Source organism: Pedobacter nyackensis (genome assembly GCF_900176505.1).
GTDB lineage: Bacteria > Bacteroidota > Bacteroidia > Sphingobacteriales > Sphingobacteriaceae > Pedobacter > Pedobacter nyackensis.
In genome coordinates, this window is the sequence record NZ_FWYB01000007.1 from 230685 (window position 1) to 288355 (window position 57671).

44 protein-coding genes (2 of these 44 cut by a window edge) are annotated in these 57671 nt (G+C 40.0%); 11 read left to right on the top strand and 33 right to left on the bottom strand.

Annotation, left to right across the window (positions count from 1 at the left end; translation table 11 throughout):
- From B9A18_RS14590 to B9A18_RS14605, 4 genes are all read right to left on the bottom strand, one after another.
- On the bottom strand, window positions 1-682 hold the 5' portion of the coding sequence (locus B9A18_RS14590; protein ID WP_084290059.1) for a RagB/SusD family nutrient uptake outer membrane protein. It extends 761 nt beyond the left edge of the window; only the first 682 of its 1443 coding nucleotides appear in the window; its start codon is at window positions 680-682; its stop codon lies beyond the left edge, outside the window.
- 12 nt (window positions 683-694) lie between these two features.
- Window positions 695-4417 carry a SusC/RagA family TonB-linked outer membrane protein gene (locus tag B9A18_RS14595; RefSeq protein ID WP_084290060.1) on the bottom strand — a complete coding sequence of 1241 codons (3723 nt, stop codon included), beginning with the start codon at window positions 4415-4417 and terminating at the stop codon, window positions 695-697.
- A 190-nt stretch (window positions 4418-4607) separates the two neighbouring features.
- Complete coding sequence (locus B9A18_RS14600; protein WP_084290114.1) at window positions 4608-5702, bottom strand: FecR family protein; 1095 nt, start codon at window positions 5700-5702, stop codon at window positions 4608-4610.
- Between the two features lie 86 nt (window positions 5703-5788).
- Window positions 5789-6352 carry an RNA polymerase sigma factor gene (locus B9A18_RS14605; protein WP_084290061.1) on the bottom strand — a complete coding sequence of 188 codons (564 nt, stop codon included), beginning with the start codon at window positions 6350-6352 and terminating at the stop codon, window positions 5789-5791.
- A 188-nt stretch (window positions 6353-6540) separates the two neighbouring features.
- Here B9A18_RS14605 and B9A18_RS14610 point away from each other — a divergent pair, with 188 nt between their 5' ends.
- Entirely contained in the window at window positions 6541-7344 is an 804-nt protein-coding gene (locus B9A18_RS14610) for a hypothetical protein (RefSeq protein WP_144009505.1), read from the top strand.
- Window positions 7345-7419: 75 nt separating this feature from the next.
- The gene (dcp, locus tag B9A18_RS14615) at window positions 7420-9564 is read left to right on the top strand and encodes a peptidyl-dipeptidase Dcp (RefSeq protein ID WP_084290063.1); all 2145 of its coding nucleotides are present in this window, start codon (window positions 7420-7422) and stop codon (window positions 9562-9564) included.
- Between the two features lie 40 nt (window positions 9565-9604).
- Here dcp and B9A18_RS14620 read toward each other — a convergent pair whose 3' ends face one another.
- The 7 genes from B9A18_RS14620 to B9A18_RS14650 all read right to left on the bottom strand — a co-directional run bounded on the left by B9A18_RS14620 (window position 9605) and on the right by B9A18_RS14650 (window position 14760).
- Entirely contained in the window at window positions 9605-10060 is a 456-nt protein-coding gene (locus B9A18_RS14620) for a QcrA and Rieske domain-containing protein (RefSeq protein ID WP_084290064.1), read from the bottom strand.
- A gap of 18 nt (window positions 10061-10078) precedes the next feature.
- On the bottom strand, window positions 10079-11017 hold the full coding sequence (locus B9A18_RS14625; RefSeq protein WP_084290065.1) for a DUF5777 family beta-barrel protein: 939 nt from the start codon (window positions 11015-11017) through the stop codon (window positions 10079-10081).
- 7 nt (window positions 11018-11024) lie between these two features.
- A complete protein-coding gene (locus B9A18_RS14630) occupies window positions 11025-11585 on the bottom strand; it encodes a YceI family protein (protein WP_084290066.1) in 561 nt (186 codons plus the stop codon).
- Window positions 11560-12792 (bottom strand): outer membrane beta-barrel protein, encoded by a 1233-nt coding sequence (locus B9A18_RS14635; RefSeq protein WP_084290067.1) that lies wholly within the window; start codon window positions 12790-12792, stop codon window positions 11560-11562. The genes B9A18_RS14630 and B9A18_RS14635 overlap by 26 nt, the downstream gene beginning before the upstream one ends.
- Window positions 12793-12798: 6 nt before the next feature.
- On the bottom strand, window positions 12799-13350 hold the full coding sequence (locus tag B9A18_RS14640) for an RNA polymerase sigma factor (protein ID WP_084290068.1): 552 nt from the start codon (window positions 13348-13350) through the stop codon (window positions 12799-12801).
- Between the two features lie 91 nt (window positions 13351-13441).
- On the bottom strand, window positions 13442-14191 hold the full coding sequence (locus B9A18_RS14645) for a tetratricopeptide repeat protein (protein ID WP_084290069.1): 750 nt from the start codon (window positions 14189-14191) through the stop codon (window positions 13442-13444).
- A complete protein-coding gene (locus B9A18_RS14650) occupies window positions 14191-14760 on the bottom strand; it encodes an RNA polymerase sigma factor (RefSeq protein ID WP_084290070.1) in 570 nt (189 codons plus the stop codon). Before B9A18_RS14650 ends, B9A18_RS14645 begins: the two co-directional genes overlap by 1 nt.
- A 156-nt stretch (window positions 14761-14916) precedes the next feature.
- On the opposite strand from B9A18_RS14650, the gene B9A18_RS14655 reads away from it, so the two are divergent.
- From B9A18_RS14655 to B9A18_RS14665, 3 genes are all read left to right on the top strand, one after another.
- A complete protein-coding gene (locus B9A18_RS14655; protein WP_084290071.1) occupies window positions 14917-15909 on the top strand; it encodes a hypothetical protein in 993 nt (330 codons plus the stop codon).
- A gap of 123 nt (window positions 15910-16032) precedes the next feature.
- Window positions 16033-18117, top strand: a complete 2085-nt coding sequence (locus tag B9A18_RS14660) for a DUF7849 domain-containing protein (protein WP_084290072.1) — start codon at window positions 16033-16035, stop codon at window positions 18115-18117.
- A complete protein-coding gene (locus B9A18_RS14665; protein ID WP_084290073.1) occupies window positions 18105-20828 on the top strand; it encodes a CHAT domain-containing protein in 2724 nt (907 codons plus the stop codon). The genes B9A18_RS14660 and B9A18_RS14665 overlap by 13 nt, the downstream gene beginning before the upstream one ends.
- Here B9A18_RS14665 and glgB read toward each other — a convergent pair.
- The 3 genes from glgB to B9A18_RS14680 all read right to left on the bottom strand — a co-directional run bounded on the left by glgB (window position 20803) and on the right by B9A18_RS14680 (window position 28260).
- Window positions 20803-22713, bottom strand: coding sequence for a 1,4-alpha-glucan branching protein GlgB (gene glgB / locus B9A18_RS14670; RefSeq protein WP_084290074.1), 1911 nt, complete (start codon window positions 22711-22713; stop codon window positions 20803-20805). The genes B9A18_RS14665 and glgB overlap by 26 nt on opposite strands.
- Window positions 22713-25181: a glycoside hydrolase family 31 protein gene (locus B9A18_RS14675; RefSeq protein ID WP_084290075.1), complete on the bottom strand. Its 2469-nt coding sequence runs from the start codon at window positions 25179-25181 to the stop codon at window positions 22713-22715. The genes glgB and B9A18_RS14675 overlap by 1 nt, the downstream gene beginning before the upstream one ends.
- A gap of 166 nt (window positions 25182-25347) precedes the next feature.
- Complete coding sequence (locus B9A18_RS14680; protein ID WP_200816366.1) at window positions 25348-28260, bottom strand: TonB-dependent receptor; 2913 nt, start codon at window positions 28258-28260, stop codon at window positions 25348-25350.
- Window positions 28261-28413: 153 nt separating this feature from the next.
- Here B9A18_RS14680 and B9A18_RS14685 point away from each other — a divergent pair, with 153 nt between their 5' ends.
- Genes B9A18_RS14685 through B9A18_RS14695 form a run of 3 tightly spaced genes read left to right on the top strand, consistent with a single transcriptional unit; the run spans window position 28414 to window position 32212 of the window.
- Window positions 28414-30846 carry a penicillin acylase family protein gene (locus B9A18_RS14685; RefSeq protein ID WP_084290076.1) on the top strand — a complete coding sequence of 811 codons (2433 nt, stop codon included), beginning with the start codon at window positions 28414-28416 and terminating at the stop codon, window positions 30844-30846.
- Between the two features lie 4 nt (window positions 30847-30850).
- Window positions 30851-31201: a hypothetical protein gene (locus tag B9A18_RS14690; protein WP_084290077.1), complete on the top strand. Its 351-nt coding sequence runs from the start codon at window positions 30851-30853 to the stop codon at window positions 31199-31201.
- A 27-nt stretch (window positions 31202-31228) separates the two neighbouring features.
- Entirely contained in the window at window positions 31229-32212 is a 984-nt protein-coding gene (locus tag B9A18_RS14695) for a LuxE/PaaK family acyltransferase (RefSeq protein ID WP_084290078.1), read from the top strand.
- Window positions 32213-32305: 93 nt separating this feature from the next.
- Here the strand turns inward: B9A18_RS14695 and tyrS are convergent, their stop codons facing one another.
- Window positions 32306-33592, bottom strand: coding sequence for a tyrosine--tRNA ligase (tyrS, locus tag B9A18_RS14700; protein WP_084290079.1), 1287 nt, complete (start codon window positions 33590-33592; stop codon window positions 32306-32308).
- A gap of 103 nt (window positions 33593-33695) precedes the next feature.
- Between tyrS and B9A18_RS14705 the strand changes: the two genes are divergently transcribed.
- The 3 genes from B9A18_RS14705 to dapA are packed head-to-tail and all read left to right on the top strand — an operon-like array spanning window position 33696 to window position 37296.
- Entirely contained in the window at window positions 33696-34370 is a 675-nt protein-coding gene (locus tag B9A18_RS14705) for an ACP phosphodiesterase (RefSeq protein WP_084290080.1), read from the top strand.
- Between the two features lie 21 nt (window positions 34371-34391).
- Window positions 34392-36404: an NAD-dependent DNA ligase LigA gene (gene ligA / locus B9A18_RS14710; RefSeq protein WP_084290081.1), complete on the top strand. Its 2013-nt coding sequence runs from the start codon at window positions 34392-34394 to the stop codon at window positions 36402-36404.
- 10 nt (window positions 36405-36414) lie between these two features.
- The gene (gene dapA / locus B9A18_RS14715; protein ID WP_084290082.1) at window positions 36415-37296 is read left to right on the top strand and encodes a 4-hydroxy-tetrahydrodipicolinate synthase; all 882 of its coding nucleotides are present in this window, start codon (window positions 36415-36417) and stop codon (window positions 37294-37296) included.
- A gap of 73 nt (window positions 37297-37369) precedes the next feature.
- Here dapA and B9A18_RS14720 read toward each other — a convergent pair whose 3' ends face one another.
- The 18 genes from B9A18_RS14720 to gap form a co-directional block, all read right to left on the bottom strand.
- Window positions 37370-37546, bottom strand: coding sequence for a histone H1 (locus tag B9A18_RS14720; protein WP_084290083.1), 177 nt, complete (start codon window positions 37544-37546; stop codon window positions 37370-37372).
- A 261-nt stretch (window positions 37547-37807) separates the two neighbouring features.
- Window positions 37808-39049: an aminotransferase class I/II-fold pyridoxal phosphate-dependent enzyme gene (locus B9A18_RS14725; RefSeq protein WP_084290084.1), complete on the bottom strand. Its 1242-nt coding sequence runs from the start codon at window positions 39047-39049 to the stop codon at window positions 37808-37810.
- A 169-nt stretch (window positions 39050-39218) separates the two neighbouring features.
- Window positions 39219-40853, bottom strand: coding sequence for a cell division protein FtsZ (gene ftsZ, locus B9A18_RS14730; RefSeq protein WP_084290085.1), 1635 nt, complete (start codon window positions 40851-40853; stop codon window positions 39219-39221).
- A gap of 129 nt (window positions 40854-40982) precedes the next feature.
- Window positions 40983-42344 (bottom strand): cell division protein FtsA, encoded by a 1362-nt coding sequence (gene ftsA / locus B9A18_RS14735; protein ID WP_084290086.1) that lies wholly within the window; start codon window positions 42342-42344, stop codon window positions 40983-40985.
- Window positions 42345-42422: 78 nt separating this feature from the next.
- Window positions 42423-43307, bottom strand: a complete 885-nt coding sequence (locus tag B9A18_RS14740; protein ID WP_084290087.1) for a cell division protein FtsQ/DivIB — start codon at window positions 43305-43307, stop codon at window positions 42423-42425.
- Window positions 43300-44655, bottom strand: coding sequence for a UDP-N-acetylmuramate--L-alanine ligase (gene murC / locus B9A18_RS14745; protein ID WP_084290088.1), 1356 nt, complete (start codon window positions 44653-44655; stop codon window positions 43300-43302). Before murC ends, B9A18_RS14740 begins: the two co-directional genes overlap by 8 nt.
- The gene (gene murG / locus B9A18_RS14750; RefSeq protein WP_084290089.1) at window positions 44655-45770 is read right to left on the bottom strand and encodes an undecaprenyldiphospho-muramoylpentapeptide beta-N-acetylglucosaminyltransferase; all 1116 of its coding nucleotides are present in this window, start codon (window positions 45768-45770) and stop codon (window positions 44655-44657) included. The genes murC and murG overlap by 1 nt, the downstream gene beginning before the upstream one ends.
- A 59-nt stretch (window positions 45771-45829) precedes the next feature.
- Window positions 45830-46996 carry an FtsW/RodA/SpoVE family cell cycle protein gene (locus B9A18_RS14755; protein WP_084290090.1) on the bottom strand — a complete coding sequence of 389 codons (1167 nt, stop codon included), beginning with the start codon at window positions 46994-46996 and terminating at the stop codon, window positions 45830-45832.
- 2 nt (window positions 46997-46998) lie between these two features.
- Window positions 46999-48342: a UDP-N-acetylmuramoyl-L-alanine--D-glutamate ligase gene (gene murD, locus B9A18_RS14760; protein ID WP_084290091.1), complete on the bottom strand. Its 1344-nt coding sequence runs from the start codon at window positions 48340-48342 to the stop codon at window positions 46999-47001.
- On the bottom strand, window positions 48342-49592 hold the full coding sequence (gene mraY / locus B9A18_RS14765) for a phospho-N-acetylmuramoyl-pentapeptide-transferase (protein WP_084290092.1): 1251 nt from the start codon (window positions 49590-49592) through the stop codon (window positions 48342-48344). The genes murD and mraY overlap by 1 nt, the downstream gene beginning before the upstream one ends.
- Window positions 49592-51046: a UDP-N-acetylmuramoyl-L-alanyl-D-glutamate--2,6-diaminopimelate ligase gene (locus B9A18_RS14770; protein WP_200816367.1), complete on the bottom strand. Its 1455-nt coding sequence runs from the start codon at window positions 51044-51046 to the stop codon at window positions 49592-49594. The genes mraY and B9A18_RS14770 overlap by 1 nt, the downstream gene beginning before the upstream one ends.
- Entirely contained in the window at window positions 51046-53148 is a 2103-nt protein-coding gene (locus B9A18_RS14775; RefSeq protein WP_084290094.1) for a penicillin-binding protein, read from the bottom strand. The genes B9A18_RS14770 and B9A18_RS14775 overlap by 1 nt, the downstream gene beginning before the upstream one ends.
- Window positions 53138-53545 (bottom strand): FtsL-like putative cell division protein, encoded by a 408-nt coding sequence (locus B9A18_RS14780; RefSeq protein ID WP_084290095.1) that lies wholly within the window; start codon window positions 53543-53545, stop codon window positions 53138-53140. The genes B9A18_RS14775 and B9A18_RS14780 overlap by 11 nt, the downstream gene beginning before the upstream one ends.
- Window positions 53542-54447 (bottom strand): 16S rRNA (cytosine(1402)-N(4))-methyltransferase RsmH, encoded by a 906-nt coding sequence (gene rsmH, locus B9A18_RS14785; protein WP_084290096.1) that lies wholly within the window; start codon window positions 54445-54447, stop codon window positions 53542-53544. The genes B9A18_RS14780 and rsmH overlap by 4 nt, the downstream gene beginning before the upstream one ends.
- Entirely contained in the window at window positions 54437-54910 is a 474-nt protein-coding gene (gene mraZ / locus B9A18_RS14790) for a division/cell wall cluster transcriptional repressor MraZ (RefSeq protein WP_084290097.1), read from the bottom strand. The genes rsmH and mraZ overlap by 11 nt, the downstream gene beginning before the upstream one ends.
- A 200-nt stretch (window positions 54911-55110) precedes the next feature.
- On the bottom strand, window positions 55111-56304 hold the full coding sequence (locus B9A18_RS14795; protein WP_084290098.1) for a phosphoglycerate kinase: 1194 nt from the start codon (window positions 56302-56304) through the stop codon (window positions 55111-55113).
- A gap of 44 nt (window positions 56305-56348) precedes the next feature.
- The gene (locus B9A18_RS14800; protein ID WP_084290099.1) at window positions 56349-56780 is read right to left on the bottom strand and encodes a GNAT family N-acetyltransferase; all 432 of its coding nucleotides are present in this window, start codon (window positions 56778-56780) and stop codon (window positions 56349-56351) included.
- A protein-coding gene (gene gap / locus B9A18_RS14805; protein WP_084290100.1) for a type I glyceraldehyde-3-phosphate dehydrogenase crosses the window boundary here: on the bottom strand, window positions 56773-57671 show its 3' portion. The gene runs 97 nt beyond the window's last position; only the last 899 of its 996 coding nucleotides appear in the window; its start codon lies off the right edge, out of view; the stop codon is at window positions 56773-56775. Before gap ends, B9A18_RS14800 begins: the two co-directional genes overlap by 8 nt.

Genomic DNA, 57671 nt, shown 5'->3' on the forward strand with positions numbered 1-57671 from the left:
CATACACTTTCCCTAACAATCCTTCTCCTGCCGCTTTTGACATTCTTAAGCGATGGGTTGTCTTTAATGGTAAATTCGGAATAGCGGCAACCAGGTCGCTCACAATAAAATCATACATTTCCTTAACTGTGGCCCTTGTGAATTTTGTTTCTGTAACATCGGCATTCTTAACAATTGGAAAGCCTAAATCCGTGGCAGAGGTAGCTTCATTATATGGTTTACCAAAGTAATTGATCAACAAAAAGTATGTCCATGCTCTTCCAGCCATGGCCTCGGCTTTGATAGAAAGCTTTTCCTGCTCGGTTCCATCAGTAGCATTGGGCACCTCATTAATGATCTTATTGAACATATAAATGTTTTGCAATGGGACAGTCAATTCTGCCGCATTCTCATTGGGTTCATAGGTAATATCGTCCCAACGGAAAAGACGCTGCGTTTTTAGCTCAGCTCCACTAAAATAAGGTTCCGCTGCTACAACTTCATCCCCCATAGGTACCTGAGCGTTAGCGCCTATATTAACCAGATCAAGGTTACTGAGTAGCAAATTATAATCCGATACTTTCTGGGCAATCAGTTTTCCTTTAGGTGAGACCTCAAGAAATGATTTTCTGCAGGATCCCATAATGGTTACCAACAGCGCTAGGGCTAGTGTCCCCTTTATATTTTTATATATCTGTTTCATTTCCGTGCTTTATTAGAATTTTACATTCAGACCAAACGACAGTGATCCCTGGTTTACCAGCATACTTCGATAAGCATAAGTAGCCTCCTGAAATTCTGGATCAATGCCATCTTTATTCGCTTTCCACAACATCAGGTTAGAAATCTGTGCGCGTAAAGTAACCTGATCAGCTTTTAGTTTTTTGATCAACAATGACGACAAGCTATAAGACAAAGTAATGTCGCGCAGTTTCACATAAGAGGCGCTTACCACATTTATGTCACCACGAGTAAAATATGTAACATCTCTTCGCGTAATGCTTAAAGATGAGTTAGCTATATATCCAGGTATATTGGTTATCAATTCATCACCGGGCTGCTTCCATCGATTAGCAAAATCAGTATGCAGGTTTCCTCCTTTAAAACCACCACCTGTGCTCTGATTCTGATGCGTAAACCTACCTGAATAGGTACCATTTACATCCTTCCGCATCACATGGCCCAGATTAAAAATAACATTTGCAGTTAAGCCAAAACCACCATAGCTAAACACGTTTGTTAAACCTCCGTTCCAAACCGGTTGGTAGGTTCCCATAAACTGTATATCGCTGGGTTTAGCCACATTAGGCGTTTTGGTTACGATTCCGTCTGCCAATTTAATTTGTGGGTCCCCCATTGCGTCCAATCCGGCATAGCGATAAGCAAAGACCGCAAATGCAGGGTAATTGGCTACATAACGATCACGAATCCTTTCATTAGCCAGGGTAACCGGTGTTCCCAGATTAAGTTTGGTAATAGTGTTTTTATTATAAGCAATGTTAAATATGGTATTCCACCTAAAACCACCACTGCGGATATTCAGCGTATTTAAGCTCAGTTCTATACCCTTATTTTCCAGATCGCCAAGGTTGCCAATAATATTGGCATATCCGGTAAAGCTGTTTGTAGGTAAATTACCCAATAAATTACTCGTTTTCTTCTCGTATACATCTATAGCACCGCTTAACCGACTGTCGAATAATGCAAAGTCGACACCTAAATTAATTGTTTTGGTACTTTCCCAGGTAAGTTTGGTATTGGATGGCGTAGCAATTCTTAATCCAGACCCTCCTGGCAAGAAGTTACTGCGCTGTGCCTGTAAAATATCGTATGAAGCTGCTGTACCCGGAGCAGGTGAATTACCCATCAAACCGTAAGTACCCCTTAAAGCTAAACTGTTTAACCACTCCGCGTTCTTCATAAATTCTTCTGAACTTAACAACCACTTTCCGCCCACACTCCATACCGGTTTATTCTGTGCAGATTGATCCAGTCCAAACAAATTACTCTTGTCTATACGAAAACTTCCATTGACTGAATACTTTTTGTTGTAGGTATAAGCCAGGTTAGAATAATATGAAGAAAACCTGGTTTGGCGCTCAGTCTGAATAAAACTATCATTTGTTAAAACACTTCTTCCGATATTATTAGCCATTACAGGTGATGAAACCCCAGTTACACCAAGAGTTGCATAATCCACAGAACCAAAAGTCTGCAACATTTCATTGTAACCTCTTACTGTGCTTCCATTCCTCATTTCCAATTGCTCCTGAACTTCTTGCCCAACCAATAAACTCAATTGATGTAAATCGTTGTTCCAGCCATTGTTAAAGCTTAACTGATTTCTTATAGTCCAATTTTGCTGATTTACGTTGGTAAGGCTATACTTTCCACCAGTATTTGGCAAATAATAAACCGGTGTAGATGCTGTATTTGGGGCTACAGTAAACTGTAACAACTCGCTCCTTACCTTATAACTTTTTGTATCGTCGTAAACATCAATCTTGCCATTGCCTTTAATATATCCATAAGTCCCTTCGAACTTTAGTCCTTTTAACAGTTTAACATTAACACCCAGAATATTACGACTTAAAAGATTATTGTTTTTTGTGTATCCGTAGTTGACTTCATCCAGGGGATTATAATCAAGATTAATGCGGCTCCGGTTTTGGAAGTCGATTCTGTTTTCGTCAGTCAGAAGCTGCATGTAAGGCATCGAAATATTATTTCCGGCTGCATCCTTGAACATTTGATAAGCATAGAAATTATTATCTATATCAATGTTTCGTTTAGTATTGTTAACACTATTGGTTAAATCAGTAATCAAATTCAGCTGGATGCGACTACCTAAGGAAAGGTCCTGCCTAAGGTTAACCTTATAAACATTATTTTTTTCGCCTGGACGATTACTCACCGTATTGGTATAGGCTGCAGATCCATAAAAAGCATATTTATTACCGCCTCCTGTTAGGGACACCGTATGGTTCATTAAAGAAGCATTCCTATACCACAGATCTTTGATTTGCTGTCTGTTATCCAGATTAGCTAAGCTATCCAGACTGGCACCTGCCTGAGCAGCAGTTATCAATCCGCGTGACTTATTGTACAATATTCTTTCGTGAGGTGGCACCCCTGCAGATGAGGTATTGGTAAACCCAGAAACTGTTGCCCATGGATTCAGTACCGGATCAAAAAGTTCTGTTGCAGCCTGAATAAACTGCTTACTGTTTAATGTAGGCAGGTAATCCAAATCAGGCCTGCCCTGGAAATTCATAAAGGCATCGTAATTTACCCTAAGCTTTTCACTCTGACTTCCCTTTTTGGTTACAATAACAATTACACCATTAGAGGCTCTTGCACCCCATATCGAAGCAGCGGTTGCATCCTTCAAGACGGTAATATCGGCCACATCCTGCGGATTGATAGATGAAACATCATCTATGGGAATTCCATCTACCACAAACAAAGGATTTCTATTGGTACCAACATAAGTTCCAATCGCTTCAACACCAGTATTGGTTGCAGGAATACCTACCGTAGATAAGCCACGTACCAGAAAAGGACTTTGACTGGCACTTGGTGCATTGTTAACGGTTAAACCTGCTACAAGGCCATCTAGCCTTTGCAAAATGTTCATGCTCCCCGTACGGTTTTCAACAATGCTCATGTCAGGCTTAGCAAAGGACCCTGCGCTTCTTTCTTTTGAAATCGTCTGATATCCAGTATTTACGGTTACATTCACTTCAACCAGTTTGCCCGACTGGAGACCCATTTTTATAATCCCCATATCCTTAGTTGCTTTTATCCGCTGCGGCATATAACCAATATAAGAAATCATGATGTAGGCATTTTCATCTACATTTCTTATTAAAAAGTCCCCTGCAGCATTCGTAACCCCAGCTGTCTTAAATTTTCTGGCCACGAGGTTAAGACCATCAGCTTTAATAAGGTTAACATCCTGTCCATCCGATAAAATCAAAATTGTAGCCCCAGCAAGGGGTTTTCCTTCTTCATCCATGACCCTTCCTCTTACGTCAATCGTTTTGAAGATGTCCATGACTTTCTCCACAAATGAAGCTTCCCTCGGCTTAATGATAATGTTGCGGGCATCAATAGCATATTCCAGGGCCTGATCTTTCACCACCAGATCCAATACACTCTTTAGGGCTACATTTCTGAAGTTTACGTCGAGCCTTCTGTTTACATCTACTTTTTCATCGGCATAAAATACATGATACCCGGTTTGTTTCTTGATTTCCGTAAAGATCTCCTTTAAACTGGCGGCTTTCCTGGTGAAATTGAGTCGCTGTGCAAAACTGGCGGCACTAACTTGAGCGAGCGTCAAAATGATTATGAAAGTGGTCAGCCTCATAATTAACAATAATTTAGCAGGTAGCCTAAATTGAGGCATACCTGAATTAAAAGCATTTTTATTCATACTTTTGAATGGTTTGAGTTGATCGTGAATAGTTGGTCTATTTTTTATCCTCTACGGGTACTCACCCATAGGGAAAGGTTTGCTCAAGCTTCCGCCGGATCGTGTTCCACCACTTTCCGGCTTTTTTTTAAGCCAACCTGGTGTCGGTTATGGTAAATCTTTCACTATTTGGGTTGGTTTAGGTTTTAATTTATAATACTTGAATTTGTCGGCCTTCCAGTTTAAACTTTATCGTTCCCGCCTGTTCCAGCGCATTTAAAACGCCCGAAACATGATCATAACGGGAAAGTGATCCACTAAAGGTTTTGTTTTTAAGTTCAGGATGACTGTAAACGACCTCAACATCGTACCAGCGTGAGATTTTTCTCATGATGCTGTTTAAAGGTTCATTGTTACAAACAAACTCGCCATTTTTCCAATCTATGGCTTCATTTGGATTTACTTTGTTCACTTTAATTATTCCATTTGTTAGGACTGCTTCATGCCCCGGAGTTAAAATCGTTTGATTTACGCGTACGGAACCTTCCAGCAAGGTCGTTTTAGTACTTACCTCGTCAGGATAAGAATTGATATTGAAATGAGTACCCAAAACCTGCACCTCCTGTTTATCCGTACTCACTACAAAAGGTTGTTTTTTATTCTTAGCGACTTCAAAATAGGCTTCGCCCTTCAACGTAACTTTACGCTGTTCTTCACCAGCAAAGCTAGATGGGAATTTAAGAGTACTTTCGGCATTCAACCATACTTTAGTGCCATCGGATAAGGTAACCTGATAAGTGCCACCACGGGGAGTGCTCACTAGGGCAGCAGTACGAGGTATCGAGATAATTTCTGTACCATCGTTATATGAAAGTTTGTTTGCATCTATAATTACACTTTTTTGAGCTCCACTTAAAAGAATCGTTTTACCATCCTCAAGTGTAAGTGTTGCTTTATTTCTTCCCGGAGCGATATCATTTTCACTGGCAATTTTAAACTGATGATTTGAATAACGTGCATTGAAGAAATAAATGCCTAAACCCAATACTAAAAAGGTCATTGCTGCTGCTGTTGCGATCGAAATTCGAGGCCATAATTTAATTGTTTTCTGCTCGGGTTGGATGCCAGAGGCATTTATATTGCTCCACATTTCCGTCTCTATGGCAGCAAAATTTACTTTACCTTCGGGCAATTCTTTGGTATCAAAAGCTTGAATATACCAGCCCTCTACCAAAGTCCTTTCGGCTGGGGTACATTCATTTTTCTCATACTTAATCAATAATGCTTTAGCTTCCTGTTCAGTCATGATGCATTGGTTATTAAAAAATAACATTCGTTATAATGGTATAACTAATAGCTTCACAAAAAGGGGTAGAAGAAAATTATCTTTTTTTAAAAAAAATATGCCCTTAACTTGCTACGTAGTATTTTAAGCGCATTATAAATTTGTTTTTTTACGGTCTCTTCCGACAATTGGGTGGTTTCGGCGATTTCTTTACGACTAAGGTGTGCTTTACGACTTAACTCAAATATCTCCCGCATCCTGGATGGCAGACTTGCTATTTCCTGGTCTATTTGTCGCTGCATTTCATTTTCCAGCACCTGGTTGTCCGTAACACACTCCCCTGCATTTACGTAATCCTTGAAGCTTACGATATAGTTTAGCTTCAATTTATTGCGGTTAATCAGTGTAATTACAGCATTTCTAACCAGTGTATATAAATAAGGGGCCAATTTGATCTGTTGAAAATCAAGAACACCAATTTGAGCATACAACTTCGTAAATGTGTCCTGAACAATATCTTTTGCCTGCTCATTATCCTGAAGCATTTTGCGGGCAAAATTATACAGAACTGCCCAGTAGCGTCTATAAATTTCTTCAAATGCGAGATTGTCTCCCTGATTAAGCATATCAGCAAGTTCAACATCTGTCAGTAATCTATAATCGCCTTTCATTAACAAGTAACCGGATCGGTGTGAATTATAAGCGAACTTATAGATTAATTACCTTATTACAACCAGAACCAGGATATTTTATTTTCTCAATTATGAATGCCTGGGTAAACACCCTATTAAAAACGGCTATTGGATTTTCCCTTGCAAAGATTATTTTTGCACAAATTAAACTCTATTTCATCCCCATTATGAAAAACGTATTGTACGCCCTCACACTCTCCATCCTTTTATTTGCATGTAAACAAAAAGAAGAACCTTTTGCAACCTATCAACCAAGGGTAATAACAGCCAATGAAAGATTTAATGAGTTTTACGAAGGAAAAGATAGCGTTTTCAGGATCTTTTCATTTAATCAGCATGAAGGAAATTCAGCTGAAGTAAAAGAAAAACTCTATGTAAAATTCAGAGATACGATTGTTCGCATTCAAATCAACAAAACCGATTCCAGTTCGGCAACTGATAAATTCGCTTTTGCACAATTCATCAACACTCAAAAAACAGCATTACTGGTTCAGATTGATGACAATTCCGAACTGCCGGCGCCATTTTATATCATTGCATTAAAAAACAACAAGCCTGAGGTGGTTAGTCTTTACAGACCCTCAACAGGAAAAATGGATCTACGTTACACCACGGGTTTAAACAAAATCGGCAGAGGTGGTTACCTGATCAACAATGATTTTTTCGTCAAAAATGTAAACGCTCAGGTTTATTTAATTAAAAGACAAAATCCGGAAGAGCGCATACAGGGTGAATTCGTTTTAAACTCGCCAGATAAATCGACTTTTGTATTCCTTACGCCGAAATCGTTTTACCAGGTACATTACCCGAGCGACGAAGTTCTTAATGAATCGCTTTCCAAATCAGTGTCACAGTCGGACATCGCTGACTGGATTAAAAACAACTTCGACTGGAAAAAAAACAAAAAAGGCATTGCTTTTTTAAGGTATGCTGACAGTGACAGAATTGTAGACATCAAGGAGTTCCAATAAAAGAACCAGGGATGGTTTCATCATGGCTAATCGGTACAAAATTTTGTACATTCGGTTAACAAAACTTATATGCTAATGAAACCATCCCTAAAACTACCTCTGGTAGCTATGCTGGCAATTTTTGCGTCTTGTGAAAACAGCAATAAGAAAACGGCATCCACAGATACCAGCATCACTGCCACTAACCCTTTCCTTAAAGAAAGCACCTTACCCTATCAGGTCCCTGATTTTGATCAGATCAAAGATGAAGACTTCAAACCGGCCATAGAGGAAGGGATGAAGATTCATTTAGAGGAGATCAACAAAATTGCCGACAATCCGGAAGCACCAACATTTGAGAATACGCTTGTTGCCATGGAAAAAAGCGGACAAATGCTAACCCGTGTAAATCAAGTATTTGATTTGCTCACCGGAGCCAACACCAATAAAGACTTACAAAAAATACAGGAAGAGCTGGCTCCCAAACAGGCCGCTCATAAAGATGCGATTTACCTGAACAGCAAATTATTTAGCCGAATTAAATCCATCTACGAAACAAGGGCAGAGCTTAAATTAGATGCCGAATCGAGCAAACTGATTGAGTATTACCACCAGCAATTTGAATTGGCAGGGGCCAAACTATCAGATGAGGCTAAAACTGATCTAAAAAAACTGAATGAGCAGGAAGCTTCTTTAAATGCTAAATTCGCGAACCAATTGCTTGCCGCAGGTAAATCGGGCGCATTGGTAGTAGATAAAGGTGCTGAGCTGGCCGGTTTGTCGACCGCCGAAATCACTGCCGCCGCTGAAGCAGCAAAGACAAACAAGCTGGAAGGAAAATGGTTGGTACCATTAAAAAACACAACACAACAACCGGCTTTACAGGCATTGTCCGACCGCAATACCCGTAAGAAATTATTTGAAGCTTCCTGGAATCGTACAGAGAAAGGCGACAGTACCGACACCCGTGTTACTATAGTTCAAATTGCTAAAATACGGGCAGAAAAAGCAAAACTAATGGGCTTCCAGAATTATGCAGCTTGGAAATTACAAGACCAGATGGCCAAAACTCCCGCAGCAGTAGAAGCTTTCTTTGCCAAGCTTGTACCTTCTGCAACGGCAAGAGCCAAATCTGAAGCCGTCGAAATTCAGGCTTTGATAGACCAGCAAAAAGGAGGCTTTAAATTGGAGCCTTATGACTGGGATTATTATGCCGAGCAGGTACGCAAAGCGAAATACGACTTAAACGAGAATGAGATTAAGCCTTACTTTGAGCTCAACAATGTACTTAAAAACGGGGTGTTTTATGCTGCTACGCAGTTGTATGGCATCACCTTTAAAGAACGTACCGACCTGCCGGTCTACCATAAAGATATTAAGGTGTATGAATTGTTTGACAAAGACGGCAGCACCATTGGTTTGTTTTACTGTGATTTTTATAAACGCGACAACAAATCCGGCGGAGCCTGGATGACCAATGTGGTTAATCAGTCGAAATTATTAGGTACAAAACCTGTCATCTTTAATGTATGTAATTTCGCAAAACCTGCAGGAGGTGCACCAGCGCTGATCAGCTTTGATGATGTGACTACCATGTTCCATGAATTCGGACATGCGCTGCATGGCTTTTTTGCTAACCAACAGTATCCAAGTCTTTCAGGCACCAACGTAGCCCGTGATTTTGTAGAGTTTCCTTCGCAATTTAACGAACACTGGGCTGTAAATCCACAGGTGTTTAAAAACTATGCTATTCATTACAGCACCGGGCAGCCAATGCCACAAGTATTGGTTGATAAAATAAAGAAAGCTGCTAATTTTAATCAGGGGTTTGCTTTAACAGAAGTTTTGGCTGCTGCCGCACTGGATATGCAATGGCATAAACTCCCGGCAACTGCACCTTTACAGGATGCGGACAAATTTGAGACCTCAGCTTTGCAAAAAACGGGTTTAGGTTTATCTTATGTACCACCACGCTATCGTTCCAGCTACTTCCTGCACATCTGGGGGAATGGTTATGCTGCCGGTTATTATGCTTACCTGTGGACAGAAATGTTAGACCATGATGCCTTCTCCTGGTTTGAAGAAAATGGTGGTCTTACCAGGACCAATGGTCAGCGTTTCCGCGATATGATTCTTTCCCGTGGCAACACTGAAGATTATGGCAAAATGTTCCGCGATTTCCGCGGCCATGATCCGAACATAAAAGCCATGCAGAAATACCGTGGTTTACCACAAAATTAAATAAACAAAGCCCCGGAAATTTTCCGGGGCTTTGTTGTTACTATACGATTGTTGCTGTTACCTTGGTTCCGCTTACTGCTGTTGCATAAATTTTTAATGCCCGGGTACTGCCGGTAGAGTTTTGTGGTCCCTGAAGTACTGCACCAGCTGTACTGTATTCGGAGGAATGAAGCTGGCATTGGATTCGGCTGTTGGTTTGCTTCCATACCAGCGTTCCTCCTTGATGTGGACAAATAGCTTCTGTAGCTACAAAAGACGCAGGTACGTTGCCTGTTGCAACTCTAAAAAACAACACTCCGTTTGCAGTGGCCTGATCGCCAATTGCTACAAGCTGAGATAAATCAACTGTTGCGGTACTGCCACCTGTAGGAGGATTAGTTTTACCTGGGTCGGGTGTATCTGCCCCGCCCCCTTTTCCACAGCCAGACATACAAGATCCTGTGCATAGCAATGCCACCCCAAGTCCTAAGGACTTGATAAATTCGTCACGTTCCATAATTTTTAAATTTTAGTTTTAGTAAATTTTAGATGCTTTATCCGGGTCTTTATTTTTTGATTTAAACAGGGTAAAGTTTCTGGAAATGGTAAAACCAAATCGAACACCTCCATCACCCCAGTTCTTTTTGGTACCGGGAATAAAGTTGTTTTCCAGAATATATTCGGAATTCATAAAGTTCAGAGAAAAAATGTGGCCACCCGTTTCAATCTCAAGGCCAACACCCAATGGGTTATAATAAGCCTGTGAAAGATCTGTTGGTCGTGATAAACCGTTAACCAAGGTGTAATCGGCTACGAAAGACAACCTTTTGGTTAACTTCATCCTACCGGCAAAACCAATAGAGAAAAGGTTTTCAGGATCTCTACTTTCCGAGGTGTTCTTACGCATCAGCAAACCAGGCATTGCTTGCAATGAAAGTCTGGAAGAGATTTTTCTCGAAATAAGCGCCTGAAAAAAATAAGAAAACCGGTTTGAATAAGTAGCGAATTCACTATCAGTAAATGGTTCCCGGGCTACCAGGCCCAGTTGCGCAAACATCGTTAAGTTAACCGGCATGGCTCCATCACTTTTTTGTTTCAGCAATTTATACTTACCCGAGAAATTAAAAAGTTCATCCTGCTTACTTCTTCCAACGGCAACTGTAAAATCATCTGTAACACCATAATCCAGACCAATAAAAAGATCAGAGGCTACATCGAGTCCGTATAAGGTATGCGCATTACCAAACCGGCCACCGATATCTCCAAAATGATGGCGGATTCTTAAGTCAAGGTCGTGCTTTTTCTGCGTTTCAGTGGAATGAGACAATACCACACGGGTGGATTTAAATACAGCATCCACTTTTGTGTCGGCCTTACCACTATCCAATGTCCTCAACAAAGAATCCGCATTTTGCGCAAATCCCTGCGTTAAAAAAATTGAAAAGGCAATTACCAATAAACCGGTCGTTTTCATATTTCCGCTATTTTAGAAGGTTAAGTTTTCCGTCAACTTTTACACTGATCACCTCCGCAATCTTAGTGATCACCAGTTTGGGTATTTTAATTTTATGATCAACACAGGCTACTTTAAATTCTGTAAAGATTTGCAGCACCCCATCGCCTATGGTCAGTTTACCGGGTATAGTGCGTACTTTGTCCACCCCATGAATGGACAGTGTTCCAGTCACTGTAACATTATATTCACCTGCTTTACTGAAGTCGATATCCTGGTCTATTGTTCCTTTAAATTTTGCCTGCGGATACTTGTCACTTTCCATGTAGTTTTCATTAAAGTGTTCCTGCATTAATTTCCGGTCGAATGTTAAACTCTTTATAGGGATCTGAACCACCACCTCTTTCGTTTTACTTATGATTGCTGCGGTACCATTTACGCTTACGGCTCTGATGTCTTCAATAGGTGTGGAAGAAAATATAGCTGCTTTAACATTTCGGCCAACATAGCTTTGTGCGCTTGCACTTAGCTGAATCAGCATAAATGAGGTGCAGAAAAGGATTTTAATTGAATTTTTTGCCCAGATCATAACGTAGTTTTAAGGAAACGCCACTTGATTTCAGATTTACTCTACCTTCGCCAACACCTGTCAGCGGTATTTTTACAAAGGGCTCAAGCCCCAGTTTGAATTTTTCCTTTTTAAGCTTCACATAGTAAGTAGCAGAAAGATCGACCACCCCAAAATAATGTTGGTTTTTACCACTGAAGTGCTGTACCCTATCTTTAAAGCCCGACTCAGCTGTATAGCTGAAGGTATAATCCTCACTAAGCATGATATAACTAGACATACCCGCGTTGATATCAATACTTTTCCGATGGTCTTCCATTATACGATAAGAAGCGATTAAAGGAATTTCCAACACGGCACAGGAAGCATCTATCTCAGAAACGATTGCCTTTATTTTCGGATTTCTAAAGCTGTACTCATAACTATCTGCGCCATAATCCTTCACACTATACTTTAGTCCGGTTTGTAGGCTAATCCTTTTAAAAAGGCCTATACTAACACCTATACCTCCGCTGAAGCCTGTTTTTCCACCTACCATCGCTCCAGTGGAATTGAACTCCGGACCAACACTTAATGATAAACTTATGGGCAGCGGACTACGACGTTTTGCTTTTTGCTTTTTTACTACCGATGCAATTGCTGTTGCTGCAACATCTGATCCGGAAAGTGCCGTAACAGTTGAATCAGCTTTAAGCTGAGGTGTAGATTGAACCAATACATTATCTGATGTGCTGTCGATATTTTTATCAGTTACAAGAGCCGAAGGGTGCTGTGGGCTTTGTATCTCCCCATCCTTCCTCAACACGTCTTGCTTCAACACGTCTTGTTTTGATACACCTTGTCCCCCCCTATATCTAGCGACTACAAAAACATTCGTTTTTTTCATTTCCACCACAGCACGATCAACATCAACTTTAACAATTTCAGTATCAATCCTGGTCATAACTGGCCGACTTGTTTCCGGAACCTGTATAACCGGAACCGACTTATTTTTATTAACTATTGCCACCTGAGTCTTAACTGCATCTTTATCCAAAAGCATAAAACCTCCAAAACCAATTAAAAGCAATAAACATAAGGCGCCCGCCTTTCTGAAAAACACCACCCGGTCCCTCCTGTTCAGTTTCTGCTCCATTTTATCCCATGCCGCTTCCTCAAACTGAGGATCAGCATCGAATACCTTTTTTCTAAAGGTGGCATCAAACTCGTTATCGTTCAATTCCGTCATGGTGTTTTATATATTAATATTTTGATTCGATGTAGCGTTTATCATTTTCTTTAACTGCTCCCGTGCTTTAAATAAATTCGACTTAGATGTTCCTACTGAAATTGAGAGCATCGATGATATTTCTTCATGCGAATACCCATCAATTGCGAATAGGTTAAATACGGTTCTATAAGCAACAGACAGCTTTTGCACCAGCTTAATCAGGTCTTCATAATGGATATGGGAAAGTATACTTTCTTTATCCTCCATTTCGTGCTTTGCATTTAACTCTTCCATTTCAAGACGCTTAATTTGCTTTCTATAATGATCTATCGATGTATTGATCATTATTGTACTTAGCCAGGATTTAAATGGCCTTGTTTCTTCATATTTATGAATATGGATAAAGACCCGCATGAACCCATCATTTACAAGTTCTATAGCCTCTTCTTTATCTTTTGCGTAACGAACACACATCCGCATAGCATAGCTATAAAAGATCTGGTAAAGTCCTTTCTGACATTTCCTATCTTTTTTCTTACAACCGGCTATTAATTCCTGAATGATTAGCTCGTTCACGTAAAATTTTTAATTCATCTATACTTACAGGTACGCAGAGTTGCGTGCAAAGGTTGCCTGCACAATGAAATTAATAAAAATAAATACAATGTTAGCGGAGTTTCGTACTTAGCTCCTTAGCTTTATCATAATTGGTGCTTCCCTGTGGGATTTTCGACAGCCATGATAAGGCTTGGGAATTATCTTTCTGTTTGACATAGCTTAAAGCAATGTAATAGGCAGCATCAAACTTGAATACAGATTCACCATCATATAACTTGCTGAGTACCGCTCTTGCCTCATCCCCTTTTCCGGTTTCTATAAGCGTTATGCCGTAATAATATGCGGCTAATGAATTAGCTTGTTCTTGTTTGTATACTTCCTGAAGTAATTTTTCGGCCGAGGCATAGTCATGGGCATTGTAAAAATCAGCAGCTTTTTCTAACGTATTTTGCCCATTATCAGAACGTTCTACAACAGACATCTCCTTGCTGATGGTGTATTTTTCGTATAAGTTGGCAGACCATGGCGCCCATACCAATAGGCCAATGATTAAAACAGCTGCCACACTTAGCCATTTTATATAAGGTTGCAACGAGACAACGCGTGGTGATGGCTGTTCTGTAGCTTCATTTTTAAAATGCTGCTTACCTAAAGTAGCTAATGTAGCTGCCACCTGTTGATCGGTCTCGTCGGGTGCAATGTTCATCTTTAACGATTGATGAACATTTATATAATAAGCTTTCAGTTCCTGAAGTTCAGCATCTGACTGCAATAAAGTTTCAAACTCTTGCTTTTCCTGAGGCTCCATATCACCTTCAAGGTAACGGGCTACAGTTAATAATTTCTCCTCGTTCATCATTATTCTTCCGTTTTATCAGATTGAACCATTTTTATCAGAGATGCCATGCATTCAGATTTCTTTTTTCTCAGGTAGCCATAGGTAACACCAAGTGCTTCGGCAACTTTTTCCTGTGCCTCGCCCTTCATGCTCCAGGAAATTATCTCCTTACATCGTTCGCCTAATTTTTCGAAGGCTGCAAAAAATAATTTCGACTGTGCTTCCTGCTTTTCCAGATCATCTGCATTTGCAAAAGTATCTTCTCCAATATGTAATAAATCTTCCTCCTTATTTGTTACCGGTAGAATTGATCTTTTTTTTATTTCATTTAACCACTTACGCTTGCAGATCAATAAGATATAGGGCTCAAATGGGCACGTAAGCTCCAGCGATTTATATTTTGCCTGACGATATACTTCCATCAGGGACTCCTGAAATATATCAGCGGCATCATCTTCACTGCCATTATTGAATACAATCCAGGACTTGACCTTAGCGGCACAACGCTTATAGATTTCGTTAATGATCGCAGCGTCATTATTTACCAGTCCGACGATGTAACGCTGGTCTGCATGTATCTTTTTAGCCATTAGTGGATTTGTAATGAAGCATGTGACTGCTAATTTAATTTTTTTTCGGAACAAGGGGGTAACATTTTTTCGAAGCCATTGATATCTATTCGAATCACCCAATGGCGAACGCTGAAAAGCCTTAAATAGAGTAAGCGAATTTTAAAACGAAACAACATGAAAACTTTAAACTTAACATCAGCATTATTCATCGTATTGATCGCCTTAGGCGTAGCATGTAAAAAAGAGAACGCTGGCGATGACAGGAACAACACCGTAAACTCAGCAAAAGAATTCACCGCTAAATTTGGTGCACAAAAACAATCCAAAGAAATCAACGCTTCTGCACTTCCTCAAACGATAACATTTTTAGATGGTACTAAAGTTACTTTCCCTGTAGGTTCATTAACCAAAGGTGGTGTGGCAGTAACCGGAAATGTAACGGTTGAAGTTTATGAGGTATTGAAAAGAAGTGCTGTAATATTTACTGGTGCAAATACCAACCATTCATCAGGTGCTCCGCTGGTATCAGATGGTTTTATTTTTATCGATGTGAAGGCAAATGGACTTAGCGTAGATCAGAACCTGGCAGTACCCATTAAAATCGCAATTCCTGCTAAAAGAGATGGGGCTACCCAGCTTTGGGTTGGTGTAGACCAAGGCGGAGAAAAACCACTTGTTGCGGCCGCAGCTAATCAGATGGCATGGGCAGCACCAAGAAACGCCAATGGTGTAGGTATGAAAGAAGTAAGCGCATCTCAATCGGCCTTTACATTTGACTTCGGAAATCTGGGTTGGGTAAACTGCGATACCTTTTATGCCAACAGCAGCCCTAAAACAACAGTACGTGTAGAAGTATTAAATAACCCGGGCACAATGGCTAGTTTCCATGCCTATAGTGGCGAAACCTTTGTATACTACTGTGCGAAAGGTGCTAATGTAGTTGCTCAATTGTATACTCCTGATGGTGCGAACAAAGTAAAAAGTTACGACAACAGTATGCCAATTGGTTCTCAGGGTCGTATGCTTTCCTTCTCTATTAAAGATGGTAAATTCTACTATGCAGTTCAGGATATCACCATCAGCGCAAACCAGAACCTAACCATGACTTTAACAGAAACTACTGAAGCGACCATACAAGCTGCCATCAGCAGCCTGGACAATTATTAAGCTCCCTAATCAATACACAATGGAAAGGTTGTATCATTAAAAATGGTACAGCCTTTTTCCCGTTTTATTTTTAATGATAAACACGCATCATTTTAAGATATATTGTTAAATTTATTTCTGAGTATGAAAAGACTGCTACAATTACGCGTACTATTTTTCGGAACATTTTTAGCAACATCACTTGTTGCACCTGCACTATATGCGCAAAAACAGCTACCGGGCTTAACTAAGCCCAATCCTGCTTTAACTATGCCAGCAGATACCGTTCCGGCAATCATCAATCACACTGTAGAAAACGGTGTAGTAAAGTTCAGTTCAGTGTTGCGACCGCTTCGTCAGATTGCCGGCGCTCCCGAACCCTTTTATAGTTATTTTTGGGAATTTGGCGATGGGCAGTTCTCCTTCGAAAAAGAACCGCAGCATAGCTTTCCGGATGATTTAAAATACGATGTTCGTTTATTTGCGACCAACAGTTATGATGATGGGAAGCGTCCGCCTACCAGACCTAAGCCTTTAAAACCGGGAAGTAGCAGACCTGTACTTGCGGCCAATAAATCAGCAGAACCTGCTTTCTTTAAATCGGGTGGTTCGATAGAGATGAAAACGAATTGTATGCCGAAACCCGGAGATGACATGATGCTGGTTCTAGGTTACCGCAATAAGCCCGAAAATGGAATAGCAAACCTTAATGGTACACTGGCGATACTATTTAACGATAAAGAATTTACGAAGGATAATTTTGAACTTGCTGAGGCGCGTACTTACCACAATGAAAAGAAAACTTCTCTTGATAAATATGGTACCGTAGCTGCTTTAAAGTTAAGTCGCTATGACCCTTTTTATGCCGCGCTAAATGGTCCAAACTCCAATGAGACTAATCATGTTGTTTTTGATCCGGAGGGCACAGCATTGATTAAAGAGAAAATGGTAGCTTACCGCAAAACTGAAAGCTGGAAATTTGAAAACCTGAAAGCCGGTGAAGAAAAGTTTGTATTCCTGCAATTTAAAACTACGCCGGAGATGATTAAGGATACCAATGCGGTGGTAAAACTAACCGGTATGTTTATTCCCGACAATCCGCTGGCCACAACAGATTTGTTTACCATCGAACTTCAGATTGTAGCCTCGCATGACCCCAATAAGATGATGTTGAAAAACAGCAGGATGAACTTCCGTTTTACGGGTAAAAACAAAAAACTAACCTATAAGGTGAGATTTCAAAATACGGGCAAGGGACCAGCGAAAAAGGTTGATGTAGGCGTTGCTATCGCCGAAATATTGGATAAAGGATCTATTGAGATATTGGATTCTAAACCAAAAGTAATCCTTAGCAAGGATGCTTATGCCAATCAAAGTTGCCTGGATACAGTTAGTGTGGCAGATAGCATGCATTTTGTATTTAAAAATATTTATCTGCCGGGTATGCAGCAGAAAGGGGTTAATGATGCCGACTCGACCATGGGCTTTATTGAGTACAAGATTGGCTTTAAGGCAAAACCTAAAAAGCTGCCATTTAAAAGCGGAGCGGCTATTGTGTTCGACAAGAATGAGCCAATCTATACCAACAGGGCAACAGGAAGATATAAAATGGGTTTATCTCCGGGAATTATTGCCGGTTATGGTTTCCCCTTTAAAAATGGCAACACGCCCTTTTCCGGACAAAAGAACATCACCTTTGGTGTTAGTTTAGCTCCCTATGCCCCACACAGGTATTACTGGCAGGTAGAATTGTATGCGAGTTCATTCGCTGAAAAAGAATACCTGATTAAAAGAACGCCCGGGACTGAAAGACTTGTTCCTATTGTGGTTAATGGGAAACAGCAGGAGGCCAGACTTAAGTACGTTGATAGCACAGCGCGTACAAAGGTGTTAACCATTAATATTGTTCCGCTGCAAATGCGTTATAATTTCAATAAGTACATTGGTGCAGGTATTGGCACCCTGGTTTCTTTCAATATTGATGAGCAGTCGACCCCTGGTAAACAGGGCTTGTATGAACTTTTGAGCGCTACCGGAACTGGTGAGCAGGTTACCCTTAAAAAAACATTCGACAAAGTCAGCAAAAGCTTTAATGATTTCCAGAACACGTTGTTCACTGATATACAGGTAGGAAAAGTACATGTAGGTCCTTCCATTGGTTTCAGGTATTTATACACATTTCAGGGTTCAGACAATAGGTTAATTACTTATTTAACATGGAAGTTTTAGCGAGAATTCTTCTTGTTTATCTTTCACTTTCTGGTTTTGCTGTTGCTGCGCAGCATCCGGTAAGCATTCCGCAGCCGATTGTTAAAACCCTCGATTCATTAAAAGAAAAGGACAACCTGACTGATTGGTTATATACGAGGATAGATTACAGCTATGGCAGTCCTCGTCAGACTCTCCCTTTTTTAATGCGTACTGAACGGGAAAGATGGCGCAAGCCCCAATCTACTCCAGAAAAAGAAGCCTGGTTGATGCTACTGAGCAACCAGGGATATAACCAGATGTACACGGGTAATATCCTTAACTCTATCAATTGTTATGAACAGGCATATAATTACGCCATCGACCATAAGCTCAATGTAGAGGGTATTGCAGACTATGTTTTAAAGCCCTGGGCCAATAACTATACCCGTTTGGGTGATTATGAGAAGGCTTTGTTTATCCAGCAAAGAACACTGGATTATGCAAAGCGAGAACATAATGATGCTTTAGCTGTCTCTGTTTACAACAATATGGCCATCTCCTACCGCTCACTAGGTGATTTTAAAAAAGCAGAGGAATGCATCCTCCTTGGTACTAAAAAAGCGGCTCCCGGCTCTTCAGCGCTTATTTTGCTCGACAATACTTTGGCTGACATATACTTTGATAAAGATGAGCTTGAACTGGCTGAACAGGTTATTGCAAGAAACATTTCCCGTCAGCAAAAGCTAAAACCTAATTCTGAAACGGCTTACTGGCTTTTGAGCAGCTATATCACTTCGGGTGATATCCACAGAAAAAAACAGCATTTTACCACTGCACGGAACAACTATCAGCAGGCGCTGGTCATTAATGATCAATACTATAAGGGAAACAGGTTAAGAGAAAAAGCTTATATATTTATCCAACTGGGTAAAATTAAGCTTGCTCAAAAACAGCCTACCGAAGCATTAACCTATTTTAACCAGGTGCTAAGTACGTTTGGTATTACTGATACTGCACTGCGGATCAATGCAGATAGGATATTTGGCGACAACCGTCTGGTTGATGTATTTTACCAAAAATCACTAGCCTATAACCAAATGGGGTTACAAAAAGAGGCTTTGGAGAACATTCGCTTCTCTTTACTATCGGCAGATCGGATACGTTTTGAGCTTGCAGATGTAAAAACAAAACAACGCTTTCAGGCGGAAACTAAACAAATGGCAGAAAAAGCGATTGCCATTGCTTTTAGCCTGCTTGGGAAAACAAATCAGCATAGCTATGCGGAAATCATTATAGCGATCATTGAACAAACCAGGGCACGCACCTTGCTAGACGACATCCGCAGCAATGAACAACAATTAACCCGGTCGACAAAAGACCCTTTATTTCAGGAAAAAGCAAAGTTGGAGCAAGCCATCGCCTACAATGAGAAAGAATTGCTGCAAGGTGCTGAAGATCCCATAGAGATCGAAAAACGGAATGCTGAACTTAAATTTAAACTCGAAGGCATTGAAAAAAATATAGCTCAACGTTATCCTTCACTGGCAACTGGTAAGGAAATGTTGCTAGCGGCTGATAACCTATTAAAGCAGCTTCCGCGAACTGCTCATTTCATAGAATTCTTTTCCGGTACCGACCACCTTTATGTAGCAGAAATTTACAACCGAAGGGTAAAACACATCAGAAGGATTTCTAATGCAAGGCAGGTGAAACAGCAGATATTCGATTTTGTAAACACTTATTACCGAAGGGGTCCGGCGGCAATGATGAACCAGCCAAAGTCGTTTTTCATGGCTTCCAATCAGATTTACAAAACTTTACTGGGGAGTTTTAATTTTCCTAAAAATGAACCACTCATTATTATTCCGGACGAGGTGATTGGATATCTCTCTTTTGATGGCCTGGTTACCAGTAACAATTATCAGCCTGATATTGCGAGCTGGCCTTTTGTAATTAAAGATCTTTCTGTTGCTTATGCCTTTTCCATACAAACCTGGCTAAAGCAATCAACGAAAAAAACAGAGCATAAAGGCTTTGCAGGTTTGTTTGTCACCCACCAGCATAAAAACAAGCAGTTCATTCCAGCGGTTGCTAAAGAAGCCGAATCCATAGAAAAGATAGTAGCCGGTGATTTCAGGAGAGATGAGGATGCCGGGGTAAAAGATTTTTTCAATGCTTTTGACCAGGCCAATGTATTACACATCAGCACCCACTCCTATTTATCCGGTTTACAAAGGGAGCCAACCTTATCTTTTGAGGATGAGCCGGTATTCTTGTTCGAACTATCAGCGCGAAAAGCTGCCCCAGACCTGGTGGTATTGAGTGCCTGCCGGACAGCGGACGGAATGATGAACAGCGGTGAGGGCATCATCAGTTTAAGCAGGGGCTTTGCTGCCATAGGCACAGGTGGCACTATTGCCGGCTTATGGAATGTTAATGATCAGGCTGCCTCAGAAATTACAGCTGCATGCTATCAAAATATGCTTGCGGGACAGAAAATCAGCATTGCCCTGCACCATGCCAAACTAGACTGGCTACTAAACAAACAAAGACCTGCACAGGAATACCTGCCCTATTACTGGGATGCACTGATTTATATGGGCTACGACAAAAAAGTAAACCTACAAGCTGCCCATAATCGTATCATCGATTATGGGCAGCTTGCAGCGCTTATACTTGTTGCTATTTTAGGCATATATTACCTGCTAAAGGTTAAAAAGAGATCTATTTCGCCTGCTTCAGTATCGTAACAGCCAAAGGAGGTACATTCAACAAGATAGAATACTCTCTGTTATGGCAATCTATTTTTTCCGGCTGGATTACCTTGGTGTTCAGCTTTCCGCTACCAAAAAACTCTTTGGCATCGGTATTAAATATTTCTTTCCATTTCGCTTTAAAAGGCAGTCCTACTCTATAGTTTTCTCTGTATACAGGGGTTAAATTTAAAACTACAATCAATGTATCCTTTGCCTTTTTCCCCTTTCTGATATAGATATATATCGAATGCCTCGCATCATCTGCGTTGATCCATTCAAAGCCCTCAAAAGAAAAACTATGTTCGTATAAAGCCGGTTCTGAAGTATATAGTTTATTAATCGCCCTAACGGTTTTTTGCATGGCAAGATGCGGTGCATGTTGCAACAGATGCCAGTCTAACGAACTTTTAAAATCCCATTCATGCGTTTGTGCAAACTCATTGCCCATAAACAAAAGCTTGGTACCAGGTTGGGTAAACATATAGGCATACAACACCCGCAGGTTGGCAAACTTCTGCCACTCATCACCCGGCATTTTATAAATCATTGATGATTTACCATGTACCACTTCATCATGCGAGAAAGGGAGCATAAAGTTCTCGCTAAAGGCATAAGTAATGTTAAAGGTAAGCTGATAATGATGGTATCTTCTGTTGATAGGATCGTTTTTAAAATACTTCAGCGTATCATTCATCCAGCCCATCATCCATTTCATTCCAAAGCCTAAACCTCCTTCATGCACGGGATGGGTAACACCGGGATAAGTACTGCTTTCTTCAGCAATGGTATGTACGCCTTCATAGTTACCATATACAGCAACATTAAGGTCTTTAAGAAATTCAATAGCTCCTAAATTCTCTCTTCCACCATACTGATTGGTAGCAGCATCTTCCGCCTTGCGGGAAAAATCGAAATAAAGCATAGATGCTACGGCATCGACTCTTAAACCATCTATATGAAACTTATCCAGCCAATAGAGGGCGTTGCTGATTAAAAATGAGCGGACTTCATTCCTGTCGTAATTAAATATATACGATTTCCAATCGGGATGAAAGCCTTTACGCATATCCGCATGTTCGTACAAATGCGTACCATCGAAATGGTAAAGTCCATGCGCATCACCGGGGAAATGTGAGGGCACCCAATCTAAAATTACTGCAATATCATTTTTATGCAGTTCGTTAATCAGGTACATTAATTCCTGCGGCGTACCATGTCTTGAACTTGCTGCAAAATACCCGGTGATCTGGTAGCCCCATGAAGGAAAATAGGGATACTCCATTATAGGCATAAACTCTACATGGGTAAAGCCCATATCCAGTAAATATGGTACCAGGCTATTGGCGATTTCAACATAGGTTAATACCCGGGCCGGTTCATTCGGATCGCGTTGCCAGGAGCCCAGGTGCACTTCATAAACCGACATGGGTTTATCTAAAGCGTTTAACTTAGCCCGTTTGTTTAGCCAGGTTTTATCTTTCCATTTATAATCATTATCCCAAACGATAGAAGCCGTTTGAGGCGGGTGTTCCCACCTTTTTGCATATGGATCGCCTTTTTCTACGTCTACCCCATCAAAACCTTTAACCAGGAATTTATAGAGTTGGCCCTTGGCAACACTGGGGATAAAGCCTTCCCAGATGCCTGAGCTATCGAGACGCCTGTTTAAGGGATGAACGGAGCGATTCCAATCGTTAAAATCACCAATGACATGTACAGCCTGCGCATTTGGTGCCCAAACCGAGAAATAAGTCCCGTCTACATCATCTACATTAATAAGATGTGCGCCAAACTTTTCATACAATCGAAAGTGCTTACCGGATACAAATAGAGAAATGTCAAATTCACTGAAAAGGCTATGCGCAAGCACTTGGTTCATTAGTTATATATTTTTATGCTGGTGAAATTCTTATTTGATTTAAAACGCAGGCAATTGTTTTCATCCATTTGATAGTCGGACACATCTACTTCATCAATGGTAATCTTGTTTACATTAAAAGGTAATCCAATGATATTATAATTATACGACTCGTAATTTGGTGTATACAGGCCATTAACTGTTTGTTCTATGCTCAGCAGGTATTGTGTTCCATTTACACAGAATTTCTTTTCAGAATAGATATCTTGTTCATAAGCAAAGGTATCTCCATGATCTTCAAACAGGAATGAGTTTACCTCATAGTCTGTGTAATATACATTTAATAATACTTCTTCGATGTTTTTTTCGCCTACATACTGCATCACCGGATATTCGGGAATTACGGATCCTGCTCTTACAAATAACGGCATATGATCTAAGGGTGCCTTGATATTATGCTCGCTTTCACCAGTCAGGATTTCGTGTGTCCAGAAATTATACCATTTACCTTTTGGCAGGTAAACCATTCGTGAAGTAGCACCTTGCTCCAATACAGGACAAACTAAAATCTTGTCGCCAAAAGTAAACTCGTCCTGGCGGAAACTTGTGCTTGGATTCTCCTGTTCCAGCATAACCAATGGTCGGAGGATAGGGAATCCATAACGATGATGCTCCCAGAACACGGAGTATAGATATGGCATCAAACGGTATCTCAATTCAATATAAGTTCTGTTGATACTGGTATATGGCTCGCCAAAGCTCCATGGCTCACGTTCAGCGGTATCACCTGCAGAGTGGGCACGCATAAATGGCGAGAAGGTACCAAGCTGAATCCAACGGGTAAACAATTCGCCATCAGGTTCTCCACTAAAACCGCCAATATCTGTTCCGCAGAAAGGCACACCCGAAATTGACATGCGCTGACATTGGATATTGCCTATTTTAAGGTGTTCCCAGGTAGCTACGTTGTCGCCTGTCCACACACAGCCATAGCGTTGCATCCCTGAATACCCTGCGCGGGTGATAGTAAATGGACGCTTGTTGCGCATTAATTTTTTAAGTCCGTCGTAAGTAGAACGGACCATCTGCATCCCATAAACATTATGTGCTTTACGGTGCGAACCTCTGTAACCTTCGAAGTTATGTCGTACGTCATTAGGAAAAGTACCTGAGCCAAATACTGCAGGCTCGTTCATATCATTCCAAACACCGGCAACGCCCATATCAACCAGTCCTTTATACAAATTACCCCACCATTCGCGCACGGTAGGATTGGTAAAATCTGGGAACTGACACCTGCCTGGCCAAACATGACCTTCCATGAAATAATCATCACTACGGCGGCAGAAATAGTTATTCTCTTTTCCTTCTTTAAAAACCCAATAATTGTCGTCCACTTTAATACCAGGATCGATCATAACCACAGTTTTGAACCCATCATTGGCCAGTTCCTTAATCATCCTCTTAGGATCAGGAAAGTGGCTTTTATTCCAGGTAAAACAACGATAGCCATCCATATAGTCGATATCCAGATAAATGGCATCACATGGTATACTTCTGGATCTGAAACCTTCCGCTATTTCCTTCACCTTTTTTTCAGGGTAATAACTCCATCGGCATTGGTGATATCCTAAAGCCCATTTTGGCGGCATTGGATGTGTTCCGGTAAGACTTTGATATCTTTTTACCACGTCCATTAAATGTGGACCATGGATGTAATAATATTGCAATTCGCCACCATCTGCCCAGAAACTGGTTTTCGTTTGGTCTTCTTTCCCGAAATCAAAATAAGAACGGAAAGTATTGTCGAAGAAGATCCCATAGGCAGCCTGGTGGTGTACGCCTGTATAAAAAGGAATGGTACGGTACAAAGGATCCTGATCCCAGCCAAAAGAATAGGCATCTGTATTCCAATTCTGGAAATGCCTTCCTTTTAAGTTCATGTTTCCGGATTTGTCGCCCAGCCCAAAGAAATTCTCATCAGGGAGGCACTTTTTGGTAGCGTATACATAGTAACCACCAAATTCTACATTCTCCTCCCAGTGCATAGCCTGGTCATCCTCACTCATCACCATCTGACTTCTGTTATCCAGAAAAGACACATTGAAGTCGCTTTTTCTGATTTTACAGGTTACGGTGTTGGTAGAAATGGCATAATGGGCTTCCTGCTCTTCCATTTTAAAGGTGGTAACCTTTTGATCAACCACCGGGACAGCGTAAGAAAAATCCTCCAGGAAAACTCCATGTGGAGCTAGTCTGACTCTGATGATCTCATCACTTACTACCCGAATCTCAACCTGGGCATCACCATCTGAAAAATAGAACTTATTTCCCTCGGCATGAACCTGCTCCACTGCGCTAAGGTATTTTTTTACGATTGGTTTAGGTCCTGAAACCGGATTGTTTAAATGCTGCACTGATTCTTCAGCTTCAATCCCCTTATCTAATTGCTCGTTATATATATGCTGTTGTTCATTTAACTCTTCCATAAAAACTCCCTTAGGTAAAAAACCACGAAGCAGCCACTTCGTGTACTTTGTACAACTAAGGTGTTAAAATTTCTATTAAAACCAAAGGATTATATGAGATATAACTTGCGCAAAAAAAAGGCTCTGATATGAACATCAGAGCCTTAACCTTTAAAAAAGAAATATCCTATGGGTTAAATGTATACGACACATAGTAAAGTGCACCTATTGCAGGGTTACCATATGAGGTGATATAATATTTATTTAAGATGTTAGAACCACCCAATTTGATCATTGATTTCACTGAAGGGATCTTAAAGTTAACCTGTGCATCTATAGTACTGAATGAAGGAACCGCTCCTGCAGCAAATGATGAATTCCAGAAGAACTCATCCTGCCAGCGGTAATTCACGTTAAAACCAACGTTTCTTATCACCTCTCTATTTCCCAATCCCAGGTTATAACGAACTTTAGGGGTATTGAAATCATTGATATAATCAGCAGGAAGATCGCCTAACTCATTATAAGAAACGTTTCCACTCAGGTTATAGTTCTTGCCTAACAGGTAATCAATTCCCAAAGCACCGCCATAAGAAGTTACCTTTCCTACGGCATTTACAGGAACACCGAATTTAGGGAAGGGATAAGTTGAGCCATTTTGCTGATATACTTCTACAGCTGTAATAAAGTTTTTATACTGGTTGTAATAAGCATAGGCATCAATCAAAAATTTAGGTCCTAATAAGCCTTTGTATCCAATTTCGTACGACTGAACACTCTCCGGTCTGATACCCCTTGGATCAAACTCATAGGTTTTTAACAATGCTGGGTTTGGCGTTCCTGTGGCCAATGAAGCATCATATGCACGATAGCTTGCATCTGTGTAAGGTTTTCTGGTTGTCAGCATTTCATATTTATTCAACATTTCTGGTATACCTCCGATCAATCGCTGACGACCACCTGCTACAGATAAATCTATATATTGATTTTGAGTAGTCGGGTTGCGGTAACCTGTTTGATAAGAAACACGAATGTTATTGTTTGGCGCTACGGTGTAAACCCCTGAAATTCTTGGTGTAAAGCGTCCATCAAAATTGGTACTTTTATCATACCTTCCTGATAAGGATAATTTAAACTTATCATCAAACATTTTTTTTGCAACCTGTGCAAATGCTCCGTATTCGTCGATATTTAGTTTTTTGCCAAGATCGTCGAAAATAGTTCCACCGGAGCGCAACTGATAAATTCTGTAAGAACCTCCAACCTGTAATTCCACAACATTGTTTAATGCATTGGAAAGATTATACAATCCTTCATAGTGGTAAAGGTTTGTTTTATCGTCGAATTTTGCGCCTAAGCCAGATGAAATGGTATTGTTAACGATGCTGTTTTTAGCAGCTTCAAATTGTGCAGTACCAGGCATAAATCTACCACGATCAGCAACACCTCTTGCTGCATTGTGTGCTGCGTCATTACTTCCACCGGCAGCAAGCGCACTGGAATAAGCCAATGCATATTGAGCAAACCAACCATTTATAGCATTTGGACCGGCAATACTGCTTGGGCGGTAGGCTTCATTGATAAATGAGCCAAGAATGGAGGAGATATAAGAATCACCAGAACGCTCCTGAGTGGTATATCCTCTAACAAAAAAGTCCTGCCCTTTTAACTCCAATTTAAACTGACCGATACTAAAATTACGTAATGAATAGCGGTCTGAACCTGTATAAACAGAAGTTCCAGTACCCCATGCTGCGTGTGCAATAGCTTCGATAGTAGGGGTTACTTTGTAATGAAGAGATCCCGAAGCCTTTAACGACTTGGTATCATAATCAACTAAATTTGATTCATTATAGCCTGTTCTTGAAACGGCCTGACTGGTTACGCCACCCCGCTGTAAACCGTACATTAAAGCAAGGAAGGGTGACAACTGAGGCATTGCAGGCCTTAAAGCGGCAAATGCAGGATTTGTATTAATCTGGTTCAGTACAGCATTATAGCTGGTTAACCCGGGATTAGTAACCAAAGAGTTAAATGCTCCATATGCCAGTGGCTGCTGAGCCTGGAAACTTGAACGTAATGAATTACCTACCAACAGGAGGTTAGCATTAACCTCATCACCATAAACGTTTACACCATCGTAATTAGGATCAGTTGTTCTATCCCCGGCTTTAAAATTACGCCCTATACGATCGAAATTACTATAGTTATCTGCCTGCCAATCTTTTGCCTGTAAAAAAGAGAAAGTACCTTTTACAGCAAACTTATTATTCCAGGCCTTAGCCATACGGACATCCAGCTGATTAAACTGCTGATTGCCTGTATTGTCATCATTCACATGATTGATACCTGTTTTGAATGAAAAGCTGGCTCCCTGGTAATCAAAAGGATTTTTTGAGGTCATTAACATCGTTCCATTGATACCGCCTGCACCATACAATGCCGACGATGCACCTGGCAATAGCTCAACATTATCCAAATCAAGATCAGAAAGACCAATAATATTTCCGACTGCAAAATTTAATCCTGGTGCCTGGTTATCCATTCCATCCACAAACTGGTTGAATCTGGTATTACCGTTTGAGTTAAATCCTCTTGTATTTATAGATTTGAAGGTCAAACTCTGCGTACTCACCTCCACGCCTTTCATATTAATTAATGCATCATAAAAAGAAGGGGCAGAAAGCTCTTTAATTGTGCTTTGCCCCATTCGCTCTACAGATACCGGAGATTCAAGTATTCGTTCCGGGGTTCTGGATGCAGATATAACTACCTCCTGACCAAGGATAACGGTAGGTTCCAGTTCCGTATTTATACCTTTTGTATTGCCTGTAATTTCCTGCTCAACGGAAATATATCCTAAAAAAGATATTACGAGGGTAAGTGGCGTTTTTCTATTTGTAGTAAATGAATACCTGCCACTTGCATCTGTAGCAGTTCCGCTTGTTGTACCTTTTACAGTGATTCCAACACCTGGTATTGGTTGTTTAGTTAGCTTATCCGTAACCAAGCCACTAATCGTAACACTTTGTGCATGTACAGTTAAGCTGACCATACAAAACAAAAGCGCAAAAATCACTTTAGTAAACATTTTCCTCATACTTATTATAATTATGTTTTATTTTAACATAAACTTAATTATTTTTTTGAAACTACCAAATACTATCTGAAAAATATTTCAAGGATAAAATTTAATGATTGATTACATTTCAATTAAGTTTTATGTTAAATTGCCATAGCCAAATTTTCAGAAATGAATAAAATAAAAGCTTCCATTTGTATTATCGTACCCATACTACTCGCATATGCCCTTAATACAAAATTTGGTAATGTACCGCCTGTTCTAAAATTTTTAAACCCTTTTACCGGTTTCTGGCAAAATGCGGAACGGACTACGGTAAAGGCAAATAACGAAATCAGCCTAAAAGGCACAATTGAAAATGTTGATATCGCATTTGATGATCGTATGATCCCGCACATCTTTGCACAGAACGACCATGATCTGTACTATGCTCAGGGATACATCACGGCAGTACATCGCTTATGGCAAATGGATTTTCAAACCAGATTCGCTGCCGGAAGAATCTCAGAGGTAGTGGGCAAAAAAGCTATCGAACTGGACAGGTATCAACGAAGGATGGGTATGGTTTACGGTGCCGAAAATTCTCTTGAAGGCATGATGGCCGATCCAAAATCCAAAGAAATGATCCTTGCCTACACAGAAGGAATAAATGCCTACATAAAATCTCTATCTCCATCCAAACTACCGGTTGAATATAAAATACTGGATTTTAAACCGGAAGCATGGACCCCGATTAAATGCGCACTACTACTGAAGCAGATGTCGGCCGTTTTGGCCATGGGATCAGATGAGTTTTACATGTCCAACATCAGGAACAAATTCGGAACTGATGTAGTGAAAGACTTATTTCCTGATTATCCCTTTAAAGAGGAGCCCATCATTCCTGTCGGAACAAAATGGGATTTCAAACCGCTTCCTATCCCGGCTGCACCATTAACCGATGAAACAGCAACAGCAGCTATAAAAACAAAGCAGAAAGAAGAAGGAATTGGCAGCAACAACTGGGCGCTATCGGGCGCAAAAACGGCATCAGGTTTACCTATGCTGGCCAACGACCCACATCTTGACTTAACTCTGCCCTCCATTTGGTACCAGATTCAATTACATGCTCCGGGTGTAAATGCTTATGGCGTCTCCTTGCCTGGTGCCCCAGGGATCATCATTGGCTTTAATAAAGACATTGCATGGGGCGTGACAAATGTAGCCGCAGATGTACTTGATTTTTATCAGATAAAATTTAAAGACGATACACACAAAGATTATTGGTATAACAACCAGTGGAAGAAAACCAGTTCCCGACTGGAAACGATTTCGATCAGGGGTGATAAAGACGTTACAGATACCGTGCGCTATACCCATCACGGACCAGTGGTTTACTTACAAAAAGTTAAAGGTTTCTCTAAGGCAAATAACATTCCAGTGGGAAATGCCTTGCGTTGGATTGCTCACGATAAGTCTAATGAGCTAAAAACCTTTTACCTGCTAAACAGAGGAAAAAATTACGACGACTACCGCAATGCACTGACTTTTTATACGGCACCAGCTCAAAACTTCATCTTCGCATCAGCCGAAAACGACATTGCCATTACTGCGAATGGCAAATTCCCATTAAAATGGAAAAATCAGGGTAAGTTTATTCTGGATGGAAGTGATCCTAAAAGCGACTGGCAGGGATGGATACCGTCTTCACAAAATCCTACAGTAAAGAACCCGCCGAGAGGATTTGTTAGTTCCGCAAATCAGTCTTCTACAGACCCCAGCTACCCTTACTATATTAATTGGGAGTTTAGTCCTTATGAACGCGGAAAACGGATAAACGACAGGCTAAAAGTAATGGAAAAAGCTACAGCCGATAGCCTGATTAAAATGCAAACCGACAGTTATAGCATCCATGCACAAAACATCCTTCCTACGATTTTGGCTATGGTAAATAAGCTGGACCTTAATGCAACACAAAAAGAAGCATTGAGATTTGTGTCGGAATGGAATAAGTACTATGAAGCAAAATCATTGGCCGCAAGTGTATTCGACATTTGGACCAAGCGCCTTCAATTCGACATATGGGATGATGAATTCACGATAGCTAACATTCCAATGCGCTATCCCTCAAGAAACAGGACAGTACAGCTCATTCTAAAGGAACCGAATTCGAAATGGCTAGATAATATCAACACCCCGGCAAGAGAAACGCTTGCAGATTTAGTAAACGAGGCGTTTAAATTCAGTTGCGATAGTCTCGAAAGAAAATACGGACCTATTGGGAAATCATGGGCATGGGCTAATTTAAAGCATACCAACATCCCCCATATGGCTAAAATCCCAGGATTTGGCTCTAAGCTGCTGGTAACGGGCGGAGGAAAAATGACCATCAACGCTTTGGGCGAAAGTAATGGGCCCTCGTGGCGGATGGTAGTTGAGCTGGGCAAAACACCTAAAGGTCATGGTGTATTTCCAGGCGGACAATCAGGTAATCCCGGTAGTCGGTTTTACGATGATATGATCGACACCTGGTCACATGGAAAACTGTACGATCTGTTTTACATGCAATCAGTCGATGACAAATCAGCCAAAATAATTTCACAGTTAAAAATTTCAAAGAAATAACCATATGGTGTTTATCGTAGTCATTATCCTAGCTTTTTTACTCCAGATGCTCCTCCCCTGGTGGATCATTATCATCATTTGCTTTGTTACCTGCGGTTTAATTGGCAAGACAGGAAAAATAGCTTTTTGGCAGCCTTTTCTGGCTGTTTTACTGTTGTGGACCGGAATGGCATTGTTTAAAACGCTGCCCAATGACAATGTACTGGCCATTAGGGTTGCTGAAATGTTTGGCACAAAAATCTGGTGGATTTTACTTGCAATTGGTTCCTTATCAGGTGCAATTACTGCAGGCATCTGTGGCTACTGTGGATATCATTTCAGAAAAGCCATACTGGTAACGAAAACAAATCCTTAATTAAAATTTGTTGCGTATTTTTGTGGGGTGACTGATCTGACAAAGCAAATCTTTTCTATTAGCAATGCGCTTGAGTTTGAACAAACCAGCCTTGCTATATTTAATCACCAGGCCAGAAATTGCCAGGTATATAAAGCCTACATCTCTCATCTCAGGATAAATCCAGAGGAGGTTACCAGTGTAACTCAAATCCCGTATCTGCCAATCAGCTTTTTCAAAACCCATGAAGTACTGAGTTCTTTAGCTACTCCGGAAATTGTATTTAGCAGTTCGGGTACTACAGGTATGGTACAAAGCAGACATATTGTAACTGATGTTGAGGTATATGAGGAGAGTTTTAACAAAGCCTTTGAACTGTTTTATGGTAAGATAGAAAACACTTGTTTGCTGGCCTTATTGCCCTCTTATCTGGAACGTGATGGCTCTTCATTGATATATATGGTTGATGCGTTATTGAAACAAAGTAAACATCCTGACAGTGGCTATTTCCTTCATAATCATAGCGACCTATATCATAAACTTCAAAAATTAAAAGAAGCCGGGCAAAAAACCATTTTAATAGGCGTCACCTACGCGCTCTTGGACTTTATTGAACAGTATAAAGTCGAATTCCCGGATCTGATTGTAATGGAAACCGGCGGAATGAAAGGGAAAAGAAAAGAAATGGTCCGTGAAGAACTCCACCAATTGCTACAGGATGGTTTTGGTGTGAATGCCATTCATAGTGAATACGGCATGACCGAACTGTTGTCGCAAGCCTATTCATCAGGAATTGGCATATTCAATTGCCCACCCTGGATGAAAATCTACCTCCGCGATACAAACGACCCGCTAAGCCTGGTGTCAAACAACCGTACTGGTGGCATTAATGTAATAGATCTGGCTAATATCAACTCCTGTTCTTTCATTGCAACACAAGATTTAGGAAGATTATTCCCTGATGGCTCATTTGAAGTATTAGGCCGTTTTGACAATGCTGATATCAGGGGTTGCAACTTACTGGTTAACTAATTCCACAAAAGCGCTTACCATCTGTATAGCGTTTTATTCCATAAAAAAATCCCGGTTTTAAGCCGGGATTTCCATCTATAATTTAATTTCTGCCTATTTCGCAATCAGCAGGTAATAGTTTTTCTTTCCTTTTTGAACGATAATGAATTGATCGTTCAACAGATCGCTCGTTGTCAATTTATCCGCAGGATCTTTCAATTTTTCTTTGTTTACAGATACTCCACCACCCTGGATCAATTTCTTTGCTTCACCTTTTGAGGCAAAGACACTTGATTTTTCGGCTAGTAAGGTAGCTGCATCAATTCCTTCTGCCAATTCAGCTTTCGAAATTTCAAATTGAGGAATACCTTCGAATATTTCTAAAACCTGAGCTTCAGCTAACGTTTTAAAGAATTCCAATGAACCATTTCCAAATAAGAACTCAGAAGTTTTCACTGCAGTGTCTAAAGCACTATCTGAATGGGTCCTGATCGTAATGTCTTCAGCCAATGCTTTCTGCAAAATGCGAAGATGAGGAGCGGTATCATGTTCAGCTTCTAATGCTTCAATTTCTGCCTGTGTTTTTAAGGTAAAAATCTTAATCCATTTTTTAGTATCCTCATCAGAAGCATTTAACCAAAACTGGTAGAATTTATATGGTGATGTTTTTTTAGGATCTAACCATACTGCACCGCTTTCAGTTTTACCAAACTTTGTACCATCGGCCTTTTTAATCAACTGGGTAGTAATTGCAAAAGCTGTTCCGGCATCTTTACGTCTGATTAACTCTGTTCCGGTTACAATATTACCCCATTGATCCGAACCACCCATCTGAATAAGACAGTTCTTATTTTTCCATAAATAATAGAAATCGTATCCCTGGATCAGCTGGTAGCAGAACTCGGTAAAAGAAAGACCTGAATCACCTTCCAGGCGTCTTTTCACGCTATCCTTAGCCATCATATAGTTGACCGTAATGTGCTTACCAACATCTCTGATAAAGGTAAATAGATTCATATCTCTGAACCAATCGGCATTGTTAACCATCACCGCGCCATTACCTTCTTCAGAAAAGTTAAGGAATTTAGATAGCTGTGCTTTCATTCCAGCCAGATAAAGCTCAATGGTTTCTTCAGTTTGAAGATTTCGTTCGTCAGATTTCCCCGAAGGATCGCCAACCATTCCAGTAGCACCACCAACCAAGGCATAAGGTTTATGTCCTGCACGTTGGAAATGTATAAGCGTCATGATCTGTGTAAGGTGTCCGATATGCAGAGAATCTGCAGTTGGATCAAATCCTATATAGCCAGATGTCATTCCTTCACTTAATTTTTCTTCAGTACCAGGCATCATGTCCTGTAACATGCCTCTCCAGCGTAACTCTTCTACGAAATTGGTCATTAGTATCTACTTTTGTTGGCAAATATAGGAAAAGCTGAGTTATCCTTAAATTTGGCAGGATCTTAAAAACTGTTATTGAACAAAAATTACTATTTTTAGCACTATGAACTTCCTATCCCATTTTTATTTTGAAAGAAATAATCCAGATGAAAATATGGTATTGGGAGTTGTTTTGCCCGATTTCATCAAAAATGCCAAAAAGGATTATAATTTATACCCGCTTAAGATCAGGCATCTTTTTGAGGATGAACCGCATCAAATTTCTATCCTGAATGGTTGGAAAAAGCACATTGAAGTAGACCAGATCTTTCACTCTTCAAAATTCTTCCAGCAGCATACCGCTGAGCTGAAACAATTGATACTTCCGTCCTGTGAAAACAGTCCGGTTAAGCCATTCTTTTTAGCACATATAGGGTTGGAACTGGTTTTAGACCACCTGTTAGCTACAGAAGGGCTTGTTAACATTAACACTTTTTACGATCAGCTCAGCAGAGCAAACAAAACTGCTTTAAACGATTTTCTACATACTTCTTCCCTGAATGATACAGATGTTTTTTTCAGTTTCCTGAACAGTTTCATCTCCAGCAGATACCTTTTCAGTTACCAAAAGGTTGAAAACATAGCCTATGCACTGAACAGGATTTGCATGCGTTTATGGAATAACCCTTTTTCTGAGGAGCAACTGCATCAGCTAACAGGGCAACTTGAGGAGTTTAAAAATCACCTAAAAAATGATTACCTATCTATCTTTAATGATATTGAAGGTAGATTAAAGTAGCTTATTTGTATCTTCGCAGCTATGTCACTATTCGAGGTAAAAGACAAAATGGATGCATTGGTTAAGGAGCTTAACCAACACAATTACAATTATTATGTGCTGGCTATGCCAACCATTGCTGATTATACATTTGATCAAAAATTAGCAGAACTGCATGCGCTTGAACTTGCACATCCTGAATTTGCCGACCCCAATTCACCTACACAAAAAGTTGGTGGGGAGATTACCAAAACCTTCACTACAGTAAAACACAAATGGCCCATGTTATCGTTGGGCAACACCTATAATGAGCAAGATCTAAGAGATTTTGACGAGCGTATTAAAAAAGCAATAGGTGATCATTTTGAATATGTGTGTGAACTGAAATTTGACGGTTTATCCATCAGTCTCACTTATGATGGGTCAAAACTGGTAAGGGCTGTAACCCGTGGGGATGGCACCAAGGGAGACGATGTGACGACCAATATCAAAACAATCCACACGATTCCACATCAGTTAAAGGCAGACGATGTTCCTCCCCTGTTTGAGATCAGAGGAGAAATATTTATGCATCGTGCAGCTTTTGAGCGCCTGAATAAAGAACGCGAAGAGATTGGAGAGGTTCAATATGCCAATCCCAGAAATTTTGCTGCAGGAACCGTTAAAATGCAGGATTCAGGAGAAGTAGCCAAGCGTCCATTAGATTGCTTCCTATATTCTCTAAATACCGATAAGAATTATTTTAAAACCCATTGGGAAAGCTTACAAAACCTAAAAAAATGGGGATTTAATATATGTGAGCATACCAAGCTTAGCCCAAACATTAATGAGGTATTACTATTCATCAAACACTGGGAAAAAGAACGTTTCAATTTATCCTATGATATTGATGGAATAGTTATTAAAGTAAACAGTTTTGCCCAACAACAGGAATTGGGCTTTACGGCTAAATCGCCTCGTTGGGCCATTTCCTATAAATACAAAGCGGAAGAAGTAGAAACCATCCTGGAAAAAGTAACTTACCAGGTGGGCCGAACAGGTGCTGTGACACCGGTAGCCAACCTGAAACCGGTACAACTTGCAGGAACAACAGTAAAAAGAGCAACGCTACACAATGCAAATGAAATAGAAAGACTTGATCTGCACCTGGGAGACAGCGTGTTTGTTGAAAAAGGTGGAGAGATCATTCCTAAAATCATCAATGTAAATCTGGATAAGCGCGAGCCCGGAGCAGTCCCGGTTATATACCCTTCCGTTTGTCCGGAATGCAACACGCCTTTAATTAGAAAAGAAGGTGAAGTTGCTTTTTATTGTCCGAATGACGAGGCTTGTCCTCCGCAGATAGTTGGAAAGATCCAGCATTTCATCAGTAGAAAAGCGATGAATATTGACGGACTGGGCGATGAAACCGTTGAAACTTTTTATCAGCGTGGACTGATTGCACATATCAGTGATCTGTATACACTGCATGAAAAAGCTGAAGATCTGAAAACATTAGAACGATTTGGTGAGAAATCTATCGTGAACATGTTGAAGGGGATAGAACTTTCTAAACAAATGCCTTTTGAAAAAGTATTGTTTGGGCTGGGTATCAGATATGTTGGTGAAACGGTTGCAAGAAAATTAACCTTTGGCGCAAAAAATATAGACAACCTGGTTTCGGCCAGCTTAGAAGAGCTGACAAGCATTGATGAAATAGGTCAGCGGATAGCAGAGAGTATCATTGAATACTTCAGCAAGCCTGAACATTTACATCAAATTACGCTCTTAAAATCGTATGGTTTACAATTTGAAGCCATAGAAAATGAAATTACCTTACAAAGTGATAAGTTAACTGGAAAAACATTCGTAATTTCAGGCGTTTTTGAGAACTACAGCAGAGAGGAGCTCAAAAATATGATTGAAAGTAATGGCGGTAAGATTTTAAGCGGCATCTCTGCGAAGCTTAATTACCTTGTTGCCGGAGATAATATGGGACCATCAAAACTTGAAAAAGCGAACAAACTGAATGTACCGCTTATCTCGGAGGATGATTTATTAGAGCTATTGAAGTAAAGAATAAAAAATGAACAAATTTCACGGAACAGGTGTAGCATTGGTTACGCCTTTTAATGCAGATGGAACGGTTGACTATGATGGGTTAAGGAAACTCATCAACCATTTAATTGAGGGAGAGGTTGAATACCTGGTATCATTAGGTACCACCGGAGAAGCTTCAACACTAAATAAGGAAGAAAAGAAGAAGATCTGGGAATTTACTGCAGAAGTGAACAACGGTCGTTTGCCATTGGTTGCCGGCATAGGTGGCAATGATACTGCGGAAGTTGTTAACAGTATCAAAACTTTTGATGTAGATGGTTATGATGCCATTTTATCTGCCAGCCCATACTACAATAAGCCAACGCAAGAAGGAATATACCAACATTATAAAGCCATCAGCGAAAATAGTTCGCTACCGATCTTTATATACAATGTACCTGGACGTACAGCAAGTAACATTAGTCCGGAAACAACATGCAGACTGGCGACGGACTTTAAAAACATTATTGGAACTAAAGAGGCTTCCGGAAGCTTTGATCAGTTTAATCAGATCATGCGTGATAAACCTTCAGATTTCCTGCTTATTTCAGGAGATGACCCTATTGCAATGCCAATGATTTCAATCGGCGCTGTGGGTGTTATTTCGGTTATTGGTAATGCTTTGCCTAAACAATTATCTGATCTGATCAGGTTATCTCTTAAAGGAGAATTTGCGACTGCCCTACCAAAGCACCTGAGTTTAATTGAATTTACAAGAATGATGTTTGCAGAAGGAAATCCTGCAGGTGTTAAGGCCGCGTTAAAGCATCTGGGCGTATGCGATGATCATGTTCGCCTGCCATTAGTTAAGGTCTCAGAAGAGCTTAGAAAAGCAATCATAGCTGAAACCAATACGATCAGCTCATAAAAAAATATCAGCTCATAAAAAAAGCGTCCCGAAATTTCGAGACGCTTTTTTTTATCAAAACAATTAAAGCCGGTTAGCCTTTGTTTTTAGTGTCCTGAACCTCTAAGCGAATTGCTTGAGCCAGGTTTTTAAGATCTTGCATACCTTTACGTACGCGAGTTCCAGCGGCATTGTTTGCCTTGTTGTAGAATTTGTCTGCGTCAGCCTCTAAAGCTGCAACAAGCTCTTTTACTTCAGTGAATTTTTTCATCGTTAATTTTACTCCTTTTAGTTTTTTAAAGTTTTGATTGATACTCTCTTACTAAAGTAAGATGTTTATTTTAATAAAAGAATTTTTACAATAACAAATAAACAATCAAAAACCCTCTTTTTTTCCACATCACAAGGGTTTATGCACAATAAACGCAGCAATATTCAACAGAAAAAACTGAATATCAGGAGATTACAAAACAACGGAAACAAAAAATGCCCTTTATGCGTACATAAAGGGCATTTTTAACTTTTGAAAATATTATGCTATAGAAAACTGATTTTCTTTATAATATCCACTTTTCAGTTTATCAGACACTTCGCTGAAAGCATCCAGCGTGCGCTGTACATCTTCCATTGTATGAACGGCTGTAGGAATCAACCTCAGTTCAATTAGTCCCTTAGGGATAACCGGATAAACTACAATTGAACAGAATATACCATAGTTCTCACGAAGATCCATAGTCAGTGCTGTAGCTTCCAGCAACTCACCTTTAAGGAAAACCGGAGTAACCATTGTGTTGGTCACACCAAGATCGAAACCACGATCCCTTAATCCCTTTTGAAGCGTGGTAGCTACATTCCACAATTTATCTCTTAATTCAGGATTGTTTTTAAGCAGATCCAGGCGTTTTAACAATCCAATAACCATTGGCATTGGCAATGCTTTAGCAAAGGTTTGAGAACGCATGTTATACCTGAAAAAGTTAGTCATTTCTTCAGTTGAAGCTACAAATGCTCCGATACCTGCCATCGATTTAGCGAATGTACCGAAATACACATCTACCCCTTCAATACAATCCTGTGCTTCATGGGTACCTGCACCTGTTGGCCCCATTGTACCAAAACCATGCGCATCGTCAATCAGCAAACGGAAATTGAATTCCTTTTTTAAATCAACAAGTTCTTTTAGTTTTCCTTGTGCACCTGACATTCCAAAAACGCCTTCAGTGATTACCAGGATACCGCCACCGCTTTGCTCTACCAATTTAGTAGCTCTTTCCAGCTGTTTGCGGGCGCTATCAATGTCATTATGTTTATATACAAATCGTTTACCCATGTGCAGACGTAAACCATCTATGATACAAGCGTGAGACTCAGCATCGTATACAATCACGTCATTTCTATCTACCAAACTATCGATAATAGAAACCATCCCCTGATAACCAAAGTTTAAAAGAAATGCATCCGGTTTACCTACAAATGCAGCAAGTTCCTGCTCCAATTGTTCGTGATACTTCGAGTTACCAGACATCATTCTGGCACCCATAGGATAAGCCATACCGAAATCTGAAGCTCCTTGTCTATCGGCTTCCCTTACTTCAGGATGATTGGCCAAACCCAAATAATTATTCAAACTCCAAACCAAATGCTCTTTACCACGAAAATTCATATGGGGAGCTATATCGCCTTCTAATTTAGGAAATGAGAAATATCCATGAGACCACTTGTGATGTTGTCCGATCGGACCCATGTGTTTTGCTATCTTTTCAAAAATATCCAATGTTATATGTATTTTAAGTTATTATATTTTTTTGCAAAGTTATATTTAATATGCCTGATCTACAACAATCAACATTCTATGACAGAGAACTTACATAAACGTAACCTGTAGATACTAAAAAGCCTTAACAAATATTGCTAAGGCTCATATAGTATAAAATTATTTCAAATTAATCAACATTATCGTGAAGGAATGAGTTGTTTGGTCTGATCTCGGCAGAACCATCATCGTCATTACTTAAAGTAAATCTCGATACCTGAGACTCTGATGAATGCTGAACCTGCTGTAATTGCATTTGCTTACGTTTGTAAGCCGGCTCATTTTCAAGTTCCTGCAAACCGTTACTGGTGCGCAATTTCATGCTAAGATCCTTTAATCTAAGAATTCTTTCTTTAGATTTCTTTAACTGATCTTCAATAGAATCATCGTTTTTATCGTCATCAGCACCAGGTTCAACGATTTCTTCCCTTTGAGGAACAATATCATTATTAAACACTGTTGTTGGTGTTTCGAACACGAAATCAGTTTCTGCAACTTTAATTTCGAATTCAAATCCTGAATCCTTTGGCGTATCCTCAAATGGAGTTTCCTCTTCAAGCAAAGTATGTCTTACGATTACATTTGCAGGCTCATCAGAGTTTTTGGCTTTGTTTCCATTAAACAAATCACCAAAAAGGTCAGATTGTTTAATTTCTTCTTTTGCCTTCATTACCGGTTCATTAGAGAAGACCGGAGCTTTAGGCTCAATAAATGAATTTACTGGTTCTACAGGTCTAACTAAAGGAGCTTCTTCAGGCGTAAGCAAAGAAATCTTTTTTACATTCTTTTTCTCTTCGTCACGCTGCTCTGTAGTTTGGAAACCAGTAGCGATAATGGTTACAGACAACTTATCTTCAAGGTTCTCGTCAATACAGTTACCCCAGATTAAATCAGCAGATAAACCTGCTTTTTCCTGAATATAATCGGTAATGATTGTCACCTCGTCCATAGTTACTTCACGTAAACCAGAACTTATATTTAACAAGATATATCTTGCACCTTCAATTTCATTGTCTTTTAATAATGGCGAAGCCAATGCACCTTCAACTGCATTTAACGCTCTGTTCTCTCCATCACAAGCAAAACTACCCATGATCGAGACACCACTATCTTTCATAACAGTACGCACATCTTTAAAATCCACGTTGATGTATCCAGGAACGGTGATGATTTCGGCGATACCTTTTGCAGCAGTTGTTAAAATATCATCAGCCTGAGAAAATGCGGATCCTAAGGTAAGGTTACCAAAAATTTCACGCAGTCGATCGTTAGATATCACTAAATAAGAATCTACGTATTTTTTCAGTTCATCCAATCCATCATTTGCCTGCATCTTACGTCTCTTCCCTTCAAAGGCAAAAGGCGTAGTTACAATAGCAACTGTTAATATGTCAAGTTCTTTTGCTGCCTTGGCAATAATAGGACTGGCACCAGTACCGGTACCACCACCCATACCAGCAGTTATGAACAACATTTTTGTTGTACTGCCAAGCATCTGCTTGATGTCATCTATATTCTCTATAGCTGAGTTTTTCCCAACTTCCGGGATCGAGCCTGCACCCATACCTTCGGTAAGACTGGCACCTAACTGAACCTTATTAGGAATAGGACTAAACTCCAAAGCCTGGGCGTCTGTATTACAAATAATAAAGTCTACACCAGTAATTCCTTGACGGTACATATGGTTTACCGCATTACCACCACCGCCACCAACACCAATTACCTTGATGATTGATGACTTATCTTTTAACATTTCGAACTGCATATCTTTATGAATCAGTTATTTAAAAATTCGTTTTACCTGTTCATCTCTCTATGTAATATTAACACTTTTTTAACAGTGGTTTTCCACAAATGTTGATAATGTGGAAAAGTCACCGATTGTGGAAAAATATTACGGCTTTATATAATCTTCATCGCTTACATTCATGTCGTCTTTTATAAAATCCTTAGTCTTAGCAAGGAGTTTATCGAACAATCCGCCACCCGAACGTTTAGCTTTTTCTTTGACATCTTTTGGTTTTTCAACAAAAACACCAGGCTGTTTCATCTCTTCCAACAACTCTTCTGCCTTCTGTATACCTTTAATCAACAAACCAACACTGGTTGCGTACATCGGACTTTTCAAATCATCGTAAATGGTTTTTGCCATGTCTTCGTATTTAGACAAATGCTCGTTAGGATAACCAACGCGGCAATCTAAACCGGTAACATACTCAACCAACTGCGACAAGTGTTTTAACAAAGCACCACCACCTGTAATCACCACACCACCGATCAGTTTTTTCTCGTAACCTGATGACTTGATTTCGTAATAAACATGCTCAATGATTTCTTCCATACGGGCCTGGATCACATAAGCAAGGTTTTTTACTGAAATCTCTTTTGGCTCTCTTCCTCTTAATCCAGGAACACAGATGATTTCATTCTCTTTATTTTCTTCTGCCAGTGCTGAACCAAAACGGGTCTTCAATAGTTCAGCCTGATTTCTCATTACAGAGCAGCCTTCGCGGATATCTTCTGTAACACTGTTACCACCAAACGGAATAACAGCCGTATGACGGATTATACCTTCGTGGAAAATGGCAATATCAGTTGTACCACCACCAATATCAACCAGGGCAATTCCTGCTTCTTTTTCTTCGTCACTCAACACCGATTCTGAAGAAGCCAGGGGTTCTAATATCAATTCCTGAGTTTGTAACCCGGCATTGGTTACACACCTCATAATGTTTTTCACGGCAGTTACCTGACCTGAAATGATATGAAAGTTAGCTTCAAGGCGAACACCTGCCATACCAATCGGATCTTTTACTCCCGGCTCATTGTCGATGGTAAACTCCTGTGGTAAAACATGGATGATTTCTTCTCCTGGGGGCATAACCAGTTTAAACATATCATCAATTAATTTATCGATATCTTTTTTTCCTATCTCGCTGTTCAGCTCGCGACGAGTTAAGATACCCCTGTGTTGTAAACTCTTGATATGCTGGCCGGCAATACCTACATTCACAACGCGGATCTCCACATTTGACTGGCCACTCGCCAATTCAACTGCCTGTGAAATCCCTTGTACTGTTTTTTGAATATTAGAAACAACACCGCGGGTAACACCTGCTGATTCAGCTTTCCCTATCCCTAACACTTCTATTTTACCATGCTGTGTTCTACGTCCAACGATCACGCAGATCTTAGTAGTACCGATGTCTAATCCGACTACTATTGGAGATTGAATGGTAGATTTTTCTTTGCCCATAACTATATCGATTTGTTGAGTTTATTAATTTTTATCCTGGTATATTTTTTAACTTCTTCTATTTTTTCTTCCACAATGCTATTCATCCGGCAGAACCTGCTCCTGAACATTAACATCTATGGGCTTTTCTTTACGTTTCAGGGTATCAGCCGCACGCTCGGGAATCACTTCTCCCGTTAAAGAATCTATCTTGTTCTTTTCACAAACAATTTGATTCGTATATTTTACATTAATCGTTTTGTAGGTATTCCATCCTACTTTTGGCATTGCTTTTTTATAAAAAGCCAGCAAATTCCTCATTTTAGTCTCCAAAGAATCAGCACTACCCAAAATAATCCGTTGGTTTCCTACCCTGGGGATTAATTCTATGTCTTTAGCATTATTTACATATAGCTGCTCAATCTGTGCATCCCATAAGGTATCCTGCTTAATGTATAAGGCTACTTTATATAAATCCTTTCCCAGGTCAGTTATCAGCGTATCTACTTTACCACCAAAGTGCTCCATGATGTTCCCGTTTGCAGCCAGAACATTAGCAGTAAAATTTGGTGAAACAGGCATTTTTAACCCATTGCTGTCTATATAATAATCCTGACCACCGGCGTTGATTAATCTCAAAATAGGCTGACGCTGTTGAATCTCGATCTGGATCACACCATTCATATCCGCATAAACAGTGGCAAAAGCAATATAAGGATTGGCAATAATGCGTTTCTCAATGCGCTGCAAATTGATACCCGCTAAGTTCTGTCCAATCAATGAACCCTGACTTTGTTTTAAAATGGCATCAATCTCTTCCCGTTCGATAAAATTATCTGCTCCGGGAATTAGGATCTTCACATTGGTACATAATACAGTCTTCTTTTTACCGTCAACGAAACTCATCAGTACGACAAGACCGCTCAGACAAAATATCCAGGCAAAACATTTAAAAACCGCTTTCCAATTAATCCTTTTAAGCATGAGTCAAAATGGCTTTAAGTGGTTGTATCAATGTATCTATATCCCCTGCCCCAACAGTTAAAAGTAGTTCAGGGTTTTTGCTTTTTATGCATTCAATCACTAAATCTTTTCCACATATCTGCTTGTTTTTCAACGACATTCTATCCAACAACATCTGCGAACTAACACCCGCCAGCGGCAATTCACGGGCAGGATAAATTTCAAGCAACACCAAATCATCAACTGTGCTTAAAACTTTCGCAAAATCATCTGCAAAATCACGCGTACGTGTAAATAGATGAGGTTGGAAGATTACCGTTAATTTTTTATCCGGATACAATTGTCTAACTGCATGAAAACACGCACGCAATTCTTCAGGATGATGCGCATAGTCATCTATATAAATATGTTCAGGTGTATTTACTATATACTCAAACCTTCTTTTAACACCTTTAAACGACTCAATTGCATCCTTTATTTTTTGAGCATCAATTCCAAGCTTAAGCGCAACCGCAATTGCAGCTACTGCATTTTCCACATTGTGCTTTCCCGGTAGCATTAAGCGGATATCCGCTATCGCTACATCAGCATCAACATAATCAAATACAAATCTTGACCCTTCAACTCTTATATTTTGCCCCTTCACCTGCGAAGGTAAACCAGCACTATAACTTACACCATTCGATAAAGGCAATCCGCTTTTCACAAACAATGCACCATCCGCTTTAAGCTGTTTCGCAAACATTCTGAAAGAATCCTGCAAATGACTGGCATCACCATAAATATCCAAATGATCGGCGTCCATTGACGTAACCACTGCAATATCCGGATGAAGTGTAAGGAAAGAACGATCGTATTCATCTGCCTCCACAACGACAACATTATTATCACCAATGATGAAATTGCTGTTATAATTCGTAGCGATCCCACCTAAAAACGCGGTACAGCCGTAGCCACTAGCGATTAATACATGCGCCACAATAGATGAGGTTGTTGTTTTACCATGCGTACCGGCAACAGCAATACAAAACTGTCCCTTACTGATGATCCCCAAAACCTCAGAACGTTTCTTTAATACAAAACCATTATCCTTAAAATAGTTTAGCAGCTCAGAATTCTTAGGAATAGCGGGCGTATACACAATCAGTGTATCCTTATTTTTCTCATGAAAGGAAACAGGCAATACAGATTCATCATCCATATAAGAAACCAGAATACCTTCCTGCTCTAAGGCGATAGTAAGATTAGTCCGGGTTTTATCATATCCACAAACTACAATTCCGCGTTTAGCAAAGTAACGCGCAATCGCACTCATACCGATACCACCAATACCTACGAAATAAACCCGTTTTATTGTACCTAATTCCATTAGTTGTTCCCCCCCCTTCCTGCTAACTGCATAACCTGCGTTGCAATCTGACTATCTGCATCCGGCAAAGCCAGCTTGCCTATATTATCTGAATACATTTTACACCTACCTTTATCCATCAGTAAGGATAAAGCTTCTTTAACCAGCGTATCCTCCGCCGAACGATCTGTAATCATTAAGGCAGCTCCCTGATGAACTAGTGCTAACGCATTTTTTGTTTGATGATCTTCCGACACATTAGGTGAAGGAACCAGTATAACCGGCTTTTTAATCAAACACAATTCGGCTATAGTGCCCGCACCCGCTCTTGAAATAATCAAATCAGCAGCTGCATAGGCTAAATCCATTTTATTTAAAAACTCAAGAATCCTGACATTTGGATTAAAATCAAGCCCTAAGCGATCAATAATCCCTTGATAATAATATTTACCTGTTTGCCAGATTACCTGCACATCAGCATCTATGATATCCAGAATATGCTTTTCAACACTCTTATTTAAGGTAGCAGCTCCCAAGCTTCCGCCTGTCACCAATATCGTTTTCTTCAACGGGTCGAGTTTAAGCAACTCTGCTCCTGCATGATGTTTATTTAAAACATCAACAACATCCTTCCGTACCGGATTACCTGTTTTAAGTATGCGATCAGCTGGGAAAAACTGTTCCATCCCATCAAATGCAACGCAAACCTTAGCTGCATTTTTCCCCAACCATTTGTTGGTAATACCCGCGTAAGAGTTCTGTTCCTGGATCAGGTAAGGAACTTTCTTTAGTGATGCAGCAAATAGTATTGGTCCGGATGCATATCCGCCTACCCCCACAACAACATCAGGTTTAAAATCAGCAATTAATTGCAAGGCTTTACGCACACTTCCAATTAGTTTAAATGGCAGACTTAAATTCTTGGCAACAGAACCTCTTTGTATACCACTGATATTTAAACCAACAATTTTATATCCGGCGGCAGGAACTTTTTCCATTTCCATGCGACCTGTAGCGCCAACAAATAATATTTCACAGCCAGACTCCATGCGCTTTAGCGCATTAGCTATAGAGATAGCCGGGAATATATGTCCTCCGGTACCTCCTCCTGAAATAATTATCCTTGTTGGTCTCATCATTATATCTTTAAACCTTAAGCCCTATACTTAATCTTTACTCTTTTATCCTAATCTTCTTATGCCATTGCAGGTATTTCACCCACAATCACTTTTTTACTTCCCTGCTCTTCAACATCTCTGCTTACACTTAAAATAATGCCAAAAGCTATACTTGTAAATATCATTGATGTTCCCCCCATACTTACCAGCGGCAACGGAACACCTGTAACAGGCCCCAATCCTACAGCTACTGCCATATTAGCGAAGGCCTGAATAGTTAAACTAAAGCTTAGCCCTGCAGCCAGCAAAGCCCCAAAGGCCTTCGGACTTTGGGTTACAATCCGTACACATCGATACAGCAAAAACAGGTACAATACGATCACTGACATCGCTCCTATTAAACCATACTCTTCCACTATAATTGCAAAAATAAAATCTGAATAAGGGTGTGGTAAAAAGTTCCGTTGTGTACTGTTTCCAGGTCCTTTACCAAACACTCCACCGGTTGCCAATGCAATTTTAGATTGATCAGCCTGGTAAGTCTTATCAGAATGCTGCTGCTCAGGATGCAAAAATGAATTTACCCTTGATTTATAGGTAGCAGCCCTTGGTCCTAAAAACACGATAAACAGCAAAAGCACCGCTCCACCGGCACACACCATTGCAATTTGCTTGATACTGATCCGTCCAATAATGAGCAACAAAATACTTACCCCAAACAACATCAAGGCAGTAGAAAGGTTAGCCCATGCAATCAATACAAAGACCACACAAACCGAACCCATAATAGGGATAAATGCCTTTTTAACATCCTTAATATTCTCCTGTTTCTTAGTCAGCATTCTTGCCAAAAAAGTAATCAAGGCAATCTTCGCCAAATCGGAAGTCTGAAAGGTTAACCCGATAAGCGGAATCTTCACCCAACGGGATGCATCATTAATATTTGCTCCAAAAATGGCCGTGTAAAACAATAGCGGGATGGTGATAATCATCAACACCTTCGAAATCCCTGCATAATATTTATAATCCAATAAATGCGCAATATAGATCATACCAATCCCCATTACCACAAAGATCAGATGCTTGGTAAGCAAAATCTTTTCTACGGTTTTCCCGGTCTTATATGCATAAGTTCCGGTAGCACTGTAAACAGTGAGAATAGAAATCATCGACAAAAGGATAATGATCAGCCAAATCCAGCGATCTCCTTTTGTTTTATCTAAAAGCGTTTTTATTGCAAACATAATTACAATTCTTTAACAGCTGCCTTAAATTGGTTACCGCGGTCTTCATAGTTCTTAAACAAATCAAAACTGGCACATGCGGGCGACAACAACACCGTGTTCCCTTTTTTTGCCAAATGATAAGCTATCTGAACTGCCTCATGAGCAGAAAATGTATTTACAATAACCTCTACATCATCTTCAAAAGCCTCATGAATCCGCTTATTATCTTTACCTAAACATACAATCGCTCTAACTTTCTGGCGCACCATATCCTTAAGCATATCGTAATCATTTCCTTTATCAACTCCACCCATAATCAGGATCACATCAGTACTCACACTTTCAAGTGCATACCAGGTAGAATTTACATTGGTGGCCTTAGAATCGTTGATATAATCCACACCAGAAATCTTTGCAACATGCTCCAACCTGTGTTCAATATTCTTAAAGTCACCCATACTCTCCCGAATAGAAGTATTTCTAATATCTAATACCTTAGCTACTATGCCAGATGCCATAGAGTTATAAATATTGTGCTTTCCCTGCAGGGCTAATTCTGTAATAGACATGGTGAATGGATCGTTTAGGTTTATATTGATGTGTATGTTGTTGCTTTCCAGGTATGCTCCTTGCTCGATCTTCTTTCTGATCGAAAACGGATATAATTTTGATTTCAGCTTTGTATCCTTCAAAACTTTTAAGGTCTCTTCATCATCGGCGCAGTAGATAAAAACATCATCAGCGGTCTGATTCTGTGCAATACGCATTTTTGAAGCCGCGTAATTACCGAGCTTATAATCATAGCGATCTAAATGATCTGGTGTGATGTTTAATAAAACAGCGATGTCAGCTCTAAAATCGTACATATCGTCCAGCATAAAACTGGAAATCTCCAATACATACCAGTCAAAATCTGAAGTCGCCACCTGCGCAGCAAAGCTGTGCCCTATATTTCCTGCCAAGCCAACATTAAGACCCGCATTCTTTAAAATATGGTAAGTCAACATTGTAGTCGTTGTTTTACCATTAGAACCTGTGATACAAATTGTTTTTGCATTCGTGTAACGCTTAGCAAACTCAATTTCAGACACAACAGGAATCTGCTTTGCTTTAATCTCCTTAATAATACCGGCTGTATCAGGTATACCCGGACTCTTAATTACCTCTACGGCTTTAAGAATCTCAGCCTGACTATGCGTATTTTCTTCAAAAGCGATGTTCAGCTCTTGCAATTTCTCTTTATACTGCGTTGGGATTTTGCCGAAATCTGATAAAAACACATCAAACCCCTGCTTCTGCGCCAGCATTGCTGCACCTACGCCACTCTCACCTCCTCCTAATATTGCGATCCTCTGCTTTTCCATTATCGTAGTTTTAAAGTGATGATGGTAATTATAGCCAGCAATATGCTGATGATCCAGAATCTGGTTACAATCTTAGCTTCGTGGTAACCTTTTTTCTGGTAATGATGGTGTAAAGGAGACATCAGGAAAACCCGTCTACCTTCTCCAAACCTCTTCTTAGTATACTTAAAATAAGATACCTGAATCATCACTGACAAGATTTCGATCAGGAAAACTCCACATAAAACCGGGATTAACAATTCCTTACGGATCATAATAGCAAAAGTCGCGATGATTCCTCCTATGGCCAAACTCCCCGTATCTCCCATAAATACCTGGGCAGGGTATGAATTGTACCATAAAAAGCCTACACAAGCCCCAACAAAAGCACCCGCAAATATCATGAGCTCACCCGAATTTGGGATATACATGATATTGAGGTAGTCGGCTATAACCGTATTACCAGACACATAAGCCAATAAGCCCAGTGTTATCCCTATAATAGCAGAGGTACCCGTTGCCAGGCCGTCAATTCCATCTGTAATATTAGCGCCATTAGAGACCGCCGTAATGATAATAACGGTAATAATAATGAAAACCAATGCCGCATATTTTTCATAGCCACCACCTAAAAACTTAAGCACCTTGGCATAGTCAAATTCATTGTTTTTATAAAAAGGAACATTGGTTAAAGTAGATTTTACGTCCTGAGTATAATAAAAACTCTCTCCTTTTTGCCTTAAAACCATCGGGGCTGTAGCTGCTTTAGAAACACTCGCTTCATCAACCGTTTGTCTAACCACAATATTCGGGTGATAGTACATCGTACAACCAATAATCAACCCAAGCCCAACCTGTCCTACTATTTTAAACCTACCGGCTAATCCTTCTTTATTCTTTTTAAATACTTTAATATAGTCATCTAAAAATCCTACTGCTCCCATCCAGATGGTGGTTACAATCATCAGAATCACATAAATATTGGTCAGATTAGCCAACAATAAAGTTGGCACCAAAATCCCCAGCAGGATGATGATTCCACCCATCGTTGGTGTTCCTTGCTTTTGCATCTGACCTTCCAATCCGAGGTTCCTCACCGTCTCACCAACCTGCATTTTCTGCAGATAATTGATAAGTCTGCGACCATAAACCGTGGTGATAATCAGCGAAAGAATGACAGCTAAGGAAGTCCGGAAAGTGATGTATTGAAACAACCTCAATCCCGGAAAATCGTAGTTTTGGTTCAGATATTCGAATAAGTAATATAACATTAGCTGATCAAGTTTAATTGTTCCATTAATTCTTCCTTATCATCAAAATGATACCTAACCCCATTTATCTCCTGGTATTTTTCATGTCCCTTTCCCGCCAGCAAAATGATATCACCAGGTTTAGCCAGGTGACAAGCTGTTTTAATCGCCTCTCTTCTATCCACTATGCTCAATGTCTTACGCTTATTCGTTGGAGAAACCCCAACTTCCATTTCTTCCACGATCTTCTGTGGATTTTCAGTTCTTGGATTATCTGAGGTAAGGATTACCTTATCACTCCAATCAGAAGCCACCTGGGCCATAATCGGACGTTTAGTTTTATCCCTGTCTCCACCGCATCCAATTATTGTAATCACCTGTTCCGTACCTTTTCTGATATCCTGTATTGTACTTAATACATTCTGAACCGCATCCGGTGTATGCGCATAATCAATAATACCGATTATACCATTTAAAGACACATATTCGAATCTTCCTTCAGCACCGGTTAAATTACTCAGTGTTGTTAACACAGTTAATTGATCCTGTTCAAGCAACATTGCCGTTCCATAAACAGCCAATAAATTATAAGCATTAAATGATCCAACCAGTTTAAAGAAAACATCAGCATCATTAATATCCAGATGCAAACCATTAAAGCTATTCTCCACAATTTTTGCTCTGAAATCTGCAAGCTGTTTTAAGGCATAGGTTTTCTTTGTTGCCTTTGTGTTTTGCAACATGACCATACCATTTTTATCATCCAGATTAGTTAGCGCAAACGACGAAGCAGGCAGTACATCAAAAAATGCCTTCTTAGCCTTTATATAATTGTCGAATGTTTTATGAAAATCAAGGTGATCATGTGTGATATTAGAAAATACACCACCTGCAAAGCTCAACCCCTCTATTCTATGCTGAGTAACCGCATGAGAACTCACTTCCATAAAGCAATAATCACAACCTGCATTAACCATATCCTGCAAAAGCTTATTTAGTGCGATAGGGTTAGGTGTAGTATGCGTTGCCGGAATAATTTGATCGTTGATGTGATTCTGAACGGTAGAGATCAAACCAACTTTATAGCCCAACTCTCTAAACAACTTAAATAATAGTGTTGCGATAGTTGTTTTACCATTAGTGCCGGTTATACCAATTAATTTCAGTTTCGCAGAAGGATTTCCATAAAAATTAGCGGCCATCTTGCCCAGCGCTACCGAACTATCCGCCACCTCAATATAGGTTACATCATCAGCTTTTTCTTCAGGAATCTGTTCACAAACCACGACACCAACACCAGCACTTACTACATTACTGATATATGCATGGCCGTCAGACAAAGTACCTTTAATTGCAAAAAATACAGCACCTTTAGTCACCTGACGTGAATCAAATACCAACGCAGTCACCTCTTTGTTGGTATGCCCAACAAGGTTAGTTATCGTTATTCCATATAGAACTTCCTGCAGCTTCATTATTGTAAATCTATTTGTACTGACAATCCTTTTCCTATCTTACTTCCGGCAGCAATCGACTGGCTTACAATCTTTCCACTTCCTTTAACCCTTGCCTTTAATCCTGCATTTCCTAAAAGATACAAAGCATCCTTTAAGCCCATTCCAGTCACATTAGGCATCACTCCTTTTATCGAACTATATTCTTCGTATACCACCCCATTACTGGTATCTACACTATTAAAGTAGTCAGATTTAGCAGCGTACAATGCTTTAACACCTAAGGCATTATACACTCTTTTAACAGCTTTACTCTGGCCTGCTTTAGCTTCCGGCCTAGTCGTATTACCAACAAGGTGTTCCGTTACGTTATTATACATTTCCATATCACTTGCGTAAATACGGTCAGCAATTTCTTTAAATACCGGTCCCGCAACCGTTGCACCATAGTACCCATTCTTAGGACCATTAATAGACACAATGATCGAGTACTTCGGCTTATCCGCTGGGAAATAACCACAAAAAGAAGCCTGATAGCTCCGCTTCGCCTTATAACCTCTGTTACCATCTGCCACCTGCGCAGTTCCAGTTTTTCCGGCAACCCGATAAAAAGGCGACCCCATTAACTTACCGGTACCTTTGGTCACTACCGCTTCAAGCATCGCCTGTAGTTTCTTAACCGTCTTTTCAGAGCAGATCTGTTCACTGATTACCCTGGCGCTAAATTGCTCGATAGGATTCCCTAAACGTCTGATCTCTTTCACGAAGATTGGCGCGATATATTTACCATCATTCGCTACTGCATTATAGAAGGTCAGCATCTGCAATGGTGTAATCAGCATTTCATAACCATACGCCATTTGAGGCAGGGTCAAATTTTTGTTCCAGCTTTTAAACTTTGGATTCTTTATTACCGGCTTAGTTTCACCTGGAATCTGCAAATCCAACTTCTCATTCATATGGATATCATACAAATGATCTGTAAACCGAGATGGGTTATTCTGATAATGTATATTTACAAGTTTAGCAATCGCCGTATTTGCCGATTGCTCAAAAGCTTTCATCACCGTAACCGTCCCTATTCCACCATGCGAATCTGTTATCGTTTTACCTGGGACCCTATAAGTACCATCTCCTGTCGCAACCATAGTATTGGTGTCTATTTTATCATCTTCCAGCAAGGCCATATAAGAAGCCAGTTTAAAAGTAGACCCTGGATCCTGACTGCCGGCAATTGCATAATTAAACTTTTCTTCATACACACCCTCGCTCACTCTGGTATAATTCGCTACAGCCCTTACTTCACCTGTATTGACCTCCATCAAGATCACAGTACCATGATCCGCGTCACTTAGTTTTAATTGTCTTTCCAAAGCACTCTGAGCCAGATCCTGCATATTAATATCAATGGTAGATATAATATCAGCACCTTCCTTAGGCGCAACTTCTGCTTCGTCATTAACTGGCATCCATACTCCACCAGCAATACGCTGCACTAACCTTTTACCACTCTCGCCATTAATATACTCACCATAAGCACCTTCTAAACCAACACCATTAGCTACATTCTCATTCTTATATCCAATAGTTCTGGCCGCCAAAAACTTAAACGGTCTGATCCTTTTATTTTGCTGTACAGCAATCAAACCGCCTGTATATTTCCCTATATTAAATAAGGGAAAAGTCCGGATGGTTTTTAATTCCTGATACCCAATTTTACGCTTAATCAGTAAATAACGCACACTATCTCTACGTGCAGCACGCAGGTAACGAGAATATTCTTTAGCAGATTTATCTTTAAAGAATTGCGACAACCTAAAGGCTAGCGAATCTACTTTTTCATTAAAAACATCATTATCCTGAATCCCACCGGCATACATATCCATCCTTAATTCATACTCAGGAATGGATGTAGCCAACAAGCTACCATCTACAGAATAGATGTTACCTCTTGCAGCTTCAATGTTGATATACTTTGTAGAGAGACTATCGGCCATGGCACGCCATTTATGCCCCTCCACAAACTGTACATCGCATAGTCTGACCAGTACTGCCACGGCAAACAGCACAATCAGTCCGAAAGACAGATAAACACGCAATAATATGTTATCTCTAATATTCATTACTGTTTATTACAATTTTCTTTGGTGGCTCAGTTAATTCTTTAATCCCTAGCGTATCTACTTTTTTAGCTACTTCCGTTAGCTTACTCTTAAACATCAGATCCGCTTTAAGCGACTTATATTCCCAACTCAGCTCTTTTACCTCTTTATTTAATTTATCAATGCTCCTGATATTCTTCACAGCCATATGACTGTTCGCTATGTAAAGCATACATAACACCGAAAGAAATATCAAAAATGGCAACATCTCCGTCGCCGCTTCCTTACTCACTCCACCATCTGTAAACAACCTTTTAAAAAAAGGGTTAGTCTCAGACTCTTTTCGTTTAGGCTTAACCTCAATCTCTTCTTCTAATTCCTGCTCCTCTTCAGCGCGTCCCCTAAACCGATTACTCATAACCTCTCTCCTACTCTTAACTTAGCACTCCGCGACCGACTATTACGCTCCAACTCAGCCTCATCAGCTACAATAGCTTTTCTTGTAATAGCTTTAAACGGTTTTTGCTCGTTGCCAAAAAAATCTTTATCTACCTCTCCTCTAAACTTACCTTTTGCTATAAAACTCTTAACAGGTCTATCTTCTAAAGAATGATACGACATCACCACCAAACGTCCGCCTGGCTTTAATACATCAGCCGTCTGAATTAAAAAATCTTCCAGCACTTTCATCTCAGCATTCACCTCAATGCGTAGCGCCTGAAAAACCTGAGCCATATATTTATGCTCTTTACCTTTTGGGATATGAGCAGCGGCAACAGCTTTAAAGTCAGCAAGCGTTAAAACAGGGCGATCAACACGACCAGTCACAATTGCTCTGGCCAGCGATTTTGCATTTTTAACCTCACCATATATACCGAAAATTTTATGCAACTGATCTTCAGAATAAGTATTCAAAACATCAGCAGCAGTCAACTTCCCTTGCTTATCCATACGCATATCCAACGCCGCATCAAAGCGCGTTGAGAAACCTCTTTCAGGCTCATTAAACTGATGAGATGAAACGCCTAAATCAGCCAATATACCATCAACGGTTTTATACCCCAGCAAACGAAGGTTATTTTTAAGAAAAGCAAAATTCTGATCAACAAAATGAAAGCGAGGGTCGTCGATCTTATTTCTTTGTGCATCAGGATCCTGATCAAAAGCGATTAAGACCCCATCTTTACCCAAATTTTTAAGTATCTCGCGTGAATGACCACCTCCACCGAAAGTCACATCCACATACACCCCATCAGGCTTGATGTTTAAACCATCAATACACTCTTTTAACAAAACAGGCACATGATAATTATTTTCCATCTTCCCCCCTATTTTTATTTCCCATTACTTCCTGAGCAAGAAAAGCGAAATTCTCTGGCTCCTGATCAAACAAAGCTTCGTAAGCTTTCTTAGACCAAACTTCAATCTTATCAAACTGACAAGCCAACACAAGCTCGTCACTAATTTCAATACCCACAGATTCCAATAAAGACTTAGGCAAATTCACTCTTCCGGTAGCATCTAACGTCAAAGACGTCGCGCCGCGCGTGAAATAGCGAATAAACTCTCTCGTTTTTGGTTCGTACTGGTTCAGCTTACTCAACTCCTCAACCATGCCTTCCCAAACTTTTTTGGGATAAATAACCAGATGCTTTTCAAAGCCGCGGTTAATGACAAGTCCCTCATCCTCAACATTAGGCAATTGTTTCTTCAGATTCGAAGGGACCATCAAGCGGCCTTTCGCATCCAATTTACAATCAAACTCTCCTAACAGTTGAACCATTTTTATATGTGTACTTTTTATGTAGTGTAAAAATAGATATTTCTACCACTTTTTACCACATTCTACCACAAAAAATTATCAACATAATTATCACCCCTATTTTTCTGCGTTTTTACCACTTTAAACGCAGAAAATATGGTGGGAAACAAAACAGGCGTTTCGCAAAAACGAAACGCCTGTTCTAAAAAGAAGGCTTACAATTAATCATTAATCGCCTTAACGCCAGGCAACTCCTTACCTTCCATATATTCAAGTAATGCACCACCACCGGTAGAAACATAACTAACCTCATCTTCTAACTTGAATTTAGCGATAGCCGCAGCCGAATCACCACCACCAATTAATGAGAAAGCACCATTTTTCTGCGTTGCCGCTACAACTGCATCCGCAACTGCACGCGTCCCCTGCTCAAAATTAGCCATCTCAAACACGCCCATCGGACCGTTCCATAACAAGGTTTTAGAATTCGCAATCACATCAGAGAACAATGCAATTGTTTTCGGACCGATATCCAGCCCCATCCAGTCAGCAGGAATCTGACCAGTATCTACCGTACCCTTACTCGCTTCATTATCAAACTTATCAGCAATAACAGTATCTAGTGGTAAATATAAATTAACACCTTTTGCTTTAGCCTTTTCTAACAATTCCAGACACAAAGCCATTCTATCTTCCTCCAACAATGAAGTTCCGATTTCACCCCCCTGAGCTTTAGCAAAAGTATAAGCCATACCGCCACCAATAATCAGGTTATCAACTTTATCTAACAAGCTCTCTATTAATAAAATCTTATCAGATACCTTAGCACCACCCATGATCGCAGTGAAAGGCTTATCAGCGCCATGATTTACCTTCTCAGCATTCTTCAACTCTTCAGCCATTAAATAACCGAAGTATTTGTCATTAGGAAAAAATTCAGCAACAATTGCAGTCGATGCATGCGCGCGATGCGCTGTTCCGAAAGCATCATTCACATATACATTTCCCAATTTTGCCAATTTCGCAGCAAAATCACGATCGCCTTTTTCTTCTTCTTTATAAAAACGTAAGTTCTCTAAAAGTAAAACCTGACCAGGCTCTAAATTTTTCGCTTTTTCTACGGCTTCTTCACCAATACAATCATCAGCAAACTTCACTTCCATATCCAGCATTCTCGAAAGATCACCTGAAATGTGTTTTAAAGAATATTTTTCTTCTGGTCCGCCTTTAGGTCTGCCTAAATGAGACATTAAAATCACAGCACCACCATCATTCAATATTTTATGAATAGTTGGCAATGCAGCACGCATTCTTTTATCATCAGTAATGTTAAAGTCCTTATCCAAAGGGACATTAAAATCCACTCTAACTAAAGCTTTCTTATCTTTAAAATTGCATTGATCTATCGTTCTCATTTTAAATCTTTTGTTTTGTATTATGGTTTGGTTGCCTGTTTATTTTATAGAATAGTTTTGATCATAATAAAATGCGGCCCTATTTCAGGCACCTCAAATTCCCCGGAAATCACCTCAAATCCCAGCTTTTCATAAAAGCCGACAGCAGAAGCCCGGGCATGACACCAAATATAAGAAGCATTAGCAGATCTCAACTCATTAATTGCAAATTTTATGAGGTCCGCGCCATATCCTTTACCAGAAAAAGCCGGATCTGTTGCCATACCACGCAATCTAAATCCTCCTGCACCCCTTTCGGCATAATCTTCAGGAAAAAAAGTAGCTATTGAGACCAACTTATCTTCAACATAGCAGCCCAAATGAAAATTACCTTCAATTTCATCGGTCGGAAATACACATTTATCAAACCCTGCATTATTCCTTAGCACCCGATTTCTCAAATCAAGCGTTTCGGCTGTTGAAATATATTTAACCATAGTTTTTCTCAATTTTTTGTACTAAATCAACCAGTCTGGCAGAATATCCCGACTCGTTATCATACCAGCCAACTACTTTTACCAGATCTCCAACTATAGAAGTTAGCTGAGCATCAAAAATACAAGAGTGTGGGTTATCCAATATATCAACAGAAACGATAGGATCTTCTGTATATTCTATGATTGCGTTAAACCCATTTTCAGCTGCTTTTTTAAAAGCGGCATTAATTTCTTCTTTAGTAGTCGTTGATTTTAATATACAGGTAAAATCGGTTAACGAACCGTTCAATACTGGCACCCTGATTCCGGCACCACCCAATTTACCTTCCAGATGAGGGAATATATTGGTTATAGCTTTAGCAGCTCCGGTACTTGTAGGGATAATAGAGGCAGAAGCTGCTCTGGCTCTGCGCAAATCTTTATGTGGTGAATCATGTAGGTTCTGATCACCTGTCATGGAATGCACAGTTGTAATGTATCCATCCAAAATCCCCCAATTATCGTCCAATATTTTAACCATTGGCGCAACGTTATTGGTTGTACAGGATGCATTTGAAAGTATCGGCGAACTCAGATCTATTTCCGTATCATTAACGCCAAGCACGACCATCGGTACATCCTTATCAGCAGATGGTGCAGATATCAATACTTGTTTTGCTCCGGCTTTTAAATGAAGTTCTGCAGCAGCCCTGGCGGTAAACTTACCGGTCGACTCCAGTACAAGATCAATCCCTAAATCAGCCCAGGGTAACTCTTCTGGCTTAGCCTTACGATATACTAATATTTTTTTTCCGTTAATAATCAGGCTATCTCCTTCATGACTTACCTCTCCTTTAAACCCACGGTGAACCGTATCGTATTTAAAAAGGTGAGCCAAAGTAGCCGGATCAC

Excerpts from the sequence above, each read along its gene's own strand:
- B9A18_RS14595 (WP_084290060.1), bottom strand. The coding sequence starts at position 4,417 with ATGAATAAAAATGCTTTTAATTCAGGTATGCCTCAATTTAGGCTACCT.
- B9A18_RS14600 (WP_084290114.1), bottom strand. The coding sequence starts at position 5,702 with ATGACTGAACAGGAAGCTAAAGCATTATTGATTAAGTATGAGAAAAAT.
- B9A18_RS14605 (WP_084290061.1), bottom strand. The coding sequence starts at position 6,352 with ATGAAAGGCGATTATAGATTACTGACAGATGTTGAACTTGCTGATATG.
- B9A18_RS14610 (WP_144009505.1), top strand. The coding sequence starts at position 6,541 with ATGAAAAACGTATTGTACGCCCTCACACTCTCCATCCTTTTATTTGCA.
- dcp (WP_084290063.1), top strand. The coding sequence starts at position 7,420 with ATGAAACCATCCCTAAAACTACCTCTGGTAGCTATGCTGGCAATTTTT.
- B9A18_RS14620 (WP_084290064.1), bottom strand. The coding sequence starts at position 10,060 with ATGGAACGTGACGAATTTATCAAGTCCTTAGGACTTGGGGTGGCATTG.
- B9A18_RS14625 (WP_084290065.1), bottom strand. The coding sequence starts at position 11,017 with ATGAAAACGACCGGTTTATTGGTAATTGCCTTTTCAATTTTTTTAACG.
- B9A18_RS14630 (WP_084290066.1), bottom strand. The coding sequence starts at position 11,585 with ATGATCTGGGCAAAAAATTCAATTAAAATCCTTTTCTGCACCTCATTT.
- B9A18_RS14635 (WP_084290067.1), bottom strand. The coding sequence starts at position 12,792 with ATGACGGAATTGAACGATAACGAGTTTGATGCCACCTTTAGAAAAAAG.
- B9A18_RS14645 (WP_084290069.1), bottom strand. The coding sequence starts at position 14,191 with ATGATGAACGAGGAGAAATTATTAACTGTAGCCCGTTACCTTGAAGGT.
- B9A18_RS14650 (WP_084290070.1), bottom strand. The coding sequence starts at position 14,760 with ATGGCTAAAAAGATACATGCAGACCAGCGTTACATCGTCGGACTGGTA.
- B9A18_RS14655 (WP_084290071.1), top strand. The coding sequence starts at position 14,917 with ATGAAAACTTTAAACTTAACATCAGCATTATTCATCGTATTGATCGCC.
- B9A18_RS14660 (WP_084290072.1), top strand. The coding sequence starts at position 16,033 with ATGAAAAGACTGCTACAATTACGCGTACTATTTTTCGGAACATTTTTA.
- B9A18_RS14665 (WP_084290073.1), top strand. The coding sequence starts at position 18,105 with ATGGAAGTTTTAGCGAGAATTCTTCTTGTTTATCTTTCACTTTCTGGT.
- glgB (WP_084290074.1), bottom strand. The coding sequence starts at position 22,713 with ATGAACCAAGTGCTTGCGCATAGCCTTTTCAGTGAATTTGACATTTCT.
- B9A18_RS14675 (WP_084290075.1), bottom strand. The coding sequence starts at position 25,181 with ATGGAAGAGTTAAATGAACAACAGCATATATATAACGAGCAATTAGAT.
- B9A18_RS14680 (WP_200816366.1), bottom strand. The coding sequence starts at position 28,260 with ATGAGGAAAATGTTTACTAAAGTGATTTTTGCGCTTTTGTTTTGTATG.
- B9A18_RS14685 (WP_084290076.1), top strand. The coding sequence starts at position 28,414 with ATGAATAAAATAAAAGCTTCCATTTGTATTATCGTACCCATACTACTC.
- B9A18_RS14690 (WP_084290077.1), top strand. The coding sequence starts at position 30,851 with ATGGTGTTTATCGTAGTCATTATCCTAGCTTTTTTACTCCAGATGCTC.
- tyrS (WP_084290079.1), bottom strand. The coding sequence starts at position 33,592 with ATGACCAATTTCGTAGAAGAGTTACGCTGGAGAGGCATGTTACAGGAC.
- B9A18_RS14705 (WP_084290080.1), top strand. The coding sequence starts at position 33,696 with ATGAACTTCCTATCCCATTTTTATTTTGAAAGAAATAATCCAGATGAA.
- ligA (WP_084290081.1), top strand. The coding sequence starts at position 34,392 with ATGTCACTATTCGAGGTAAAAGACAAAATGGATGCATTGGTTAAGGAG.
- dapA (WP_084290082.1), top strand. The coding sequence starts at position 36,415 with ATGAACAAATTTCACGGAACAGGTGTAGCATTGGTTACGCCTTTTAAT.
- B9A18_RS14720 (WP_084290083.1), bottom strand. The coding sequence starts at position 37,546 with ATGAAAAAATTCACTGAAGTAAAAGAGCTTGTTGCAGCTTTAGAGGCT.
- ftsZ (WP_084290085.1), bottom strand. The coding sequence starts at position 40,853 with ATGCAGTTCGAAATGTTAAAAGATAAGTCATCAATCATCAAGGTAATT.
- ftsA (WP_084290086.1), bottom strand. The coding sequence starts at position 42,344 with ATGGGCAAAGAAAAATCTACCATTCAATCTCCAATAGTAGTCGGATTA.
- B9A18_RS14740 (WP_084290087.1), bottom strand. The coding sequence starts at position 43,307 with ATGCTTAAAAGGATTAATTGGAAAGCGGTTTTTAAATGTTTTGCCTGG.
- murC (WP_084290088.1), bottom strand. The coding sequence starts at position 44,655 with ATGGAATTAGGTACAATAAAACGGGTTTATTTCGTAGGTATTGGTGGT.
- murG (WP_084290089.1), bottom strand. The coding sequence starts at position 45,770 with ATGAGACCAACAAGGATAATTATTTCAGGAGGAGGTACCGGAGGACAT.
- B9A18_RS14755 (WP_084290090.1), bottom strand. The coding sequence starts at position 46,996 with ATGTTTGCAATAAAAACGCTTTTAGATAAAACAAAAGGAGATCGCTGG.
- murD (WP_084290091.1), bottom strand. The coding sequence starts at position 48,342 with ATGGAAAAGCAGAGGATCGCAATATTAGGAGGAGGTGAGAGTGGCGTA.
- mraY (WP_084290092.1), bottom strand. The coding sequence starts at position 49,592 with ATGTTATATTACTTATTCGAATATCTGAACCAAAACTACGATTTTCCG.
- B9A18_RS14770 (WP_200816367.1), bottom strand. The coding sequence starts at position 51,046 with ATGAAGCTGCAGGAAGTTCTATATGGAATAACGATAACTAACCTTGTT.
- B9A18_RS14775 (WP_084290094.1), bottom strand. The coding sequence starts at position 53,148 with ATGAATATTAGAGATAACATATTATTGCGTGTTTATCTGTCTTTCGGA.
- B9A18_RS14780 (WP_084290095.1), bottom strand. The coding sequence starts at position 53,545 with ATGAGTAATCGGTTTAGGGGACGCGCTGAAGAGGAGCAGGAATTAGAA.
- rsmH (WP_084290096.1), bottom strand. The coding sequence starts at position 54,447 with ATGGAAAATAATTATCATGTGCCTGTTTTGTTAAAAGAGTGTATTGAT.
- mraZ (WP_084290097.1), bottom strand. The coding sequence starts at position 54,910 with ATGGTTCAACTGTTAGGAGAGTTTGATTGTAAATTGGATGCGAAAGGC.
- B9A18_RS14795 (WP_084290098.1), bottom strand. The coding sequence starts at position 56,304 with ATGAGAACGATAGATCAATGCAATTTTAAAGATAAGAAAGCTTTAGTT.
- B9A18_RS14800 (WP_084290099.1), bottom strand. The coding sequence starts at position 56,780 with ATGGTTAAATATATTTCAACAGCCGAAACGCTTGATTTGAGAAATCGG.